This window comes from Nitratireductor aquimarinus, assembly GCF_017255295.1.
GTDB lineage: Bacteria > Pseudomonadota > Alphaproteobacteria > Rhizobiales > Rhizobiaceae > Nitratireductor > Nitratireductor aquimarinus.
Genome location: NZ_JAFKDE010000008.1, coordinates 1 through 56,783, shown reverse-complemented (window position 1 = coordinate 56,783; position 56,783 = coordinate 1). Strand labels below are relative to the sequence as shown.

Genomic DNA, 56,783 nt, shown 5'->3' with positions numbered 1-56,783 from the left:
CGGCCAGGCTCCATGGTCGACAGCCCATTCCCTGTCGATCACCGAGGTGGCGTAGGGCAAGGCGATCACGCCCAGCGTGGCAGGAAAGGATTTCTCCAGCGTGAGAACGAGCTTGCCATCCTCGACGGTGATTTTCTCGGCAAGCGCATCATGCACCGCGACAAGGCCGGCCTCGTCCAGATCATCGAAGTTCTCGACACCGGCGAGCGCCGTCGCCCAGGCGCGGATATTGGGATAGGTCCCCGCCGTCACCATTTCCGTCACGGCATTGGCCATCCAGGATTCGCCCTGCAGGATCGCCCGCATGAAGCTGTAGCGAACATCTTCTGCGGTGATCTCACCGTAACCCGGCTCGATGCGCCCGCGCTCCTCCTCGTTCAATTCGTCGTAGTAGCGCCACTCGATCTTGCCGTTGGCGCCTTTGAGGCCGACCTTGTGCGCATAGATCCCCTCGCGGATCGGAAACGTGTAGCGAACCGAACCGTCTTCACCCGTCTCGATCAGACCATTTTCAAGCGATGGCACCTTGGAGGCGATGGAAGGAACGAACTCGGAAATGTTCGATCCGTCATAGCCAAGAAGCCGATTGTACATGTTCAAGGAAGCATAGGTGCTCGGCGTGTTGCCGATATAGGCAGGGTCGAGAGACTGGATCCCGTCAGTCCAGAGAAAGACCAGAGTTCCGGGATTGTTGACCTGCGCATTGCCGATTCCGACCGGGCCAAACACGGCACAGGCGGCCAACAGGGCGATTTTCTTGAGCATTGGATTTCCCCTCAATTCAGATTCTGCGCTGAACCGTATGCCCTTTGGGCGGGCTTATTTTTGCGCAAACGGTAGGGGGAGCTTTGCAGGCTGTCTAATACTCTTTATAGATGAACTATGCAAAAACTGCATGGAGAGCATCTTGGAACTCATCTGGATGGAAGACTTCCTTGAGATTGTCGCGTCGCGGAATTATTCGACCGCAGCCGCAGCGCGAAACATCTCTCAACCGGCCTTCAGCCGCCGCATAAAGGCACTGGAACGCTGGGTCGGCGTGGAACTCATCGACAGAAGCACCTATCCGGTCCAGTTGACAAAGGCCGGGACACTCTTCCTGCCGCGCTGCCAGGAACTGGTTCGCGAGCTATACCGCTTGCGCAACGATTGCCAGCAGCAGGCGGGCACCCGCCAGAACCCGGTTTCTTTCAGCGCGCTGCACACAATCGCGCTGTTCTTTTTCCCCGAATGGATCAAGGGCGCGGATGCCTCCAGATCACTGCTGCCGGTGAGCATGCAGGCGACCGATTTTTACGAGTGCGTCGAAGCCCTCGCCATGGGCAGGAGCGATTTCGCGATCGTCTACAGCCACCCTGAGGGCCCGCCGGTTCTGACCGCCGGACCTTTCGAATCCGTGTGTCTCGGCATTGATCCGCTGGTTCCTGTCTCCGCACTCGATGCGGAAAGCAGGCCGCTTTATTCACTGGATCACGATCAGGAAAGCCGCATTCCCTATCTCGCCTACTCCTGGAACGATGGCTATCTGGGCAAGCTGGTTTCGCTCATCCATGCGCGCCAGGAACGCCCCCTACCACTGGCAACCGTGTATGAGACATCGATTTCCGAAGGCATCAAGCGCATGGTGATGGCCGGCGAAGGCCTGGGCTGGCTGCCGCTGTGCTGCGTCAGGGACGCCATCGAACGCGGCGAACTCTGCCAGATCGGCGGACCGGAACTTCAGCTCGACATGGAGGTGAGGCTTTTCCGGCGACAGGGCTCACGCAGCCCGCATCTCGAAACATTCTGGCACGGAATCGAGCCTGCAATCACGCCATGGGAAACACGACGGACGGCTGACAGGCAGGATTTGGCCGGGCCAGCTGCGGCAGAATGATTTATGCAAAAAAAACATAACGCCCGGAAACACTGACAAAGCCTGACTTTCCCGCCTGCGCCCGTCTCCGGCTCTCTTGACAAGCCCCGCTCTTCGCCTCCCGATCTGGCCAAAACGGTCCCTCGATCACGCGATGCGACCTGTCCAGGGGAGGTGGCGGAAAGATGAGCCATGTTGACGCCGAACCGGCAATGCCGGCCGAACGGGTGCTGGAGGTGGAGAACCTCAGGATCGCCTTTGCGGCGCAAAGCAAGACGCCGATCGAAGTCGTGCGCGGCGTCTCGTTCCACATCGACCGGGGCGAGACGCTGGCCCTCGTCGGGGAATCGGGCAGCGGGAAATCCGTGACGGCCATGACCCTGATGCGCCTCACGGAGCATGACGGGGCCACGATCACCGAAGGTTCGATCAGACTGCGGGGACGCGAGGGACGGGTCATGGAGATCACGCGCATCCCGCTGGACAAGATGATCGATGTCCGCGGGGCGGATGTCTCCATCGTCTTTCAGGACCCGATGTCCAGCCTCAACCCGGTCTTCACCGTCGGCGAGCAGATATGCGAGGCCATCGTCCAGCATCAGGGAAAGTCGACGCGCAAGGCCGAACAGATCGCGCTGAAAACGCTGCAGCTCGTTCGCGTGCCCGATGCCGCGCGGCGGATGAAGCAATACCCGCACGAGTTCTCCGGAGGCATGCGCCAGAGGGTCATGATCGCCATGGCGCTCTCCTGCAAGCCGTCGCTTCTCATCCTGGATGAGCCGACCACGGCGCTCGATGTCACCATTCAGGCCCAGATTCTCGACCTGGTGCGTTCGCTTCAGGAGGAAATCGGCATGTCCGCCCTCTTCATTACGCACGATATGGGCGTCGTCGCAGAAGTCGCTGATCGCGTCTGCGTGATGTACAATGGAGCGCTTGTGGAACAGGGCGACGTTTTCTCGATTTTCGAGGCGCCCCGGCATGAATACACCAAGGCGCTGATTGCCGCCGTTCCACAGCTTGGCAGCATGGCGGAAACGGACATGCCCGCCAAATTCCCGCTCGTGGAGTTCTCGCGGGACCGCAATGCCGGAGCAGGCGCATGACCGGGCCTTCGCAAAACCAAGATGCCCGGCCGCTTCTGGAGGTCGAGAACCTCGTTACCCGCTTCGACCTGCGCTCGGGCCTGTTTGGCCGGGTCACCGGGCGCGTTCACGCAGTCGAGAATGTTTCATTCTCCATCGCGCGTGGCGAAACCCTCGCGCTTGTCGGAGAATCCGGCTGCGGGAAATCGACCATCGCCCGCACCGTGATGCATCTCGACCGCCCCGTCTCCGGCTCCATCCGCTTTGAAGGCGAGGAGACGGTCGGCGTATCATCGCAGAAGCTGCAGTCATTTCGCCGTCACGTGCAGATGGTGTTTCAGGATCCGTTCGCCTCGCTAAACCCGCGCATGACCATCGCCCGCGCGCTGATCGACCCGATGCTGGTGCAGGGTGCGGGCGGGTGCCGCGCAGACATGCGCAGGAAGGCAGCGGAACTTCTGAAACGGGTGGAACTGAACGAAACCCATCTCGACCGCTATCCGCACGCCTTTTCCGGAGGCCAGCGGCAGCGCATCTGCATTGCGCGCGCGCTCGCCCTCGATCCAAAGCTCCTGATAGCGGACGAAGCAGTGGCGTCGCTGGACGTGACCATTCAGGCGCAGGTGATCAATCTCTTGATGGACCTGCAGGCGGAACTCGGCATTTCGCTCCTGTTCATCAGCCACGACATGGCGGTGGTGGAACGCGTGGCGCACCGGGTTGCGGTGATGTATCTCGGCGAGATCGTCGAGATTGGCGACAGGCGCTCCGTCTTCGGAAACCCGCAGCACCCCTATACCCGCAAGCTTCTGGGCTCGGTTCCGGTGGCCGATCCGCGCCGCCGGCCGGAACGGCGCACCCTGATGGTCGATGAGATTCCAAGCGCCGTACGCCCTCCCGATTACACGCCCGTGCAACGGCCCATGCACAGGATTTCCGACACGCATTTCGTGCGCGCGGAAAGCCATGCGGCCTGACTGTCCGGGGAAGCAGAGCAACGCTCGCCGGCGGCGCGTGTGACAAATGATGAAAGGTCAAGAACTCATGAACGATGGGACTTTGCCCCCCGGTCTCCCGAACGGCACACCGGTATGGTGGCGCAATCCGGACGTCCTCCCCGTCGACGCTGCGATGGCGCGAAGCTCGCTTGATGGCGAAATGGTGAAAGAGGCCGAAGACGCGTGGGAATGGTATGGCCCGCTTCTGGCGCAACTGTTTCCTGAAACCAGGGCCGATGGCGGCCGCAATCGTTCGGACCTGCGGGAACTGCCCCGGATAGCCGGGATGATCGGGCTGAAACGCGGGCGACTTCTCGCAAAATGCGATTACGCCCTGCAGACCACCGGCAGCATCAAGGCGCGCGGCGGTGTGTTCGAGGTACTGACACACGCCGTCGACATTGCCCGGGAAGCCGGACTTGTGGAGGATGGCGACGACCTTTCGAAGCTCGCGACGCCGGAGGCGAAAGCGTTCTTTGCCAGGCACCGGCTTCTCGTCGGTTCGACGGGCAATCTGGGTTACAGCGTCGGTCTGGCCGGGTGCAGGCTCGGTTTCGACGTCGAAGTGCACATGTCGCACGACGCCAAGCAGTGGAAGAAAGATCGGCTCACCGCGCTTGGAGCCTGCGTGGTGGAGCATGGCAGCGATTTCTCGCAGGCCGTGTGTGCCGCGCGCGAGGCGGCGGACAGACAGGCCGACAGCCATTTTGTCGATGATGAACGCTCGATCACGCTGTTCATGGGCTATGCAGCGGCCGCGCGCGAACTTGCAGACCAGCTTGAAGAGGCCGGCATCCCCGTGGACGCCGATCACCCGCTGCATGTCTATCTGCCATGCGGTGTGGGCGGCGCGCCCGGTGGCGTCACATTTGGTCTGAAACGCGTTTTTGGAGACGCCGTGCGCTGCATTTATGTCGAGCCCGTCGCATCGCCCTGCATGCTGGTGCAGCTGGCGCTCGGCACGGACCGTCCGGTCAGCGTCTATGATTTCGGCCTGGACAACCGGACAATCGCCGATGGTCTGGCCGTCGCGCAGGCTTCCCAGCTCGTGGCCCGCGAGACCCGGCACATGGTCGAAGGCATAGCCACCGTCAGCGACGAATCCCTGCTGGTCTGGCTCACGCATATGTGGCGTCTTGAAAAGATGCGACTTGAACCTTCGGCCGCTTCGGGGTTTGCTGCACTTGTCGAATTCGGGGGGGAGATAGAAGTGCCGGACAGCGACAGGGAGATCACGCGTGTGATCTGGACGACCGGCGGCGCATATCAGCCCGAAACGGAGTTCGCAGTCGCTCTGGCACGAGGAAACGATCTGATTTCGTCAATGTAAAAGCACGCATTTCTGGGAGGTATGCAAATGATGAACCTGACATTATCGCGCAGGGTGTTTCTTGCCGGCGCAACGGCCCTGTCCGTTCTGGCAGGCGGTTCGACCGCGACACTGGCGGCAGCGCCGGCCGACACGCTTGTCATCGCCAAGCCGGCCGATCCGCAGTCGCTCGACCCTGCCGTGACGATGGACAACAACGACTGGACCGTGACTTACCCGGCCTACCAGCGCCTCATGAAATATGAGACGAAGGACGGGAAAGGACTGACCAGCGTGACAGGCGACCTGGCCGACAGCTGGGAAGCCTCTGAAGACGGCCTCACCTGGACCTTCAAGCTGAAGGACGGGCAGAAATTCGATGACGGCACGGCCGTTGATGCGAATGCCGTGAAATTTTCTTTCGACCGGCTGTTCCGCATTGGTCAGGGCCCCTCGGAAGCGCTGCCGAGCGGTGTGGAAGTGACCGTTGTCGATCCGATGACCGTCTCGTTCAAGCTGGGCGAGACCTACGCTCCCTTCCTTTATGCACTGGCAAACAATGGCGCTGCCATCGTCAACCCAAAGGTTGCCGAACAGGGAGACGATGACGGCAAGGCGTATCTCGCCTCCAACACCGCCGGCTCGGGCCCATATCGCCTGGCCAACTGGGAACGCGGCCAGACCATCACGATGGAGCCCAACCCGCATTATGGCGGCGACAAGCCCGCCATCGACAAGATGCGCATCGTCATCATCGGTGAGGCTTCCGCGCGGCGACTGCAGCTTGAGGCAGGCGATGTGGACATCGCCGAAGCCCTGCCGGAAGACCAGCTCGAGGCGCTGGAGAGCAAGGACGGTATCGCGGTCCAGAACTATCCGAGCCTGCGCGTCACCTATCTCTACATGAACAACCAGAAGGCGCCGCTCGACAATGCCGACGTGCGCAGGGCGATCTCCTATGCGGTTGACTATGAGGGGCTGATCGACGGCATTCTCAATGGCAATGGCAAGCAGATGCACGGCCCGATCCCGGATGGCATGTGGGGACGCGACGAGAGCGTCATCCAGTACAACCGCAATGTCGACAAGGCCAAGGAACTGCTCGCAAGCGCCGGGGCCGATGGCGCGGAGATCACCTTCCTCTACTCCGATGTCGACCCGAACTGGGAGCCCATCGCCATCGCAACCCAGGCCAATCTGGCCGAGATCGGACTTAACGTTAAACTGGAGAAGCTTGCCAACGCCACCATGCGCGAACGCTTCGACACGGGCGATTTCGGCATGGCGACGGGCAACTGGACCCCGGATTTCGCTGACCCCTACATGTTCACCAGCTACTGGTTCGATTCCGATCGCCACGGCCTCGCCGGCAACCGGTCCTGGTACACGAACGAGAAGGTCGACGAGCTCCTGAGGGAAGCGGCGCTGAGCAGCGATCAGGCAGAGCGCGAGAAGCTCTATGCCGAGGTGCAGAAGATCGTCACCGACGAAGCGGCTTACGTCTATCTCTTCCAGAAAGACTACCGCATCGCCATGCGCGACAATGTCGAAGGGTTCGTTTTCAACCCGATGCTTCTGGACATCTACAACATCGCCGGCATGAGCAAGTGATGCACGGCTGAAACGACATGCACCGCCCGGGAGCAAATGGCCGTTCCGGGGCGGTGCACGGGTCACGTCCAGCAGAATTCAGGTGAAGGTGAACTGTGCAATATCTGAATGTGATAAGGAAACGACTGCTTTTCCTTGCTCTTGTGGTGGTCGGCGTGTCGATGATCACCTTCGCCATTTCGCATCTCATACCCGGCGATCCAGCCATGCTGGTTGCGGGCGACCGGGCCACCCCTGAAATCGTCGAGCGTGTTCGTGAAGACATGGGGCTCAACAAGCCTCTGCCCGAACAATACTGGATCTATCTCAAGGGCATTCTCTCCGGCGATCTGGGAACCTCCCTGCGCACACGCAGGCCCGTTGCAGAAGACCTCAAACTCTATTTTCCGGCGACGATGGAACTGGCGCTCGTGGCGCTGATGCTGGCGACAGCCGTTGGTGTTCCGCTTGGCGTTGCCTCGGCCGTATGGCGCGACAAGCCCATCGACCATCTGGTCCGCGCACTGGCGGTGACGGGCATTTCCACGCCGGCCTTCTGGCTCGGGCTTCTTCTGATTGTCCTGTTCTATGGCGACCTGGGAATTCTGCCGGGTGGCGGACGGATAAATCCTGACATACCCCGCCCACCCACGATAACCGGCTTTCTTCTGATCGACTCTCTCCTTGCCGGCGACATGACGGCATTCACCAGCGCCCTCCGCCACATCATCCTGCCAGCACTTACACTCGGCTTCGTGCATCTGGGCGTGGTCGCCCGGCAAATCCGCTCGGCCATGCTGGAGGAACTGCAGCAGGACTATGTGCGCACCGCGCGCGCCAATGGCCTCAGCCGCCGCAGCGTCATCTTCCGGGAGGCGCTGCCCAATGCGCTCATTCCGTCGGTCACGGTCATGGGGCTGGCTCTCGGTGATCTTCTCTATGGGGCGGTTCTCACTGAAACGGTTTTCGCCTGGCCCGGCATGGGCGCCTATGTGGTCAATTCCATTCAGGCACTGGATTTCCCGGCCGTGATGGGCTTCACCGTCGTGGTGTCCTTCGCCTATGTCCTCGTCAATCTGGCCGTCGACCTCCTCTACATGGTGATCGATCCTCGCATCAGGAGCGTCAACTGATGGCGGAAGCACAAAGCACGGCCAAAAGGTCCAGATTCGACTTCGGGTATTTCGGCTACCAGCTGAAGCGCAGCCCTCTCACCATGGTAGGCCTGATCATGGTGGTTCTGGTTCTCATCGTGGTGATATTCGCGCCTGTTTTCGCCACGCACGACCCCAACGCCATCGACCTGCGCGCAAGGCTGGCACCGCCCTCCATGGCGCACTTCTTCGGCACGGACGAAGTCGGTCGCGACATCTATAGCCGCATCCTCTTTGGCGGCCGACAGTCCATCGCCGTCGGTTTCTTCGTCGTGTTTCTGGCCGGCCTCACGGGAACGGTTCTGGGGGCGCTGTCCGGCCTGATCGGCGGACGCACGGATACGGTGATCATGCGCCTGATGGACGTGGTTCTTTCCGTTCCCTCGCTGGCGCTGATCCTGGCGCTTGCCGCAGCGCTTGGCCCCAGCCTGGTCAACGCGGCGCTTGCCATCGCGATCGTGCGGATACCCTTTTATGTGCGGCTCGTGCGCGGACAGGCGCTTATCGTTCGCGAGATGGCCTATGTGAAGGCGGCCCACACGTTCCGCGCGGGGCGGCTGCACATATTGCGATGGCATATCCTGCCGAACACGCTCTCTCCCGTGATCGTGCAGGGCACGCTGGACCTCGGCAGCACGATCCTCCTCGCCTCGGCGCTCAGCTTCATTGGCCTTGGTGCGCAGCAGCCCACGGCCGAGTGGGGCGCGATGGTAGCGACGGGGCGAAACTACATTCTCGACCAGTGGTGGTATTCGGGCTTCCCCGGCTTTGCGATCCTGTTCACCGCCACCGGCTTCAATCTTTTCGGCGACGGCGTGCGCGACATGCTCGACCCGCGCCAGAAAGCACGCTGACATGCGCAAGACCGTTCTGGATATCGACAATCTGTCTCTCGAATTCCCTGTCTACAAGGGCACGGTCAGCGCGGTGAACCGCGTCTCCCTCCATGTGCAGGAGGGAGAGATCGTCGGCATTGTCGGTGAATCGGGCTCCGCGAAATCCGTCACCGCCATGACCGCGATGCGCCTGCTACCGAGCGAATCCTTCAGGATTCGTTCTGGCCGCATCACCCTGCTCGGCCAGGACATGCTCGCTCTCAGCGAGCAGAAGCTTGCATCGATGCGTGGCCGCGATGTTGCTATGATCTTTCAGGAACCGCTGACCGCCCTGAACCCGACCAAGAAGGTCGGCGCACAGATGCTCGGCGTCATCCGGCTGCACACAAAGCTGAGCGAGCGTGAGGCCAGGCTCCACGCGATCAAGCTGCTGACGGACATGCGCATCAACGATGCCGAGGAAATTCTCGAACGCTATCCGTTCGAGCTGTCCGGCGGCATGCGACAGCGCATTCTCATCGGGCTGGCCTTCGCCTGTTCGCCCAAACTCCTGATCGCCGACGAACCGACCACCGCACTCGATGTGACGGTTCAGAAACAGGTGCTGCAATTGCTGCGCCAGAAGGCCCGGGAGCTGAACACGGCCATTCTGTTCATCTCGCATGACCTGGCCGTCGTGTCGCAGTTCTGCGACCGGCTTTATGTGATGTATGCCGGATCGGTGGTGGAAACGGGGCCGACACGGGAGGTGCTGGGCGCACCGAAACATCCCTATACGCAGGCTCTGATCCGCGCCCTTCCCGAGAGCGCGGCGCCGGGACAACCGCTGCGGTCGATCCGCGGCGTTGTTCCAAACCTGACCGACATGCCGACCGGCTGCGCCTTCCGTGAAAGATGCGACAGCGCTTTCGAGGCCTGCAGCGCCATTCCTCCGCTATTTTCGCTTGATGAGGACAACCGTGCATCGGCCTGCTGGCTGTGTGAGAAGGAGCATGCGGCATGAGCGCCGGCAAAACACGCGACACCGTGCTGGAGCTTTCCGACATCAGCGTCCGCTTTCCCTCCGGCTCCGACTGGCTGGGCAGACCCACATCGCATGTCCACGCGCTGAACGGGGTGGATCTCGACGTTCAGCGCGGCGAAACGCTGGGCATTGTCGGGGAATCGGGCTGCGGCAAGAGCACGCTTGCGCAGGTGCTGCTTGGGCTTCTTCAGCCGAGCGAAGGCCTTGTTTCAGGCGCGGCGGCAAGCGACGAGTCCGCATTGCAGATCGTGTTTCAGGATCCGCAGTCATCCCTGAATTCACGCATGCGCGTCTGGCGCGTGATCACCGAGCCGGTCTTCGCGCGACAGCGCAAATCGACGATGGAACTGCGGCGGCTGGCCGTGGAGCTTGCCGCCAAGGTGGGGCTGCGCGAGGAAACGCTGGACCGGTACCCGCATGAGTTTTCGGGTGGTCAGAGACAGCGTATTGCGATTGCCCGGGCGCTCTCTTCCGATCCCGATGTGATCGTGCTCGACGAGCCAACCTCGGCGCTCGACATTTCGGTTCAGGCGCAGATCCTCAACCTGCTCGATGAGCTGCAGCGTGAACGCAGTCTCACCTACATCTTCATCTCGCACGACATATCGGTGATCAGCCATATGTGCCGCCGCGTGGCCGTTATGTATCTCGGCCAGATCGTCGAGATCGGCGACGCCGCAAGTCTGCTGGCGCACCCGCGCCACCCCTATACGCAGCTTCTTCTGGGCAGCGTTCCCAAGCTCGAAGAAGACGGGCTCGGCGAACTGATCGAGGAAACCGAATTGCCGAGCAACCGCCGGCTTCCCAGCGGCTGCTTCTTCTTCGATCGCTGTTCCTTCGCCACCGAGGCCTGCCGGCAGCCGCAACAGCTCATCGACGGCGTGCGCTGCTGCCGCGCCGAAGAACTTGCCCTGACAGCGGCCGGATAACCGGCCGCCTGCCGATTTGCCAGATAGTCAGGCCGTCAGCCAGCGCTCCAGATTGGCGGCAACGAAGGCGTCGTCGTTGAGTTCGGGATAATCCCGGCAGATGCGCTCGAGCTCTTCCATCTGGCCGGGCCCCATGGTCTCGTCCGGATTGAGGCACCAGGTTCCTTCAAGCAGGCCCTGCCGACGCAGGACTTCGTGCAGGCAGGCAATGCAGCCGGCAAAATCGTTTGCCACGTCAAACAGAACGCCATTGGCGTCGGTGGTGCGGGCGTCGAACTCCAGCCACTCGCTGGCGCTCCTGCTGTCGGGGCGCTCATGGATATCTTCGAGCAACGCCACGGCCTTGCGCGTCCAGACCGACCAGTGCCCAAGAAGACCGCCCTTGATCCGCACGCTGACCGGCGCACCGTCGCGCATGAAGGTGAACTTCGTCATCAGATCGGAGACGATGTGATCGTCATTGCCGGTGTAGAGCGTGATGCGGTCTTCCGCGCGGGCGTCGATCACCGCGCGCACCACGTCGAGCGTGCGGTAGCGATTGAACGGCGCCATCTTGATCGCCACCACATTCTCGATCTCGGCGAAACGCCGCCAGAACGCGTAGGGCAGAGGCTGCCCGCCAACGGCGGTCTGCAAATAGAAGCCCACCACTGGAATGACATCGGCAACGGCGCGGCAATGGGCGATCAGTTCGTCAACGCTCGCATCGCGCATCGCCGCCAGACCGAGCAGCACGGCGTGATAGCCCTTGGAGCGTGCAAGCTCGGCCTCGCGCACGGCCTGTTCGGTCTTGCCGACCGCGCCGGCCACCATGAAGGGGGTGCTCGCATGAGCGTTCGCCTCTTCCGCCGCCAGCGAAAGAACCGGCTCCAGAAGACCATGATCGCGGATCTCGAACTGCGTGGTGTGAACGGCCACGGCAAGCCCGATGGAGCCCGCGTCGAGGTAGTAACGCGACAACGCACGCTGACGGCGTTCATCGAGCCGGCGGTCGGCATCAAGCGCCAGCGGATGCGCCGGGATCACGCCTCCCTTGCGCAGTGCGGCAAGCGGCGTTGCGGGAAGATCGCTGATTTTCATGTTGAAACTTTCGTTGTCAGGCCTTCGGCATGGAAGGCAGGTCCTGTCCGTCGGCTTCCGGGCGCAGATAACCCAGAATGACCTCGATCACGTGCTCGCGGCGCTGCGCGAGCACTTCGGACGTCTTCGGCAGGCCGAAGATCGCCGACAGTGTCGACCGGTTGGCAATGAAGAAGTAGCAGATACTTGCGATGGAGATGTAGAGCTGCACGGGATCGACGCCGGAGCGGAACTTGCCCTCGCCCTGCCCGCGCTCCAGGATCGTCTCGATCATCGCCACGAGCGGGCTGTTGAGGTCCCGCGCCTTGACCGAATGAGCCACATGCACGCCACCGTGCATGTTCTCATCATTGATGAGCGATATGAACTCCGGGTGCGCGCTCACATAGTCGAAAGAGAAACCGATAAGCTCCCGCATGGCAGCCACCGGCTCGCGGTGGGCCAGGTCGAGCTGACGCTCGGCGCTGCGGATGGCTTCGTAATTCCTCTCCAGAACCGTGCTGAACAGGGCCTCCTTGTTACCGAAATAGTGGTAAATCAGGGCCTTGTTACAGCGCGCACGCTTGGCGATCGCGTCGATGCGCGTCCCCTTCAGTCCTTTCTTCGCAAACTCCTTCGAGGCAGCGTTGAGAATGCGGGCGCGCGTCGCCGCTGCGTCGCGCGTCGCCTTCTGGCCCGTTCCGGACCCGTTTTTCTTCGCTGCCCCGGCGCCGGCCGTGGGCCGGTCAGTATTTTCCATCGCGCACCTCGAAATGGGTCGGCTTGCCAAGCGAGCGGCCGCCCTCTTTCATCCAATCTGCCGTCCACTCTATCAGCCGCGGCAGCGGGACGGAGGGATAGCCGAAGAGTTTCTGCTGCAGGCTCGTGTCAACGATCCATGCCCGCTCCTGCTCGGAACCTTCCAGAACCGGCTCCTTGCCGAAGAACTCGCCAAACTTCTGCGCGAGGCTGCGCACATTGACCAGTTCCGGACCCGAAAGGTTGAGCACAAAGGGCGGATTATCCGCGTATGCCAGCGACTGCAACGCAATGTCGTTTGCGTCGCCCTGCCAGATCACATTGCAATGGCCGCTGTCGATCTGCACGGGCTCGCCCTGCTGCACCGCATTGGCGACATCGTGCAGAACGCCATAACGCATGTCGATTGCGTAGGAGAGACGGATCAGCGCCACGCGCGTGCCATGCACGCTGGCGAAATGCTCGAACATGCGCTCGCGGCCCACGCAGGAATTGGCATATTCGCCCGGCGGGTCGAGCACCACATCTTCACGCGCGCCCTGCTCGGTGATCTTGACGAACGGATAAACGCAGGCCGTCGAGAAGGCGACGATGCGCGAGTCCTTGAACGCCTCGGCGACAATCGCAGGAACCTGAACATTCATGGCCCAGGTCAGGCCCTGATTGCCGCTGGAACCGAATTTGCGGCCAGCCATGAAAAGCACATTCTCCGTCTTTTCGAGGCTTTCCACCGCTTCGCGGTCGAGAAGATCGCATGAAACGGTCTCGATGCCCCAGCCTTCCAGCTTTTCTTTCAGCCCCGGCTCGGAGAAACGGGCGACGCCGATGACGCGCTTGTGGGGCGCGGCGCGCTTGGCCATGCGCGCAAGCGTCGGCCCCATCTTGCCGCCAACGCCAAGAATGGTGATGTCGCCATCCAGCTCGGCGAGGACGGAAACAAGGCGGTCGCTCGGCTGCGACAGCATGTCTTCGAGCTGGGCTTCATCCAGAACGGTGTCAGGCAGGGATCGGGTCATGGTCTCAGTCTCCTGTGCCGGCATGTCCGGCATCGCTTTTGTTGAGGCTATCGAAAGTCCAGTCGGCAGCGCGTGTGCGCTGACCGAGGTCGGGCAGGCAGGCGAACCCCATGCCGGGGACCTGCAATGAGGCAATGTCGAGCGCGCCGCCATTAATGGCGGTGACGATGGAAGAACCCTCGCGCCGATAAAGATCGGGATGGGCGGCCAGAGCGGCCTCCGCCTCACGGGCGGGCAAATGCTCAAGGCCATGGAAATAGTGGTGGCCGTTGCGCTCCACATGCGTGATGCCAAGCGCCGCCACGACCGCGAGATCGGCCTGAAGCGACACCACCGGCAGACAGGTGAGATCTTCCGCCGACTGGAAATAGACGCCCGGCCCCGCCTCGCGATTGCGCGTTTCGGCAATCATCGCGTTCAGCAGGGAGCGGATGACGCCCTTGCAGTTCTTGTGGCTCACACCGTGATAGCCAAGCGCAATCGCCTCATGATAGGCGCCCGTCCAGCCATCGGCCTCGTCGATCAGAAGTGGCTTTCCGATTGTCTTGAGAGCCCTGGGGTCCAGCGGCGCGGAAAGCGCGACCGAGCGTTCCAGCGGCTGCTCGATGAAAAGGATCGCATCATAGAAGCGATCAAGCGCCGGATTGCCGCGAATGGCGTCCATCAACGCGGCGAACTCCTCAAGCCGGCTGTATTGCTCATTGCCGTCGAGCGTCAGCGCGAATGCCCTGCCGGTCCGATCCATCAGCCCTGCGATGCGCTCCAGCCGCGCCATGTCCGATGTGGGATCACCGGAAATCTTGATCTTGAGATAGCTGAGATCGTCCTGCTCGATATAGTCTGCGAGCGTTTCGGGCAGACAGTCATCAAGCCGGTCAGCCGACGCGATGTCGCCAGCCTCAATCGGATCGACCAGACCGACCGTATGGCGCAGTCCGATGCGCTCCAGTGGCTTTTCGGGAAGGATCGAGGCCGGCGACATGCCCGCAAGCTCGGGAAAGACCGCGCCGCCATCAATGTCGAACGCATTGCCGCGCACCATGCCGAAGAAGCTCTGCCCGGTTGCCCTGCCCAGCGCATCGATGATGGCGCGCTCCACCATTGAGACGCCAAAGGAAGCGCCAAGCCTGTTGAAACCGGCTGCGACAGCGCGACGGTCGACTTCTTCATCAAGCTGCCGCCAGAGCGTGAACAGGGAGCCCTCCGGCAGGTTTCTGGCGACGGCGAGCGCTTCCTCGACCACCCAGAGGAGGTCTGCAACATTGTCGGCCGGCGTCTTTTCCGGCCGCTTGTCGAACCATTTGTAGGCGAGAAGGTCGGAGGCATAGCCCAGAACCGGCTTGCCATCGACGAAAACCTCAAGCTCAAGCGTCGCGCTGGCAGCGGCTTCCATGGTCACCACGCCGAAGCGGAACGGCATGCGCGCAAAGGCATTGGCAATGCCGATGCGGCCACCGATGACCTTGAGTTTGGTCGTGCTCATGAACACTCCTTCCGCATTTCCAAAAGTCCCCGGACATAGCCTGCGGCGAAGGCCGCAACACCCGGCCCATCGGGGTAGTAGTCGAACGGTTCCACGGCGATGACGCCGTCATAATCATGCCGGACGAGGCAATCGACGATTGGTGCAAACCGGTCTGCGCCAAGGCCCGGCCCGCGCTTGGAGCGGTCGTTGAAATGGATGTGGCGCACATGGCCGCCGGGCAGAAAGCGGTCCAGAACCGCTTCTGCGGGTTCGGCTTCGCCGCCCACCGCCGCATAGGTGTCGAACATGGTCGCAAAGCCGGGCGAGCCAATGGTTTCGACAAGCTTCACCGCTTCGGCAACCGTGTTGACGAAATCGTCCATTGAGGGTGCAAGCGGTTCGATGCAGTAAAGAACACCGGCATGCGCCGCCGCATCCGCTGCTGCAGCGAGATGTGCCATGGCGATGTCGCGCGCATGCTCGGGCGAAGCCGCGTCGCGCAACTGGCGCTGTCCGGGCGAACCGTGAACAAGAACGCTGCCGCCCAGATCGGCGCAAAGCTCGACCATCGCCAGCATGTGATCGCGGGTGCGCGCGGCCACAGCGGCATCGTCGCTCGTAAGGGAGAGCCCTTCCGGGGCGGTCAGAAGCCAGTGCAGGCCGGTGATTTCAAGTCCATGGTCGGCAGCCATCTGCCGCAGACGGCGACGCTCGGAGGCGGGAACGGAGGCAGGCTCAGCCGACAGGGTGAAGGGCGCCACCTCCAGCCCGTCATAACGGAGCGCGCTGGCCAGTCTGCACTGTTCCTCGAAAGAGAGGGCGCGCAGCACTTCATTGCACAGAGAAAGTTTCATCACGTCACCCCGGCAACCGAACGAGGAAGAGATCGGTGAAAACGAAGTCGATGGCGAACGCCGCAACTCCGGCCAGCACCAGACCACCGATCACGAGCTTCCAGATGGGCAGGCTTCGTTCGGTGTCGATCAGCTCCGCCCCCACCGTGAAGACGAAGATGAAAAGCGCCGTGGCCAGGATGAACGGCATGTGGCCGAACAGCAGCGTTCCATAAAGAAGCACCATCACGATGGTGAAGATCGTGCGGGCCGCACTGGCGCGGGTCCATTCCGTGATGCTTGGCCGCGCACCTTCAGCCAACACCCGGCCTGACATGCCGCGCAGCAGAAGCACGACGCCGAGAACGCAGAGAACCGCACTCAGAAGCCCCGGCGTGAGACCCGGCACGGTGAAAGGATCTGCGCCCCGCGCCTCAAAGCGCGGCATGCGAAGCGAGCCGACCAGTCCGGCAGCGCCCATCACCGCCACCACGATGCCGGAGATGAAATCGGTCCTGTTGATGGTGCGCATGCTCATGCTCCCTTCTCCAGTGCGATCTGCGGCAGCGGTTCCCGCACAAGCGCGCGGTCGATGGCTTCAAGAAGAGCGGCCATTTCCAGAGCGCCCTCATCGGCGGTGCACAGGGTCGGCCCGCCGCTTTCGATGGCGGATGCGAACAGATCGAAGCTCTTTGCCAGAAGAGATGACGGTGTAACCCCGATCACCTGTTCGCTGGTCATTGCGCCCGGTGAAACCTTCCAGCCCCCGGCCGACGGTGTGTAGGAAACCTGCGCCTGCGTGAGCGTATTGCGGTTGAAATCGATGACGATGTTGCCGGCATCGCCGATCAGCCGCAGCCGCTTTGTGGTCACCGCGCCCTGCATGAACCCGTCTTCCACCTCGCCACAGGCAAGGACGCCAAGCCGCAGATTGCCGGATATGCCTTCCTCGAAAGCAAGGTCGATGCGGATGTCATCGTCCTTTTCCGCGCCGAGCAGGCTTACCCCACGGGCCTCGACCGAGCGCACGGGAACGCCTGCCAGATGGCGCATGAGATCAAGGAAATGCACGCCGTCATTTTCGATGATGGTGGAATCGTCGCGCATGCGCTTCCATCCCGAGAAGTCGCCTTCGACCGCAAGCAGGCGGCCGATGGCCCTCGACGCGATGAGCGCCTTCGCCTTTTCGACGAGCGGATGACAGCGCAGGACGAAGCCGATCTGGACGGCGCAGCCTGAGGCATCAACCGCAGCCATCAGCTGCCGCGCCTCATCCAGCGACGTGACTGCCGGCTTCTCGATGAAAACGTGTTTGCCACGCGCGAGAGCCGCCAGAGCCACGGGCAGGTGCAAACGCGGCGGCGTGACGATGTCGACGAGATCGACCTGATCCAGATAGACGGACGGATCCTCCGCAACATACCCGAGGCCGAGGGCGCGCGCCCTTTCGCGGGCAGACGGATCGGGATCGCTGATGAACAGACGCGGGGCCGTCATGCTCTGCCGCCAGGCGGCGGCATGCTGCGCGCCGAACGCGCCAAAGCCGCAAAGGAGAACGTTTCGCACCGTCATTGTGCACCTCCCCGCGCGAACCGCGCACGGAAGGCGGCGACGCGGCGACGCACGGGCGGCAGGCTGAAAATGATGATGAGAAAGACCAGCGAAGCGATTACCGCGCTTATCGGGCGCGTTACGAAGGGCAGCGGATCGCCCTGCGTCAATGCGAGGCTGCGGCGCAGATTGTTGTCGAGGATCGGCCCAAGCACGACGCCGAGGATCATCGGCGCGACCGGGAAACCGGCCTCGCGCATCATGAAGCCGATCAGGCCGAAACCGATCATGACCCAGACATCGAAGATGCGGCCGGCAATGGCGAATGCGCCGACGGTGCACAGCACGAAGATGATGCCCATCAGCCATTCACGCCGCACGCGCAGGATGAGCAGCAGCGGCCGCGTGAGAAGCAGGCCGAGGAGCAGCATGGCGCAGCTTGCCCAGAAAACCATGGCGACAACCGAATAGAAGAAGTCGGCCTGCGTGATCATGATCAGCGGTCCCGGGCGCAGGCCATGGATGATCATGGCGGCGAGCAGAACAGCAGCCGGCGCGGAACCGGGAATGGCAAGGGTCAGAACCGGGATCAGCGCACCGGGCACGGCGGCGTTGTTGCCGGTCTCGGCGGCGAGCAGACCCTCGGTCGAGCCCTGCCCGTATTCTTCCTTGCGCTTGGAAGCGCGCTTTGCGGCAGCGTAGGAAACCCACGCGCCCATATCCTCGCCGACACCGGGAACAACGCCCATGAACGTGCCGATGAAGCCGGACCGCAGCCAGGTGCGCGCATGGCCGAAGGAGGAAAGCGCGGAGCGGAAGACGCCCGTCACCTTGCCGGCGACGGCGCGCGTCGCTTCCTGCCGCATGACGATGAAGACTTCCGTGCAGCCAAACGCGCCGACGAGTACCGGGAGAAGGCCGAAGCCGCCTTCAAGGTCACGAATGCCATAGGAGAAGCGGGCATAGGCATGGATGCTCTCCTGCCCGACCATGGCGACGAGCAGACCGAAGAAACCGGCGATCCAGCCTTTCAGCGCGTCATCCATGGCGGTGAGCTGGCCGCAAAGGACAATGCCGAAGACGGCAAGCCAGAAAAACTCGAAGGAGGTGAAATCAAGCGCGAATTCCGCAAGCCATGGGGCAACCAGCGCCAGTCCGACCATTCCCACGACCGACCCCAGAAAGGAGCCGGTGGTCGCAACGGCCATCGCCTCGCCTGCGCGCCCTTTCCGGGCAAGCGGGAAACCTTCCAGAGCGGAAGCCGCATTGGCCGGCGTGCCGGGAATATTGAGCAGAATGGCCGTGCGTCCGCCGCCATAGATCGCGCCGATGTAAACGCAGATCAGAACCAGGATCGCCGTGTTCTGCTCCATCGCGAAGGTCAGCGTGGTCACAAGGGCAACGCCCAGCGTGGCCGTGAGGCCCGGGATCATGCCAACGGTGATGCCGAGGAGCGTTGCCCAGAAAACAACGATGATCTGCGCGGAAAAACCGATCTCGGCGATCGCGCTCAGGAAATGAGTGAGTCCGTCCATGGCCATGCTTGTCGACAGGAGGGGGCAGCGCGGCCAGGAAGCTGGCAGCGGAAACCTTCCGGTTGCGTATAGGCGAAGCGTCAAGGCTCCCCCGCCTCACAGGAGGGGGAGCCGCAATTCCAGCCCTATTCGGGGCGCGGAATGCCGAATTTGCTCGGATCGTTCGGCGCAGCGCCGCTGTCGAACTGCTGCCAGGCATTGATCGAGAGGAAGGGCAGCGCGGTCTTCGCGGCTTCCTCGCCATGGGTCGCCTTGAACAGCGCACCGCGCTCGGCGGCGTGCTTCTTCATGACGTCGGAATTGGCGATCTTTTCCGCCCAGACCTTGTCCATGGCGTCGAGCACTTCCTTGGGCGCATCGGCAGGAATGTAGATGCCGAAGAAGTTCGGCGCGCTGGCAACCTCCGGCAGCCAGTCGGTGACCGGTGGAACCGTGCCATAGCCCTGAAGCTCAAGCGGTTGGTCGGCAATGACAGCGAGAGGACGCAGACGCCCGGCGCGGATCATGTCCACCTGCTCGGTCGCCGTCTGCGCGGTAAACTGCGTCTCGCCCGAAACCGTGGAGATTACGGCGGGGTTGCCGCCTTCATAGACGATCTGGCGGAACTTGATGCCGGGCGCGGCCTTCTCAAGCGCCTGCATGGAGATCGCCGTGGCGGAGGAAAGCCCGCCGGAAGAAACCGTGATCGGCTCGCTTCCCGACTTCATGGCTTCCAGAAGATCGCCGAAATCCTCCCACTCGCTGTCGGCGCGCACCGACACCAGACCCGGATTGGCCACGTGGAGGTAAAGACGCCACTGATCGAGGTTCGCGTCGAGCGTTCCGAAAACGGGATAGGCCCCAAGATCGGCAGCCGCGCCGGCGGCCATGGTCATGCCGTCATGCGGCGCTTCCCAGACGGCGCGTGTGCCAACGGAGCCCGATGCGCCGGGCTGATTGAGAATGACGAAGTTCTGGCCGAAAGCCTTGCTCAGCTCTCCCGCGACGACGCGGGTGACAGTATCGGTGGAGCCGCCAGCGGACCACGGGACGATGATCGTCACCGGTTCAGTGGGCTTCCACTCCTCGGCGAAAGCCGGAGCGGCAAGCAGCGCTGACGCTCCGAAAGCCGCAGAAATCAAGCGTGCGGCAAGTGTCTTGCTCTTCATTTTTGTTCCCCTAACTAACCAAACGGTTAGATAATTAGCGATGTCTTTTGGCTTTCTGTCAAGCGCTTTTGTCGCAGGCTGCCGAGACGCGCGCACCACATGTGCCGGCAAACGAATGCAAACCCGCCCGCAATGGCCCGCGGCTGGGGCCGAAGACAGCCCCCTGCCCCGCTCTGGAAAAAATGCGTGATGAAGCAGCCCCCCACGCCTCGGCGAGAGAGCGGCAAGACAGACAAGACGGCGTGTCCCGGCTATTGATGGCGCATCGGAACGAGCGGAACTTCTAGCCCGTTCTCTAGCCCTTAACGGCGCCTGCCATCATCGTTCCGCTGATCTTGCGGTACATGACCAGTCCGAGAAGCATGGGCGGCAATGCGCCGACCATCATAACGGCTGCGGCCACACCCCATTGCACACCGCCGCCGGAAGCGGCGAAGAAGAACGATGCGCCAACCGTGACGGGCACAGCCTTCGAGGTCGTCAGCATCAGGCCGAACAGGAACTCGTTCCACGCGGTGATGAAGCCGAAGATCATGCTGGTCACGATTGCCGGGCGGATGACGGGCGCAATGATCTTCACCAGAATGCCCGGCCGGCTCACGCCGTCGATCATGGCCGCTTCATCGAGTTCGAAAGGCACATCCGATATGGCGTTGACGAGAATGATCAGCACCAGCGGGATGTTGACGATGGTCATCACAAGGCCGAGGCCGAACCGCGTGTCGAGCAGCCCCATAAACTGGAACATCATGTAGATGGGGATCGCGAAGATCACCAGCGGCACCGCCCGCAGATTGACGATCAGCGGCAGCAGCGTTTTCTCGCCGAAACGGCCGCGCACGATTGCATAGGCCGCCGGCAGCGCCAGAAGAACGGCCAGAAGCGTGCCCATCGCGGCAATGGCGAAGCTGTTGGCAAGATAGAGGAAAATGTTCAGCCGGTCCGAGACCGTGAGCACCGTCACATAGTTCTCAAGCGTCGGCGCATTGATCCAGAGACCCGGATTGGTCGAGATCTCACGCGCGCTCTTGAACGAGGTCACAAGCGTGACGATGAGCGGAAAGTTCATTGCAAAGGCGGCAAGGGCGAACACGGCCCAGCGGATCGCGTTGAGCATCTATCGTCTCCTGCGCCGGGCAAAGCGGTTGAGGCCGTAAAGCACCATGAACGATGCCACAAAAAGGACGACCGAAGCCGCGACCGCCTTGCCGATGGCAGCCTGCTTGAAGAAGGCTTCGTAAATGTAGATCGACAGCGAAGTGGTGGAGCCGCCGGCCCCACTGCCGGTCAGCACGTAGACATTGTCGAAAACCCGGAAGCCATCGATGAAACGGATCAGAAGCGCCGCCGCCAGTGTGGGCAACATCAGCGGAAGCTCGATGCGCCAGAAACGGGCAAACCCGGTCGCACCATCGATTGCAGCGGCTTCCCGAAGCTCCTCCGGAATTGCCTGATAGGCCATGTGGAACAGCAGGAAGGCGAATGGCGTCCACTGCAGCGTCTCGACCACGATCAGCGTCCAGAAAGCCGAATTGGGACCGAGAAAGGACGGGCTGTTTCCAAACCAGGCCCAGAGGTAATGTGGCACGGGGCCGGCGAACTCGTGCAGAACGAGGCGATACATCAACCCCATCAAGGCCGGAGCCACCATGAGCGGCAGCATGAGAATGGCAATCGGCCAGCTGCGGTTCTTGAAAAGCGGGGCCAGAAAAACAGCCAGCCCAAGCCCGATCAGACATTCCAGAACAGCGGTCAGCAGGCCGAAGCGCAGGGAAAACCAGTTGGCGCGCCAGAACGCCTCATCGGTGAGAACAGCGACGAAATTGCCGAAACCGGAAATCTGCGGATTGCGCAGCGTTTCGAAGCTGATTTCGGAAACCGAGTAGATCAGATTGACGATGGCCGGAAAGCCGAGACAGACCAGCAGAAACGCCACCAGCGGCGTGGCAAGCAGCGTCCATTCGGTGCGATGGGTCGTTTCCATGGTGCTTCTTGGTCTGTGATCCAGATCGGTTTGGTGGTCGGCGCTGCCCCTCATCCGCCTGCCGGCGCCTTCTCCCCGCACACGGGGAGAAGGGGAGGATGAGGGGCCGACGCCAGCTTTACTTCAGGAGATCCGCCATGCCCTTCTCGACATTGGAAAGTGCGGTATCGAGGTCCTGCTGGCCCGACCAGTAGCCCGTAAACTCCTTTGCCTGCAGCTCGTAGATGGCAAGCGCATTTGCGGATGCGCCACCGTTCATCACGTAGCCATAGGCACCGGCATATTCGCCAAGCTGCACCAGATCCGGACGCTCTTCCGCCACTGCTGCGACAGCCTCGGCCGAGAGAGCCGGCGCACCGCCCGCACGGGCGTAGATGAGGGCTGCCTCTTCGGTGGAGAGCCATTTCAGGAAGGCTTTCGCACCGTCCTTGTTGCCGGCGCTCTTGTTGAGGCCAAGACCGAGACCATGGATATGCGTGGCCCGGCTTTCAGGCCCGGCGGGTGGAGCGATGGTGGCGGTCGCGTCACCCACTGCGGGTGATTTTTCCGCATTGGTGAGATCGGCGGCAGCCGCGTTCCACTGCACCATGGCGGCCACCTGCCCCGCCGCATAGGCGGCATTGGCTTCGGCAAACTCGTAGGAAAGCGAGTCGCGCGGCGTCGCTCCGGCGTCGTAGAGCATCTTGTAGAGCTCAAGCCCCTCGCGGAATGCATCCGAATTGACCGTGATGTTGCCTTCGGCATCCATCCAGTCACCACCATGGGAACGCGCGGTCGACTGCCACACCATGATGTTGAACAGCAGGTTCTTCATCTGCAGAACGGTGCCGTAGCGGGTCGGGCTGTCCGGGTTCACCGCCTTGGTGAAATAAAGCGCGGTGGCCGCATAATCGTCCCAGGTCCAGTCATCGGGGTTCTTGGGTTCGAGCGCCTGGCCGAGATGTTCCTTGCTGATTTCCGCGTAACGCGCTTTGGCGCTGTCATCGCTCATCAGCGCGTCGATCAGATCCTTGCGGTAATACATGAAATGCAGCGAAAGATCGGTCGGCACGCCATACTGCTTGCCGTCGAACTGCATGGTCGAAAGAACGGCGTCGCCATAAAGCGCCTGCGCCCCGTCGGACAGTTCCACCGGCTCCATGAACGGCGCATAGCGGCCGATCGAATAGGTGGCGAGCAGGTTCAGATCGAACGCATCGGACCCTGCAGCGAGATCTGCCTGCAGCTTGTCCCAGAAGCCGTCGCGGTTGAAGAACAGGAGTTCGACCTTGTTCTCATCGCTGACATCGTCCCTGGCGTTATAGGCTTCGGCTGCGGCGCGCAGCGCCGTTTCTTCAGGGCCACCCGGCCAGCCGAGCACGGTGACCTCCGCGCTTGCCACGCCGGCCCACAGGCCCGCAGCAAAAACACTTCCTGCCAACATGGATGCAAATCGTGCAACAGGTCTCATATCCATTCTCCCATTCATTGTTTGACTTGGTTTTGTGTCGTGTTTTGATGTGCGAGATCAGCGATGCCCACAACGCCGGCCCTCTCCCCCAGCCGGGCCGCCACGAGGCGCGGCTTGAGCCGTTCCGAAACGTGATCCAGCTGCGCTTCAATGCGCGCGCGATACCCCGGGGCAAGCCCGATGCCGCCGCCGATGACAATGCGGTCCGGGTCGAAGCCGAGCTGAATGTTGCGGCACAGAATGGCCACGCGCCGGGCCGAACGGTCGATGATATCGTTCGCCCAGCCCTCGCCCATGGCCGCCGCGTCAAAAACGTCATGCGACGTTGCGCCCGGCTGATGCGCCGCCGCGGAAGCGGCGATGAAATTGCCCGAAACGTGATCCTCCAGCGCACTGTCATCCCCGCCGGCGCCTTCGAAGTCCTGCCCCCGCAGGAGGCCGAAATGCCCGGCAAGTCCGGTTCTCAACCGCCCATCCATGACGATGCCGCCACCAATGCCCGTGGAAACGGTCAGGAAGACGAGATTGCCCTCGGCTTCGCCGAAGCGATATTCGCCCCACGCAGCAGCCTGCGCATCATTGGCGGCGATGGCGGACACGCCGGAAAGCGCACCAACGGTTTCAAGCAGCGGAAAGCGGTCGGGAAAATCCAGCGTCCTGCGGTTGAGCGGGGACCAGAGCCCGTCATCCACGATGCCCGTTACGGCAACGCCGACACATCCATAAGCGCCCTTCCAGTGCTCGATCTGCGCAAAGAGCGCTACGAGCCACTGGGCGGGCCCGCCCATATCGCGCGGGGTCGGCACTTTCAGGCTGTCGACAACGGTCTCTCCGCGGACGAGCGCGGCAAGCATCTTCGTGCCGCCAATGTCGAGCGCCAGAACCGTCTGAGCCTCACGCATCACGCGCTCCCGCCCCGGCATCCATATCGGCCCGGAACCAGGAGGTGACATGCTCGGGCCGCGTGATCGCGGAGCCGACGACCACCAGCCGCGCCCCGGCCTGCAGCGCTTCGCCCGCATGACGCGGCAGGCGAATGCAGCCTTCCGCCACCACATGAGGCGTGAGCGCACGCATGGCGCTGATCAGTTCAAGGTCGGGCTCCGTGGGTTCCGGCCCTTCCGTGTAACCGGAGAGCGTGGAACCAACCATGTCGGCCCCTTCGTCAAGCGCCTGTCGGGCGTCGGAAACAATCGAGCAATCGGCCATGGCGAGCTTTCCCGCCGCGTGAATGCACCTGACCAGATCGGCCGTCGGCACGGGGCGCGTGCGCTGCGTGGCGTCATAGGCGATGACATCTGCGCCAGCTTCTGCAAGCGCCTCCACATCCTCGATCCACGGAGTGATGCGCACGGGCGACGTGTCCAGATCGCGCTTGATCAGGCCGATGATCGGCGCATCGGTGGCGGCCCGTACGGCTTTCACATAATCGGCAGATTCGATGCGCAGCCCCTGCGCGCCGCCGGCAAGCGCCGCCAGCGCAAAGGCAACGACGATGGGCGCTGTGTCCATCGGCCCGCCGGTGACCGGCTGGCAGGAGACGATCAGCCCGTTTTCGAGCCCTAGGATGCGGTTCGGCACGCTTTCTCCTCCATCTGTGGAGGATATCATAGGCAGACAAAATACCAGATAACAACCAGTTTCAAACTGGTATTAGCGGTGCAGCTCGATGACGAAATCGTAGACATCGCCACGATATTTGGTTTCCGTGAACTCCACGATCTGCCCGTCTTCCAGAAAGCAGCGACGCTCCATCACCAGAAGGCTGGTCTGCGGCGGGGCCTCGAGAAGCCGCGACTCCTCCGGGGTGATCGGGGTCGATTGCATCCGCTGCACCGCACGCACCGGCATGGCCCCCCGGGCTTCCAGAGCCTGATAGAGGGAATCGCCCACCTCGGCGGGTCTCGGCAGAAAACGCAGAGGCAGCGTCGCCGTCTCGATCGCGATGGGCGTGTTGTCAGCGGTGCGGATGCGCCTCAAGCGCGCGACCTCATCGGCAACCGAGATGCCAAGCGCCATCATTTCCGTCGGCGAGGGACGCCCTGTTTCCTTGGAAATCCATATGCATCCGGGCTCCAGACCACGCGAACGCATATCCTCTGAAAAGCTCGTCATGGTGGAGAGAGATTTTTCCAGCCGTGACGACACCACCGTTTTCGCGCCGTGCCTGCGATGCAGCAGGCCATCCGCCTCCAGATCCTCAATGGCGCGGCGAATGGTGACGCGGGACATGGAGAGGGCGGCGCAAAGGGTGCGCTCGCTTGGGATAACGGCGCCGCGTTTCAGCCGCGACGAATGAATGGCTTCAGCCAGCGCCATTTCGACCTGGCGATAGAGCGGCTCGGCTCCGTTTCCGCCGGCGATATGCCCCCGTATGAAATCGAGAAGTGCCGCTTCATTCATTCCGTTTTGCCTCGGTGATTGCGTCCGCTGCACATGATGACAAAATTTCTACAGGTTTTGAACTGGTATTATTTTATATGCTGCTTATTCAAGCCCGAGAGCAGCGCCGCGGTGTTCAGGATCGTCTAGAACGTATCTTTGAAAAACAGGTGCGTTACGGGGCCTTGCCGGTCGTCGAGCGAATGATCAGATGCGTTTCCAGCACATAGGAGGCATCGCGTACCGCCTGTGATTCCAGCACTTCCAGCAACAGCGAAACTGCCAGTTTTCCAGCTTCTATGGAGCGGCTGGAAACGGTTGTGAGGCTCGGCACCGTCAATGGCCCCAGCGCATCGTCACAGCCGACCACCGAGAATTCGCCGGGCACGCTGACGCCGCGCTCGCCAAGGCCCGCCAGAATGCCCTGCGCCGTCACATCGTCGAAGGCAATCGCCGCCGTCGCGCCCTTTGCGAGGATGGCATCGACTGCCTGCAAACCGGCTTCGAAACTCGGGACACTGGCCGAGACGAAGCTCAGTTCAAGGCCAAGTTTCTTTGAGGCCCGACGCACGGCTGCGCGGCGCTGCTTGTTGGACCAGGATGTGGATGGACCGCTGACATAGACGATGTTGCGGTGGCCGAAATCCGCCAGATGCTGGGTCGCCTCGGCAATGCCCGTACCGCTGTCGATCAGCACTTTCGGGATGCCCTTCACATCGCGGTTGATCAGAACAAGAGGGCGCAGAAGCGCATGGGCCGCGATGCGTTCGTCCGAAAGCCGGGGCGATGCCAGGATGATGCCCTCGACCTGCCCGGAAAAACGACCGAGAAGCTGGTCCTCTTTTTCCGGATCTTCATCGGAATTTCCGAGAAACACGCAAAAATCGGAGCGATCCGCCTCGACCTGGGCCGCGCGGATCATGGGCGGGAAAAACGGATTTGCGACATCCGGCACGATCAGCGCCAGATTGCCATAGCGCCCGGTGCTGAGCGCACGGGCCGTGTGATTTGGCACGTAACCGAGCTTGCCGGCAGCCGCCTTGATCCGCTCGACCGTCTCCGGACTCAGCATATCGGGCCGCGTGTAGGCGCGGGACACGCTTGAGCGCGCCACCCCGGCCTCCTTCGCCACCTGACTGATTGTGACGCCGCCTTTGCGTTCCGCTGCCACCGCCTGCCCTCGAACCTTGTGCTTTTCTGGCGACAAGATGCACCGCCGAGAGGCGTCAGGCAACCGGTTGACATGCAACCGGTTGCACAGCATAGTGCCCGCATTCTTGTTCTACTCTGCCGCAAGGCCCCTGCGATCAGCGGGCGCAATCTTCGGAGACATGATTTGCAGCATAGCCAAGCCGCGCTCGAGCCAACTCCGCTCGTTGACAGAAAGATCGACAGGCTCACCGTAAAAACCTTTGCAGACCGCGACGCGATGGGGGCCGCGGCTGCCGCCGACATCGCCAAAGCGCTGCGCGAACGGCTGGCCAGCCAGAAGATTGTGCGCGTCATTTTCGCGTCCGCGCCGAGCCAGTCCTCGATGATCGAGCAGCTTCGCGCCATGCCCGACATCGACTGGTCGCGCGTGACCGCCTTTCACATGGATGAGTTCATCGGCCTTGCGCCGGATGCGCCCCAGCGCTTCGCGCACTGGCTGAACCGGCATATTTTCGATGCGCTTCCGCTGGCTGCCGCAAACCGGATCGACCCCGGTGCAGACCCGGACGCCGAAGCGCAACGCTACACCGCGCTGCTCAATGAAGCGCCCATCGACTTTGTGTGCCTCGGCATCGGCGTCAACGGCCATATCGCGTTCAATGATCCGCCCATCGCCGATTTTGAGGATCCGCTGGACGTCAAACTCGTGGAGCTCGACGCGGTCTGCCGCCAGCAGCAATATGATGATGGCGGCTTTGAGAGCCTTGATGCGGTGCCGCGCACCGCGCTGACGCTCACCATTCCACGGCTGTTGCGCGCCGACCGCATGTTCTGCATCGTGCCGGGCGCTCACAAGCGCGACGCCGTGCGAGGAACGCTGCACGGAGAGCGGACAACCGCTTGCCCGGCAAGCATTCTGCGCGAACATAAGAACTGCACACTCTATCTGGACAAAGAGGCCGACCCCGATGCCTGAGATCAACGCCGACGCGATCTGCGCAGACTATCTCGCAACGAGCCACGCGCTCATGCAGCGCATCCTTGTCGAAGAGCGTGACACTCTGAACAAGGCCGCCGAGCGCCTCGCCTCCCAGATCGAGGCAGACCGGCTTATCCACATCTTCGGCCCCGGCGGGCACTCCAATCTCGCCAGCCAGGAGGTGTTTTTCCGGGCCGGCGGCCTGATGCATATGAGCGCGATTCTCGATGAAGGCACGCTGCTATCCAACGGCGCATTGCGCTCCATGGCAATCGAACGCACGCCGGGCTATGGCCGCGTTGTCATTGCCGATGCCCGCCTTGGCGAGGGTGACGTACTGATCCTCGCAAACGCCTATGGCATCAACGCAGCCCTGATCGACGCCGCACTGGAGGCGAAGTCTCGCGGGGCGTTTCTTATCGGCGTCAGCTCGCGTGAACACGCCGAAAGCACGAGCCCGGATCACCCGGCGCGCCACCCGGAGAAGAAGAACCTGCATGATGTGGTCGACATCGCCATCGACACGAAAGTTCCGATCGGCGATGCGGTGGTCAGCCTGCCCGGCATGACCGAGAACATCTCCGCCATCTCCACTTTTGCCAATGCGTTCGCACTGAACTGCCTGGTGATCCGCACCGTTGCCAAACTGCTCGACCGTGGCGTCGAACCGCCGGTCTGGCGCAGCGGTAACGCACCGGGTGGCGATGAAGCAAACGCCCGCTTTCTGGCCCGCTTCCGCGACCGGGTTCGCGCGCTGTGAGCACGGAGAAGACCATAGCCGGGCGCGACCCCGTTACCGGAGGCAGCATCGCCATCACGATGCGCGACGGGCGGATCGCAGCCATTGCCGAGACGGGCTCGCAGGACGAAGCCTATCTCACGCCCGGCCTGGTCGACCTTCAGGTCAATGGTTATGCGGGCCTCGACCTGAACGACGGCGCGCTGACGCCGAAGCGTGTTTCCGAGCTTACCCGCATCATGGCCGGGCTCGGCGTGACCACCTATCTTCCAACCCTTGTGACCGGATCGCGCGAGCGGCTGCTTGATGGACTTGACGCCATCGCCACGGCGCGGCGCGAAGACGTTCTTTGCGCGCGCATGATCCCCGGCGTCCACATGGAAGGCCCGAGCATCGCACCGGAGGACGGGCCGCGCGGCGCGCATCCCGCAGAGCATGTGAGGCCGCCCTCCCTCGAAGAATTCGATGCGTGGCAAAAGGCGAGCGGCGGTCTTGTCCGCCTCGTGACCCTTGCACCCGAATATGAAGAGGCCCCGGCCTATATTCGCGCCATCACGGCGCAGGGCGTTCATGTCGCCATTGGGCATTCCTCTGCCACGCCCGAGCAGGTGCATGCGGCAGCCGAAGCCGGCGCACGGCTCTCGACACATCTTGGTAATGGCGCAGCCGCGCTCATGCCCCGCCATCCGAACCTGATCTGGGCGCAGCTCGCCGATGACCGGCTGACCGCGACGCTTATCGCCGATGGCCATCACCTGCCGGACGACACTTTCAAGACCATGCTGCGCGCCAAGGGGCTGGAACGCGCCCTTTTGGTTTCCGACAGCGTGGCGCTGGCCGGCATGGAGCCCGGCATCTACCGCCAGCCGATTGGCGGCGATGTCGAAGTGCGCGCCGACGGACGCGTGGGCATTGCCGGGACACCTTATCTGGCCGGGGCCGGCCTGCCCTTGATCGAGAACGTTGCGACTGCCATGCGCCTGGCCGGGCTTTCGCTGGCGCAGGCGCTGAGGCTCGCCACGGCCAATCCCGGCGCGTTTGTCGATGGTCGGGGCGTGATGAAGCTGAATGCGTCGGCCGATCTGATCCGCTTTTCAATTGACGGGAAAACCGGCTCCTTTGAGCTGAAAAACACGCTCGTTCACGGTGAAGAGGTGCTCTGAGCATGATCCGCGCAGGCGTCGCCACGGTAGACATCACACCACCCGCAGGCCTGCCGCTTTCCGGCTTTGCCGCCCGCACCCTGCCAGCCACCGGCGCACATGACCCGCTGACGGTGCGTGCGTTGGCCATCAACGATACGGCGATGGTGGTTGCCGATGTGATCGGCCTGCACGGCGCCATGAGCGCGCGCATTCGCCGCCGCTGCACCCTTCCTGACACGAATGTCATCATCAGCGCCCTGCACAATCATGGCGGCCCCGTTTCCATGGCCGGACGCCTGACGATTGAGACCGACGAGGCCTATCTGCAAAGGCTGGAAGACGCCTGTGTCGAAGCCATCGATCAGGCTGTTGCCGCGCAAAGACCTGCAACGCTCTCGGTCGGGCTCGGATCCGACCCCGACATTGCCCGCAATCGCCGCCACCCGGACGGTCCGGTGGATCGCGCCCTGCCGCTTCTGCGTGTGCGCGGCGAGAATGGCGACATGATTGCCTTGATGACGGGTTATGCCTGCCACCCCGTGGTGCTGGGCGCAGACAACAGGCTGTGGACCGCCGACTATCCGCACTTTGTACGCCGCGCACTGGAAACCGCTTATCCCGGAGCCACCGCCCTGTTTGTCACCGGATGCGTGGGCGACGCAAATACGGGCCACAGCGCGCACGCCTCGATCAGCCTTGCCGCAAACCCGGATCGCAGCTTTGCCGCCGCCGAGCGGATTGGCGCGGCGATTGCAAAGGCAGCGCTGGAAGCGCCTGAACAGCCACTTGACAGGGAGGTGACGGCGCTGGAAACGCAGGTTTCCCTGCCATTCAAGCGCCGTGAAACGGAGACGCCGGCGGAACTGGCAACACGATGGCGCGCTGAGCGAGCAGGGGCTGAACCCGCGCAGGTGGCGCTTCTGGATGCCTGGATCCACTGGGCCGAGACCATTGCGCGTGAGCCGGCAGACACCCTGTCGGGTCGGGTTTGCGTGTTCGACTGGGGCGGCTTGCCCGTGATTGGTCTGCCCGGAGAGATCTTTGCGGCGACCGCGCTCAGCCTGCGCGCCGCCTGTGGCGAACGTCCTGCCTTCATCGCCGGGTTTGCGGAAGACAATCCCGGCTATATCCCGCCAGGCGAAGAGTTCGCCTCCGGCGGGTATGAGGTGGACGAAGCCCATCGCTATTACGGACAACCGGCAAGTTTCGCACCCGGTTGCGCAGAAGCACTTGCTGGTGCGGCTGTTGAACTTCTCAAGAAAGCCAGGCCTTACAAGGATTAGGGGAAGATGCGGCCGGACCCTCGCAAAATGCGGGCCGGCCATATTGATTCAAAAGCAAGCCGGCTTGACGCGCAACCGGTTGCATGGCAATTTTTCATCGGGAACAAAATTGCAGTCTGCTCACGTCGAAAGGGAGAACAAAAGATGAGAGCGTACAGGTCCAGCACCCAGAAATCCGGCAGCTCCAGCTTCACCGCGCGCATCGCGGCCCTGTCGCTGACGGCGGCGATCACCGCTGTTTCCGGCTCCGCATTCGCCCAGACCATCAATGTCTGGAGCGGCTACCCCGAGATGGCGCCGTTCTATGAGCATGTGGCGGAATCGCTGAAAGAAAAATACCCCGATCTCGAGGTCAACGTTGAAGCCATTGCGCTGCGCGAACACGAGAAGCGCATTGCGCTTGGCCTCACCTCCGGCTCCGCCGGCGTGACCGTGATCGAGCTCGCCGGTTCCACGGCCAGCCGCTACATCGAAAACGATCTTCTGCCGGCAGCGCCGGAAGCCGTGGCGGGCTTCGTCACCAACAAGGACAATTTCGGCGAGTTCTTCGTCGATGCCGCTTCCAAGAACGGAACCGTCTACGGCGTTCCGCTTTTCCGCGGTCAGGGCGCCCTCTTCTACAATGTCGACATGTTCGAGGAAGCCGGCCTCAAAGAGCCGCCTCAGACCATGGAAGCCTATACGGATTACGCCGAGAAGCTGACCCAGCGCGACGAAGACGGCAAGGCGACCGTTTCGGGCTGGAGCCTGCGCCTTTCGGGCGGCGGACAGGGCATTGCGGAAAAATTCTGGATCAACCTGTTCCAGTATGGCGGCTCGGTCATTGAAGAGGTGAGCGACGGCAAATGGCAGGCGAACTACGCCAACGAGGCTGGCCGCAAGGCGGTCAAGCAGTATCTCGAGAACGTGCATGTCCTGAAGACCGTGACGCCTGAAATGCCGGCAGACGCCGAGGCTTTCGAGCGCGGTCAGACGGCCATGTTCATCCGCGAGTCCTGGGTCATCGCCGACATTGCTGCCAAGTCGCCCGACCTGAACTACGCAACCGCGCCGCTGCCGGTCGGCTCCATCGCCCTGCCGGCCAATCTCTATGTGAACTCCGTCGAAGGTGAAGACGCAGAGGCCGCATGGGCCTATGTGCAGGCCGCCAACGATCCGGAAAACCTTGTCTGGCTTCTGGACAATGTCGGCTGGCTGCCCAACCGTTCGGGCGTCGACTACGGCGTCGTCACGGAGAAGGTTCCCGCCTATGGCGCGTTCGTCGATTACCCGGCTGACTACAAGTTCTTCACCCTGCCGGCCATTGGTCCGATCGAAGAGGTGCTGACGCGCCTCGCCGCCCAGCTGACCAACGCCTATGGCGATGCCTCGCTGGCCGAAGACGACGCCGCAATCGACGCGATGCTCGCCAGGGCAGCCGAAGAGACCAACAACATCCTGAAGCGCGAAGGCCTTCTCGCCGAGTAGGCGCTTCATCGATACCCTCATCCCGGAGACGGCGTCCGCGCCGTTTCCGGTCAGTGACTTCAGGCGGACGGGAACACAATGCTGCAACAAAAGCGATGGCGCTTTGCCATTCTGGCAATCCTACCGACTCTGGCGATTTTTGCCTGGGTGCGCATGTACCCAATCGTCGAGACATTGCGGCTGAGCCTGCATCAGTGGAACATCCTGTCGAAGAACAAACCGTTCGTCGGCCTGGCCAACTTCCGCGAGCTCTTTCACGACCAGCTCTTCCTGAACGCCCTGACCAACACGTCGATTATTGCTTTCGGCGTGGTCATTCTCACGGTCCCCACCGCCATGGTGATCGCCGGGCTCATCCACCACCGCACGCATTCGCGCTTCTCCGGTTTCTACGAAACATCGGTCTTCATTCCGCATGTGGTGTCGCTGGTGCCGGCGGCAATGGCCTGGAAATGGATTTTTGACGCCAAGCTCGGCCCACTCAACGCTCTGCTCGAATTTTTTGGAATTCCGGCGCAGGCCTGGCTTTTCGATCCCGTTCTTTCGGTGATCTGTATCATCATCCTGTGTTCCTGGCAGGCGCTCGGCTATGCCGTGCTGATCTATCTGGTCGGCTTCAAAAACCTCCCGGTCTCTCTCTTTGAAGCGGCCAAGCTTGATGGCGCATCCGGCGTACAGCGCTTCTGGTTCGTCTCGGTGCCGATGCTGAAGCCCATCACGCTCTATGTTTCCGTCGTTACGCTGATCTCGGCCTTCAATGTCTATGCGCAGGCTTTCGTTCTTGCCTCGGACTCGCAGGGCGCGCCCGGCAGGCAGGTTCGGGTTCTGGTGCTCGACATGCTCGAAAACAGCTTCCGCAATTACCGCGTCGGCTATGCGGCGTCCGAGGCCGTGGTGCTTCTCTCCATCGTTCTCGTTCTGACGCTTATCCAGTTCGGCCTGCTCAGGGAAAAGGGGCGGAAATGACACAGACCATCGCCGCCTCCAGCGCGCACCCGAAAGCCGGCGGGCGCATGAGAACCAAGGGCAAGCTCATCGACTTTTCCATCGATGTGTTCCTGTTCGGCTTCTCCATCCTGATGATCCTGCCGCTGGTGTTCCTCGTTTCGAACGCCTTCAAGACACCACAGGAAATGCTGGCCTGGCCGCCGCGCCTGATCCCGTCCGATCCGACGCTGGAGAATTTCCGCTCGGTGCTGGCGGACACACCGCTGCCGCTCTGGATCTTCAACAGCGTCGCCTTCTCCACCCTTTCCATGGTGGCGATTGTGATCACCTCGGCCATCGCCGGTTATGTGCTGGCCAAGTTTCCGTTCCGCTCACTCAACATCATCTTCATTCTGGTTCTCGCCACGGCCATCGTGCCGTTCGAGGTCTACATGATCCCGCTCTATTTCCAGGCACAGGCGCTGGGCGTCCTCAATTCCCTATGGGGTCTGCTGCTTGGCTACCTGGTGATGAGCTTTGGCATCTTTCTGGTTCGCCAGAACGTGATGCATTCCATCCCGGACGAACTGCTTGAGGCCGCGCGCATCGACGGGGCCGGTGAATTCTGGATCTTCTGGAAGATCGTGCTGCCGCTGCTGCGCGGCGCGCTCGGGGCGCTCGCCGTTCTCGCCTTCTTCCAGGCATGGACCTCCTTCGCCTGGCCGATGATCGTGACGACGACACGCGACAGCTACACGATCGAGGTTGGCCTCGCCCTCTTCCAGACCGGCTTTACGGTCGATCTTGGCCGGTTGAGCGCAGCGTCTGCGGCCGTGCTCGTGCCCTCCATCACCCTGTTCGTGATCCTGCGCCGCAACTTCGTGCAGGGCGTCGCCAGCACGGGGATGAAGGAATGACCGCTCAGAACGCCTTCTTTCAGGAAGCAGCCACCCGCTACGCATCGGCAAATGCCGGAACGCTTGAGTGGATGCTGGACCGCCCCGCGCTCGGGGCGGGCTTCCTGAACACCAAGATGAACAGCCTGACCCTTGCCGATTATGGCGAGGCCGACGGGCTGCGCGGGCCGGACTACACCTATGGCTGGATTCAGGGGCGTGGTCTTGAAGCGCTTGTGAGCCATGCCGCGTTTTTCGAGACCCGTGACGCAGCGCTGTCTCAGCGCCTTGATGAGGCCGGGCGCGCACTCTTTGAGCTCCTGAAAGAGCTGCGGGGGCGCGATGGCCATGCCTATTTCCGCTACGATGCCGGGCTTCGGCCTGTCCGCGCGGCAGACGATGGTGCGGTGACTGCTCAGGAACCGGCAGGAGACGTGTTCACCTATTCCGACGCATTCACCGCCAAGGGGCTGGTGGCTGCAGCTTCGCGCTATGCCCCCGAAGAGCTGCCACAACATCTGCGCTATCTCGCCGATGTGATTGCGGCAATCGAGGATGGCCGATTCCAGATGGGTGAGGAAGAGCCTCTGGGCGGCGAAGCGCTGGCCTGCGAACTGGATGATTTCGGGCCGCGCATGATTCTGCTCGGCGCTGCCGGCATGCTGGAACGCTGCGGCCTCTCGGACCACACCGCCTATGCGCAGCGTTTCATCGATCATGTCATCAAGTACCATCTAGACGAGACAACCAGATTGCTGCGCAATGTGCCCGGCGGCGATGACTGCAATGTCGGACACGGGATCGAGTTTGCGGGCTTTGCGCTGGAGCACGCGCCCGTTCGCAACAACCCGGCGCTGGTCGCCACGCTGGAGCGCATCCTGATCGCTTCGTTTCGGGCGAGCTTCGCCGAATGCGGGCTGCATCTGACCGTTTCGGTTTCTTCCGGCAAAAAGCTCAGCCCCTACCGGCCATGGTGGTCGCTGCCGGAAACGATCCGCGCCGCCGCGCTCTGCCATCAGCTCACCGGCAGCGCCGACAGTCTCGCCATCTGGCAGCAGGCGGACAGCGCATTCTTTGAATATTACTGGCGCGGTGCGCCGGCCATTGCCTACCAGACCCGCACGGCGGATGGCCCCACCGACTATGTGCCCGCCACGCCAGATCTGGACCCCGGATATCACACCGGTCTGAGCCTTCTTGCCGCAATCCGCGTTGCAGAGGCTCTTTCAACGTCACACCCCGCTTACGCCTCGAGGTAACCATGGCTTCAGTCGACATCCAGGATGTCCGCAAATTCTACGGACAGCTCGAAACCATCAAAGGCGTATCCGTCGACGTGCCGGATGGCGCGTTCGTGGTTCTGGTCGGACCTTCCGGCTGCGGCAAGTCCACGCTTCTACGCATGATCGCTGGTCTTGAGGACATTTCCGGCGGCACGATCAGCATCGGCGGACGCGTCATCAACGATGTGGAGCCCAAGCACCGCGACATCGCGATGGTGTTCCAGAACTACGCGCTTTATCCGCACATGACGATTGCCGAGAACATGGGCTTTTCGCTCAGGCTCGCCAAACGTCCGAAAGACGAGATCGACCAGCGCGTGCGCGAAGCAGCCGGCATTCTCGGCCTCGCCGATTATCTCGACCGCTATCCGCGCCAGCTCTCCGGCGGTCAGCGCCAGCGCGTCGCCATGGGGCGCGCCATCGTGCGCAATCCGCAGGTCTTCCTGTTCGACGAACCGCTTTCCAATCTGGACGCCAAGCTGCGCGTGCAGATGCGCGCGGAGCTCAAGGACATTCACGCGCGGCTGAAAACCACCACGGTCTATGTGACGCATGACCAGATTGAGGCCATGACCATGGCTGACCGGATCGTCGTCATGCGCGACGGCATCGTGGAGCAGGTCGGCGCGCCCCTGGACCTTTACGACCGCCCGAACAACACATTCGTGGCAAGCTTCATCGGCTCTCCCTCGATGAACCTTCTACAGGGCGTCAATGCCGATGGCGGCAAGAGCGTTCGCATCGAAGCCGGGGCGGAACTGCCGTTCGAAGGCGCGCCGCCGACAGTCGGCAAGGTGGTCTACGGCATCCGGCCGGAGCATCTTCACCTGGCGGACGATGGCCAAGGGTTCGAGACCGTTGCAACCAATGTCGAGCCGACGGGCTCTGAAACGCTGGTTCAGGTTCGCCTCGGAGACCAGATCGTTTCGGCCCTGCTCCGCGACCGCGTGAACATACGTGCCGGCGACACCTTGCGCCTTGGCGTGCAGGCAGACAAGGCGCATCTGTTCGATGCAGAGACAAGCCAGAGGCTCGGCTAAACCTTGACGGCGCACCGCCTCGTTATCGAATTTGCGACCCTCCGCGACCCAGAACTGGGCCGCTATATCGAGCACAATGTCGCGTTCCCATCGAGCATGGTGGACCGCATCGTTCCGGCGACCACGGATGCCGACCGCGAACGGGTCGCACAGGCGCTCGGTGCCGAACATGCATGGCCCGTCGTGACCGAGCCCTTTAAGCAATGGGTGGTGGAAGACAATTTCCCGATGGGCAGGCCCGCCTGGGAGCGCCATGGCGTCGAGATGGTCACCGATATCGCCCCTTTCGAAGAGATGAAGCTCCGGCTTTTGAACGGCGCGCATTCAGCCCTCGCCTATGCCGGGCAACTGCTCGGGCGCGAGACGGTGGCGGATGCCTTTGCCGATTCGGTTATCCATGGTTTCGTGAAGGGTCTGTGGCGGGAAACTGCCCGGACGCTCTCCGCCCATGCCGGCCTGATGCCCGACGAATACACGGCGCGGCTTGCAGATCGTTTCGCCAATCCGGCGCTGCGCCATCGCACGGCGCAGATTGCCAATGACGGCTCCCAGAAACTGCCGCAGCGCTTCATCAGTCCACTGCTGGAGCGGCTGGATGCCGGCGGAGATGTACCGCATCTTGCAGCCGGTGTTGCACTCTGGATTGCAGCACTCGCCAACAGAGGCGAGCCGCGCGCCTTCACCGATCCGCTGGATGAGACGTTGAAAGCGGCCATCGCGAACACAGACAACACTGCCGACACCGTCGCCGCTGTTCTTGAAGCGGCCCGTTTCGACGGGATCGACCGATATCTGCCCGCCGTCATCGAAGCCTGTCAGCGCATCTCGGATGATGGCGTTTCGGCGGCCCTTGCCCATTACGCTCGAGGAGACATCACCCAATGAAAGAGACGTGGCGCTGGTTTGGCCCGGACGATCCGGTGACGCTCGCCCATGTGCGGCAGGCGGGTGCGACAGGCATCGTCACCGCCCTGCATCATCTCAATGACGGCCGCGCCTGGCCGCAGGACGAGATCGACAAACGCCGGCACGAAATCGAACAGGCCAGCCTCGAATGGTCGGTCGTGGAAAGCGTTATCGTGCATGAGCATGTCAAAACGCGCAGCGGTGATTTCCGGACCTTGATCGACAATTACAAGACCTCGATCCGCAATGTCGCCCGCGCCGGCGTGCGCACCATCTGCTACAATTTCATGGCCATCACCGACTGGACGCGCACGGATCTCGACTATCCGATGCCACATGGCGGGACGGCGCTGCGCTTCGATGCAATCGAGTTCTGCGTCTACGATCTCTTCATCCTCGCACGTCCGGGCGCAGAGGCGGATCACCCGGCCGAGCGCGTGGAGGCCGCGCGCGAGCGCCTGAAAACGATGAGCGAAAGCGATCTGGCGCGGCTGGAGCGCAATCTCATCGAATGGGTGCCGGCCCGTGAATTCGTCTATGACCGCGAGAGCTTCCGGCGCATGCTGGATACCTATCGCGACATCTCGGCCGATGGCCTGCGCGAAAATATGGCGGCCTTCCACCGGGAGATCATGCCGGTCGCGGAGGAGGAAGGCGTGGTCATGGCGCTCCACCCGGACGATCCCCCGTTCCCGCTATTCGGCCTGCCGCGCATCGTTTCGACGCATGACGACCTCAAGGCGCTGCTCGATGCCGTTCCGTCCAGGGCAAACGGCCTGACCTTCTGCACCGGCTCGCTCGGCGCGAACCCGGCAAACGACCTTCCGGCCATGGCGAAGGCGCTTGGGCCACATATTCACTTCGCGCATCTGCGCAATGTGAAGAGGGAGCCGTGCGGCTCGTTCCATGAAGCAGAGCATCTGGACGGCGATACCGACATGATCGCCGTGGTCGCCGCCCTACTTGATGAAGAAAGGCGGCGCGGCGGGCAGATCCCCATGCGTCCCGACCATGGGCACGCCATTCTGGACGACCTCGGCAAGCGTGTGAATCCCGGCTATTCCGGCATCGGCAGGCTGAAAGGGCTGGCCGAACTGCGCGGCGTGATGCGGACACTCGAATACGGCCGAAGCTGAAAATGCCGGATGACGCCATACAGGGCGGCGCTTCGAAAAAAGTTAGCCGCCCTATTCAAACGAAGGGCGCGCTCTTCGACCAGATGGATAAGCTCTCCGGTGGTCTCGATGAAACTGTTGGGGTTCACTTCGCCCGGGGGCGGGGGGCTGCCGGGTCAATCAACAATCGATAACTTGCCTACAATCTGGAGCATCGCGGAAAGGTCGCCGCGATGTTCCCAAAGCCGAGCACACAGGACGCTTCAAGTTTGCGGCTGTGGAGCTGCTTCCAATTCCGGCCCCGAGATGGATGCAAGCCCGGTCAAAAGCAGCACGATCAGATCCGCCTGCCGATGGGTGCCCGTCTTTCCAAAAAGATTGCGCAGATGAAACGCGACCGTGGTGGGTGACACGGCAAGATCCTGAGCGATCTCATCGGTTCGCCGACCATGCGCCAGAGCGCGCGCGACCTGCGCCTCTGTCGGTGTCAGGTCAAACAGCTTGGCAAGCAGTTCGTCAGGAACCGCAGGACGGCGCTCGGGATCGGAGATGAACACCACCGCCTGCGCATCTCCATTCATGGCCTCGCTTGTATCGGGCAGCGCGCAGGCCGTAAGCAGAAAGTCGCGCTGACCGGAGAGGCGCGGCACCGACAGGCTCGAAAGGTGATCCCGGCCAAGCCGGGCAGCCTCGCAGGCCTCGGCCAAAAACGATTTCATCTCAGCCGCGAGATTGGAGGAGGCAGGCCGAAGCGCCCTGTCGATGACCAGACCGTCGCCGGCCCGGTGAATGGCCTGCGCCGCGCGATTGGCAAATGCAACACCAGAGCCCGACACCAGAACGACACCGAAGGAGAGAAGATCGACAACGCGCCGCATGCCGGCAGCCGTGCCGGCGCGTGCGTCGGTCAGCGCCTGACGCATCGCGTCCAGTTCGCGCCCCGCGCCCTGTCCCAGTCGCTCCACCTGTCGCAGCCGCGCCTCGATGGTGGCAAGCATCAGGTCGAAGTCGATCGGCTTGACCAGATAATCATCAGCGCCCGCACGCTTGCCATTGATGACGGCGTCACGCTCGTCGAGCGCCGTCAGAAACACGAAAGGCACATCCGCCAGACCGGGATGGCTGCTGCGCACCGCTTCCAGCAATCCATAGCCGTCCAGTCGCGGCATGGTGATGTCGCAGAGAATGAGATCCGGGCGGCTTGTCTCCAGCATGGCAAGCGCTTCGCGCCCGTCTCTGGCCGCCAGCGCCTCATAGCCGGCGATCCCGAGTTCATCGATGATGTCCTGCCGCAGATGACGCTCATCCTCGACGCACAGAATAATTGGTTTCGATCCGTTGCCTGCCATTGCCGCCCGTGTTCCCCCTTCCCTGTCGCCAACCCATAGAATGACATGCGTGAGCCTCCGACGACACCCCGTCAAGAATGACGCGCCCGTGCATCCATGCAGCATGTCCAACCGGTTGTGTTCGAAAGCCTCGGGCATATCCCCGTTCAAACGAAGGGGGCGCATCTTCCCTATCGTCAATAGTTTTTGCAAAACTGATTCAACCGTCGGAGAGACAAGGGAATGTGGGATTTTTCCATAGGGCGCGCATTGGGGCTGATGGCCCGGACAATGCCGTTCATTGTGCTGCGGATGGCGGTCTATTTCGGCGCTGCCGTGGCCTATGTTCTCGTCACCGGTGTCGGCGCCGGCGTCGGCTGGGGCATCGGCGGGTTCGGTGATCCCGACTTTCAGGCGACGACGACCATGTGGGGCGGCGTCATCGGCTTCGGCGTGGTCGCGGCGGTGATGTATCTGCTGCGGGAATATGTTCTCTATGTCGTCAAGGCCGGCCATATCGCCGTGCTTGTGAAATTGCTCGACGGGGAAGAACTGCCCGAAGGACGCTCGCAGGTTTCCTATGCCCGTGAGGAAATTTCGCGGCGCTTTGTACAGGCGAGCGTGCTTTTCGGCATCGATCAGCTGGTCAAGGGCGTGCTGCGCGCAATCACCGGGCTGGTGCGCGGCATGGTGAGCATTCTGCCGATCCCGGGCGCACAGCAGTTCGTTTCGATCATTCACGCCTTCCTGCGCATTGCGGTGGGTTTCATCGATGAAGTCATCCTGGCATTTGCGATCCGCACCAATTCCGACAATGCCTGGGAATCCGCGCGGACCGGGCTGGTGCTCTACGCCCAGAACTACAAGCCGATGCTCAAGAACGCGGCCTGGCTGGCGCTCATCGTCTACGGGCTGTCCTTCGTCGTCTTCCTCATCATGCTCGCGCCTGCGGGCCTCGCCGTCTATCTCATTCCCGGCGCATGGTCGGCCGGTGGCGTTGTCTTCGCCCTGCTTTTCGCATGGTCGGTCAAGGCGGCGCTGCTGGAGCCATTTGCCATCACCTGCATGATGGAAGTCTATTTCCGCACCATCAAGGGGCAGGTTCCGGACCCTGCCTGGGAAGCAAAGCTTGAACAGCTTTCGAAGAAATTCTCCAGCCTCAAGGAGAAGGCCGCGTCCTATCAGCCGCCGCGCGCCAACCCCGACCCGGCGACCGCGAACGGCTGACCTCCCGCGGCAGCGCCATTCCGGGGCGTCCACAACACGCTGGACGCCCCGGAGCATCATTTCGGCCCGCGCCAAACCTTCACCCCTTCATCACCCATGCCTGCTAACCCGTCTCTCAGCGGATCAGACTTCGCTCTTGCAGCCATCGGCCCTTGAACGCGCGCGTCCTTGAGAGTTTGATGGTGCGGGGCGGTGAAACGGGGGAACACCAATGTCGCAAAACACTTTCGCCGGCATGGCCGGCGCTTGCGAAACGCGGTCGGATGCATCGCGGACAGGGCAGATCAGAAGACTTGCGCGCATCGCGCTTCTCGGCGCCGGGCTTGTCGCGTTCCTGCCGCCAGCCCTTGCCGGAGAAGACAATTTGTCCTCCCCGACCGGAGATGTGGTGCTGACGGTGACCGGCAGTATCAAACGTACGAATGCCGATGATAGAGCGCTCTTTGACGAGGCCATGCTGGCGGCGCTGCCGCAGAAATCCGTCGAGACAACAACGGTTGTGACCGACGGGGTTCGCCGCTTCGACGGTTTCCTGATGCGCGATCTGCTCGATTATCTCGGGGCGGATGGAGAAACGGTGACGGCAAGCGCCATCAACGACTACATCATCGACATTCCCATGGAAGATTTCGCGCGCTTCGATGTTCTCGTCGCGACGCATATGGACGGCCAAAGGCTCCAGCCAAGCGACAAGGGTCCTCTGTGGATCGTTTATCCGCGCGACGATCACGACGCATTGCAGGACATCCGCTATGACTATCGCTGGGTCTGGCAACTCGTTCGGCTGAACGTGGAATGAAGCGCGGAAGCGACCTCTTCGCCTATGTCACGGTTGGCGTCACGATCCTCGCCTTCGCGGTGTTGCTGGTCTTTGCCCTCATTCGCCTGCTCGACACCGAGGCGGAGATACGGCGCAGCCAGGGCGACAACATGCTGTGGTCCATATCGCAGGCGCAATCGGCCGCGTTGCTGCTTGATGTGGCGGTCTCGCAGAAAAGCTCCATTCCGGATAGCGAGGTGGATATCGCGCGGCGCTATGACGTGCTCCTGAGCCGTCTCGCCCTTCTCACCGAAGGTCCGCAGGCACGCTATATGGAAGAACTGGGCATGGGAGAGAGCCTTGCCCGGCAGGACAGCGCCATCCGGGCACTGGAGACCGAGTTACACACGCTCTCCCTCGGCGACGCCACGGTGGCGCTCTCGATACACGAACTGCTTGAAACCCTCAGTAGGGATCTCGGTCGCGCCGCCAATCGCTCCATGGTCAAACACTGGGATGCAACCGGCGCGCGCCTCGACAGGCAGCAGGCGGCCATCATTCAGGTCATCGTGTCGATCCTGGGGATCATCGCGCTCGGCATTTTCCTGTCGGTCATGATGCTCCGGACCATGGCGGAGAGACAGCGCATTCGCATGTCGCTCTCGCGCGAGCGCGAAAGCGCAGAGCTATACCGCAGTTTCGTCGGGCTGGTGTCGCATCAGTTTCGGACCCCGCTTGCCGTGATCGATTCTTCCATGCAGCGCATTCTGCGCAGCGGCGACGCCATGGACCAGGCCGAGATCCAACGCCGCGCGCTTCAGGTGCGCTCGGAGGTGGGCGATCTGACCAGACTGATCGAGGCAACGCTTGAGGTCATCCGTCTGGATACCGGTCAGGTCGCAATGAAGCCGCGAAACTGCGACATCGCCGCTCTTCTGGAACGGGTAAAAGCCCGCCAGCTAACGGAAACGCCGGATCGGGCCATCGACATCGTGATCGGCGACGAAGTTCCGCCCTCCTTCGTGTCGGACCCGTTTCTGGCGGAGCAGGTTCTGACCAATCTTGTCTCCAACGCCGTCAAATACTCGCCGGAGACCGAGACCGTGCTGATCGGCGTCCGCGCGGAGAACCGGCAGATCTGTTTTTCGGTTCAGGATCAGGGCATCGGCATTCCGGCAGAGGAGCAGGACAAGCTGTTCGGCCACTTCTTCCGGGCGAGCACCGCCCAAGAGGTTCCCGGTACCGGCGTTGGACTGAGCATCTCCGCCCAGCTCGCCGAGCTTCTCGGCGGCAGGCTAGACTTCGTCAGCACCGCCGGGATCGGCTCCACCTTCACGCTGAGGCTTCCCGATGAGTGGCCAGCCGCGCGGGTCTAACGCCCCGGCTTGCCCCTGTATCGCTCGGTGAACTCGGGCCCTATATCGGCTTCTTCATAGGCGCCGATCAGGATGCCCTTGCCGTCGGAACCATTGCGCCCGGCAATGATCTGCGCGTCGGATTTCGTGGTTCGTTGCGAGGGCCTGCGCGCCCATTCCGCAAGGCGTTCCGCCATCATCTGCCGGATGTCCTCATACTCTGCATCATCACCAAGATCACGCAGTTCCTGGGGGTCGTTCACGAGATCGAACAGCATGGGGCGGAAACCCTCGACATGCGTGAATTTCCAGCGCTTGTCCGCAACCATGAAAAGCCGCGCCTGTTTGGGCGGCACACCCAGTTCCTCGGCCATCGAGGTCTGGGAATAATCATATTCCGAAATCACGAAATCCCGCCATTCGGCTGGCTCTTCACCGTGGAGGAACGGCATCAGAGAACGGCCTTCCAGCACATGATCAGGCACCTCGCCGCCGGCGAATTCGACAAAAGTTGCCGCCAGATCGATCGACTCGACCAGCGCGTCGCAGACCTGTCCGCGCGTGGCGTCAGCTTTCGCAGAAGGATCGAAAATGATCATGGGCACCTTCACCGACTGCTCGTGGAAGAGATCCTTCTCGCCCAGCCAGTGATCGCCAAGGTAATCGCCATGGTCTGAGGTGATGACGATCATCGTGTCTTCCAGACGGCCCGACCGTTCCAGAAAGTCCAGCAATTGCCCAAGCTGGTCATCACATTGCTTGATGAGACCCATATAGGCCGGGATCACCTTCTCGCGCACCTCGTCGCGGCGGAAGGCCTTGCCGATCGTGTTGTCCATGAAGGCGCGATAAAGCGGGTGCGGGTTCTGCCGCTCACCTTCGGAACGAACCGGCGCGATAACGTCACGCGCGGAATAGAGGTCGTGATAAGGCGCGGGCACGATGTAGGGCCAGTGCGGCTTGATGTAGGAGAGGTGGCAAAGCCACGGCCTGTCGCCGCGCGACGCGATGAACTCTTCCGCCCGGCGCGTCAGCCAGGGCGTCTCGGAATCCTCTTCCGCGATATTTGCCGGCTTGTCGGCGTTTTCCATGAACCAGCCGGACGCCATGTCGCCATCGTCATCGACCGCGGAATTGGCGAAGTCATGCCAGGGGTTTGAGCCCGGATAGCCCTTCTCCTTGAGGTAGTCGTTATAGGGCTGCGGACCCGTATCATAGTGGCCGGCCGGCCCCTCACCCCACAGGCCGTCATCACGGACGAAGATGTCGAAGCCGCATTCGGCCACCCGTGCGCCGATGATCGAGTCCCGCGTCAGGCCAAGCCGCTCCATGCCGTCGGCGTCCACCCGCATATGCGTCTTGCCGACAAGAGCCGCATCCATGCCGAGCCGCCTCAGGTGATCGCCGAGCGTGATCTCGCCCACCTTCAGGGGAAAGCCGTTCCAGCTCGCGCCATGGGAATGCACATAGCGGCCGGTGTAGAAACTCATGCGCGAAGCGCCGCACACGGGCGACTGCACATAGGCCCGCGTGAACCGCACGCCCATGGATGCAACCCGGTCGAAATTCGGTGTCTCCAGACAGGGATGCCCCGCGCAGCTCAGATAATCGAACCGCAGCTGATCATACATAATGAAAAGGATGTTCCTTGGCTTACCCGACATGGGACTCCGCTCGATAGACCGTTGACAAAGACAACAAAACTAAACACGATATCGTTGACAAACGCAACGATGTCGAGCGGAAAGCAATGGCAGGCAGCATGCCAGCATCGATAGGACCAGACGAGACCGTCGCGCTCCATCCACGGATCGGCGACATTCGTGATCTGCTCACCTTCCGCGTCGCCATGCTTGGCGCGGCGGGCGACCGCATCGCGCAGCAATGGCTTGCGACGGAATTCGGCTTTCGCATCGTGGAGTGGCGGGTGCTCGGCATCATCGCTGCATCGGAGCCGGTGCGCTTCTTCGAAGTGGCCCGCACCCTGCTCATCGACAAGGGGCAGTTGAGCCGCGTCGTGAATGTGCTGGCGAAAAAGGGGCTCGTGGAGGCGGAACCCGATCCGGACGACCAGCGGACGATCCGCCTGCGCACGACCGGCGAAGGCGCGGATGTGCACCGGCGCATTCTCGCACGCGCCTTTGAGCGCAACCAGCTTGTCGTGGCGGCGCTGACGCCGGGCGAACTTGAGACCCTGTTTTCGCTTCTCGACAAGCTGCAGCCAATGATGAGCCACCGGGCTGCCCGCCCGGCCGAGGAGGCTGAAACCTGAAACGGGCCTGAAAAACGAAATGGGAGGAAAACATGTTTGGTAAGTTGTTACGCGCAGCGCTCGCTGCAACCGCCGTTCTCGGCGTCTCGATGGGGGCGGCCATGGCCGACTGGCCGTCGAAGCCGATCCAGATCATCATTCCGTGGCCCGCGCCGAACGATCCGTCTACGCTGGTCGCCAACGCAATTGCGCCGGTGATGTCGGATGAACTTGGCGTGCCGGTCAAGGTGGTCAACAAGCCCGGCGGCGGCGCGGTGCTTGGCGCTGCCGATCTGGCGAACGCCCGTCCCGATGGCTACACGATGGGACTGGTTTCCATTGGCCCGATGATCACGCAGGTGCTGCGCGGCAAGACGCCATACAAAAACGACGACCTCCAGCCGCTCGGCCTGGTGTGGTCGAGCCCCTTCACGCTGGCCGCGCGCGCTGACGCTCCCTATTCCAATCTCGATGAGCTTGCCGAATACGGCAAGAAGAACGAGCTGCGTCTGGCGCATTGGGGCCTTGGCGCAGTGCCGACCCTGATTGCCATGAAAGTGGCCGAAACCGGCGGCTTCGAGTGGAAGGAGACCGCCTATTCGGAATTGAACCCGCTTCTGGTCGTGCAGGGCGATGCCGATGTCATCACCTTCTCAACGCCGGGCCTGACCGATTACATCGACGCCGGCAAGATGAAGATCCTCGCAGCCATGGTCCCCGACCGCCTGCCGGCCTATCCCGATGTGCCCAACGTGTCCGAACAGGGCTATGGTGACGCCTATTCGATCTGGTTCGGCGCTTTTGTTCCCAAGCAGACCGACAAGGAAATCGTCAACAAGCTCTCCGCGGCCTTCTTCTCCGCGATGAAGAACGAGAAAGTGGCCGAGGTGATCGAGAATGTCGGTGTCGTGCCGCATTCCAGCGGACCTGATGAGGCGCGCGCGCGCATGGATCGCGAGCTGGCCGAATTCGGCACGACCATGAAAAATCTCGGGATCATGGAATAGTCACCCATGACGAACCGGACGGACGAAGACAGCGCCAGCGCGGCAGAAGCGCCGTCAGGGCATGAAACACTGGCTGCCGGGATCGGCATGGCAGCCGCCGTGCTTCTCATCCTGTCGCCCTGGCTGGTCGACCGGTCCGGTCCGGACCCTTTTTACAAGGGGCCGCTGATCTTCCCGATGATCGTTCTGGCAGGAACGGCTCTCTCGGCCGTTCCCGCCATCCTGCGCCTGCTGCGCCACCGTGTCGGCCTGCCCTTCCATGTGGACGGGAATGGCTTCCCCGGACGCGCCGCAGCGCTCTTCGTTCTGATGTGCCTCTATCCGCTGGGCATTTCTGCAATTGGCCTTTCCGCCGCAACCTTTCTGGCAGTGCTCATCGGGCTCCTGATGGTCTATCGGCGTCCCTGGCAGTCCGTCGCCATCGCCGCCATCATGACCCTGACCGTGCATCTGGCTTTCAAAACCTTTCTCGACATCTGGTTTCCAGCCCCCTGGCTGTTTGAAATGATTGGGGCCTGAACTCATGGAATTTCTTGCACAGGGCTTCAGCCAGGCCTTCTCGTTCGCAAACATCGCTGCGCTGGTCATCGGCACCACGGTCGGCATCATCGTTGGCGTTCTGCCGGGGCTCGGCCCGATGGTGGGCATGGTGGTGCTCCTTCCCTTCACCTTTTCGCTGGAACCGTCCGTGGCGCTCTCGCTTCTGCTCGGCGTGTTCTGCGGCGGCTATTTCGGTGGCGCGGTTCCCGCAATCCTGTTGCGAACACCGGGCGTCCCCTCCTCCATCGTCACCGCCTTTGACGGGTTTCCGCTCACCGCGCGCGGTGAGGCGCAGACCGCGCTTTCCGCAGCACTCGTCGGCTCTCTCGGCGGCGGTCTCGTCAGCATCGTCATCCTCATCATGCTCGCGCCGCTCCTTTCGCATGTGGCCGCAAGCTTCGGGCCGCCGGAATATCTGGTCGCAGCGCTTTTCGGCGTCACGCTCGTCGTCGTGTCCTTCCGCGACCAACTGTCACGCGGCCTTCTTCTCCTTGGCGTCGGGCTTTTCCTGTCCACCATCGGCATTGACGGTCCGACACTGAGCGCGCGCTTCACCTTCGGCTTCTGGCCGATGCAGAACGGCTTCGATCTTGTCGCGCTGGTGCTTGGCATCTTCGGCATCGGCCAGTCTCTGCTGCTTCTCGAGCAGGGCATTCTCAAGACGAACCGGCTGGATCTCGGGCGCAACACACTCGATTTTTCGCGCATCATCGGAACGCTGCGCTACTGGCGAACCCTTATCCGCTCCGGCGTTCTAGGAACCTTCATCGGCCTCCTGCCGGGGCCGGGTTCGGTGCTTGCCTCCTTCATCTCCTACGATGTGGCCAAGCGCCGCTCCAGCGACCCCGAAAGTTTCGGCAAGGGAAATCCGGAAGGGTGCGTGGCCTCGGAAGCCGGCAACAATGCCGTGCCCGCAGGCGCACTGATCCCGCTTCTCACACTCGGCATTCCCGGTGAGGCGCTGAGCGCCGTGCTGCTCGGCATCTTCACGCTCAACGGCATCTATCCGGGGCCCCTGCTCCTCATCAAGGAGCCGGAGCTGATCTCGACGCTCTACTGGTCGATGCTCCTGATCAACGTCGTCGCCTTCGCGATGCTCGCACTCCTGCTGCGCCCCTTCGCCATGATCGTGAAAGTGCCGCCCGCGATCCTCGCGGTCTGCGTGATCGCGGTCTCGCTGATCGGCATCTACGCAGTGAACAGCCGTCTGTTCGATTGCGGTGTGGCGCTTGCAGCCGGCGTGGTGGGCTATGTCCTGCTGCGTCTTGGCTGGCCGGTCGTCGCGCTCATCATGGGCATCGTCATGGGGCCGATCATCGAGGACCGGCTCCGCCAGACGCTGAGCCTGGGAGAAGGCAACCCGCTATTCGTCTTCGGCCGTCCGGTTTCGCTGACCATCATCGCGCTTGGCGTGGCGATTATCGTCCTTCCGATGATCATCAGAAAGCTGCGACGCGACGGCGCCGAAGATGAAGGCCGGGCCTCCTCGTGAACACCACTGAGGCCCTGCTGCCTGACGAATGGATTGCCATCAGTCGACTTTGGGCTGCCCCTTCCAAAGGGCCGAATAGCGCGGATCGAAGGTTCGGCTGATCGGCTCGACGGCCGCCCCCTGAGCAACCGACCACGGATCGGTCCTGCCAAGCTGGAGCCTTGGAACACTGCGCACCCGGTCCGCGACAATAGACGGCAGAAGCGGCTGCATTTCATCGATAAGCCTTGAGACGAGCGACTCGGGCGCGCCGCCGCAAAAGATGATCGTCTCGGGGTCGAAGAGGTTTTCCAGAAGCTGGATGCTGCGCCGCAGGTCTTCGGCAGCGCAGATGACCCATTTTTCCAGTGCGGGATCTCTCGCCTGCACCAGAGCATCCACACGCGCGTAAATATCGGGCAGCGCGGGATCGATCTGCAATGCGCTGTAGAGAGAGGCCAGCGAGGCGCTGTGCTCCAGCGTGGTTTCACCATCCACGCAAGGGGCGAGCGCCATGCCGATCTCGCCCGCATTGCCATTCGCCCCACGGAAGATGTCACCGTTCAGGATAAGGCCCGTACCGATACCGAAGCCAAGAAACAGGCAGACCGCATTGTCCACAGCGTTGGCCGCTCCGACCATGCGCTCGGCAATGGCGGACGCCGCCGCATCGTTCTGGATCTCCGGTGCCAGTCCTGTTTTTTCAGCGAGTTTTTCGCGCAAGGGATAGGACTGCCAGGCCGACATCATCCACTTGTTGTGAGCATTGGCTGACACGCCGAACGGACCCGGCATCGCGACACCAAGCCCGACGATACGCTGGTCCCAGTCCGGTGCGGAAGCGGCAAGTTTCTCGCGCAGGCCATCGATCAGCTTGGAGATGATCTCGACGCCATCCTCGGGCGCTTCGCTGGAAATCGCCGCATGCGCCCTGAATCTTGGCTGGCCGAGAAAATCCACCATCACGGCTCTGACCACATAGCGATCGATCTGCAGACCGACTGCAAATGCGCCTTCGGGAACAAGCTGATAGGGCGTGAAAGGCTGCCCCCGTCCACGCTTCACGGCGGGCAAAGCCTCGATGAAACCTTCATTGGCGAGCTGCTCGACAATGTTGGACACCGCCTGTTTCGTCAGCGACGTCGCCCTCGCCAGATCGGCGCGCGAGATCGGACCGTTGATGCGCAACGCATCAATGATCACGCGCCGGTTATGCGCGCTTGCCCCATCCTGGTTGGTTCCGGGCGTCGCCCGGATGCTTCGAATCACGTCCATCAGATTTCCCATTGACAGCTCAGACAATAACGACAAATAATTAAGTCAAGGCAACTGATTTAATCGATCAGCAACACCGGACGTTCGAAGCCGGCGTCGCACAAAGCGACAGACAAGGAGGCCCCGGGCCCAAACCCCGGGGGTTGGAACTGCAAATGGAGGAGACACAAATGCTGAAGATTACCCGCAGAACTCTGCTCGCGACCGCTCTGGCCGGCGCATGCTTCGTGCCGCAGGCCCATGCCGAGACCACGCTCAATGCCCTGTTCATGGCGCAGGCCGCTTACAGCGAGAGCGATGTCCGCGAGATGACGGAGCGCTTCACTGAAGCCAATCCCGACATCAAGGTGAACCTGGAATTCGTCCCCTATGAGGGCCTGCATGACAAGACCGTGCTCGCTCAGGGTTCCGGCGGCGGCTACGATATCGTTCTGTTCGACGTGATCTGGCCGGCCGAATACGCAACCAATGGCGTCCTTGTCGATGTCAGCGACCGCATCACCGGCGCGATGAAGGACGAGGTTCTGCCCGGCGCATGGACCACGGTTCAGTATCAGGACAAGTACTACGGCATGCCGTGGATTCTGGACACGAAGTACCTCTTCTACAACAAGGAAATGCTTGAGAAGGCCGGCATCGCAAACCCGCCAACCACCTGGGACGAGCTGGCCGAGCAGGCTAAAATCCTGAAAGAGAAAGGCATCGTTGAGCACCCGATCGCATGGAGCTGGGCGCAGGCCGAAGCCGCGATCTGCGACTACACCACGCTGGTCAGCGCCTATGACGGCGCGTTTCTCGATGCAGAAGGCAAGCCTGCCTTCCAGAGCGGGGGCGGCCTGAGCGCGCTCGAATACATGGCAAACAGCTATGAGAGCGGCCTCACCAACCCCAACTCGAAGGAATTCCTGGAAGAAGACGTGCGCAACGTGTTCCAGAACGGCGAAGCCGCATTCGCCCTGAACTGGACCTATATGTACAACCTCGCCAACAGCTCCGAGGACAGCAAGGTTGCCGGCAAGGTCGGCGTTGTCGCCGCGCCGGGCATTGAGGGCAAGAGCGAGGTTTCCGCCGTGAACGGCTCCATGGGCCTCGGCATTCCGGCCACCAGCGAGAATGTGGACGAAGCATGGAAATACATCGTCTACATGACCTCGCAGGACGTTCAGGACAAATATGCGAAGGGGAGCCTGCCGATCTGGGCCTCGTCCTATGAAGACGAAGCCGTGACCAGCGGACAGGAAGAGCTTATCGCTGCTGCCGGCAAGGGTCTCGCCGCGATGTATCCGCGTCCCACGACGCCGCGCTATCAGGAACTCTCCGCTGCGCTTCAGCAGGCCATTCAGGAAACGCTGCTCGGTCAGTCTTCCGCAGAAGACGCCCTGCAGTCCGCTGTTGAGAACAGCGGCCTGTAAGCCACTCCGGGCCGGGCGGGGCCATGCGCCCCGCCCCCCTTTCATGTATCTGAATATCTCGAACGCTGGAGGTGCACCGTGTCTGGCACCCGCCTGACCATGCGCGCGTGGCTTATGATGCTGCCGCTGCTGGTGGTCATGACCGCTATTGTCGGTTGGCCGCTTCTCGATACGCTGCGCCTGTCCTTCACCGATGCCCGGCTCGTGGGCACTGGCGGTGACTGGGTGGGGTTGGACAATTACGCCCGGATGCTCTCAAGCAGCCGGTTTCTCGACACGCTCTCCACGACCACCATTTTCGCCGTCGTTTCAGTGACGCTTGAAATGGTACTCGGCGTGCTGACCGCGCTCCTGCTGAACCAGGCCTTCTATGGCCGCACACTGCTGCGCGCGCTGCTCATCCTGCCCTGGGCGCTGCCGACGGTGGTGAACGCCACGCTGTGGCGTCTGATCTACAATCCGCAATATGGCGCATTGAACGCGCTGGTTACCCAGCTCGGGCTTACCACCGACTACCAGTCCTGGCTCGGGCAACCGGCCTCCGCTCTGACCGCGCTCATCATCGCCGATGCCTGGAAGAATTTCCCGCTCGTTGCACTGATCGCCCTTGCCGCACTTCAGATGGTGCCGCGCGAGATCACCTCCGCCTCGCTGGTTGATGGCGCAGGTCCCTTCTCCCGGTTTCGCCATGTGACGCTGCCCTATCTGGTCGGACCGCTCATGGTCGCGCTCGTGCTGCGCACCATCGAGGCCTTCAAGGTGTTTGACATCATCTGGGTCATGACGCGCGGCGGACCGGCAAACAGCACGCGCACCCTGTCCATTCTCGTCTATCAGGAAGCCTTCTCGTTCCAGCGCGCGGGCTCAGGCGCCTCACTGGCGCTGATCATCGCGCTCCTCGTCACCGTTCTGGCAGGCGTCTACACCATGTTGATCCGCAAAGCGGCAGGGAGTTCGTCATAATGGAACACCGCAGCCTGCCCTTCACGCTCTTCATCTATGCGACCGCGCTTCTGCTCGCCGCCGTCATCCTCGCGCCCTTGTTCTGGCTCATGATCATGAGCGTATCGCCTGCCACGCAGCTCACTGCAAAGCCATTGCAGTGGTGGCCGGAAACCTTCGACTGGTCGCGCTATCAGTTTCTTCTTTCCACCGTTGAAAACAGCGCCGGCGCGGCCTTCGTCGCCTCCCTGTTCAACAGTCTGAAAGTCGCCACCATGGCCACCCTTGTGGCGCTGGCGGTATCCGTTCCCGCCGCATGGGCCGTGTCGCGTACGCCAGCCGTCGGCTGGTCGCTTTCCATGGTCATCCTCACCTACATGCTGCCGCCCGTCGCGCTGTCCGTCCCCCTCTTCATGGGGCTTGCGAAACTGCAGCTTCTCAATTCGGTGTTCGGTCTGGCGCTCGTCTATCTCTCGATCCTTGCACCATTCACGACCTGGCTTCTCAAATCCGGCTTCGATGGCATCCCGCGCGAGCTTGAGGCGGCCGCCATGATGGATGGCGCAAACCTGTTTCAGACGCTGCGCATCATCACTCTGCCGCTCGCGACGCCCGTCATCGCCACTTCCGCGCTGTTCGCATTCCTTCTGGCATGGGACGAGTTCTTCTACGCACTGCTCTTCACATCCGATCTGCGCGCCAAGACCCTGACGGTCGCCATCGCGGATCTGGCGGGCGGACGTGTCTCCGATTACGGGCTGATCGCCACCGCCGGCGTGCTCGCGGCCCTGCCGCCGGTCCTTATCGGTGCGCTTCTTCAGCGGGCGCTCATTTCCGGCCTCACCAGCGGGGGCGTGAAGGGATGAACAGGCAGCCACGCCCACAGGGTGCTCTCGCCATCGATGCCGAAATGGCGCGACAACACCCGGACGCCCGCGCCACATTCACGGCAAACCACAGCATGGCAATGCAGATCGCCGCTTCGCTCAAGAAGACCGGAAACCTGTTGATGCTTGGCATGGGCGCATCGCACGCCGTCGCCAGAATGGTCGAACCGCTTTACCGGGAGGCGGGCATCGAGGCGCTGTCGCTTCCGCTATCGGAGCAGCTCGGCCAGCCGCTGCCAATCGCCGGGCGCACCATCCTGCTTGCCTCGCAATCGGGCGAGAGCGCGGAAATACTCCGCTGGCTGGATGAAAGCCCTGCCTGCGACAGCGATGTGTTCGGCCTCACCCTTGCAGAGAACTCCACGCTTGCCGCACATGCGCCTTCCATGGTCGGAGCCGGAGGCGTGGAAACCGCCTTCGCGGCCACCCGCAGCCTGACGGTCACGCTGGCCATGCACATGGCCATTCTCGATGCGTTGGGCATTGATGTCTCGGCAGCCCAGAACGTCCTGCGATCACCGCAAGCCGCGCCCGTTTCAGCGCTCGTGAATGCCTTCGATCAGGTGCAGTCCATCGTCGTTTCCGGCCGTACGCTGCAGGGCGCAGCCGAAGCGCTCGCGCTGGGGCTGACGGAACTCTCCCGCCTGCCCTGCTTCGCTCTCGAAGGCGGACAATTGCGCCATGGTCCCATGGAAATGCTTGGCCCCGATGTTGGCGTCGTACTCTTCAAGGCCGAAGACGCCACTGCTTCGCTTGTTGATCGCATGGCGCGCTCTGCTGCCGAGGCAGGCTCGCCTGTCATCCTGTTCGATGCGTCTTCAGCCTCTCTCCGGCATCCCCGCGTCACAGTGCTGTCGGCCGGAGCCCATTCCGGGCTCGCAGCCATCTTCGCGCTGCTGCCGCTCGCCCAGACATTCATGCTCGAATTCGCAGTCGCCCGGGTCAGCGACGCTGGAACACCCGTTCGCTCTTCGAAGATCACAAGGAGCGAGTGATGCTGCCGCTTGCAGTCATCGGCAATGTGAATGTCGACCTCATCCTTGGCCCCGCGCCCGCCTGGCCTCAGGCCGGCACCGAAATCCTCGTCGACCATGATGAATTTCGGGTCGGCGGGTCGGCAGGCAACACCAGTCTCGCCTGGCAGGCGCTCAAGATCCCGCACCAGATATCCGCAACCGTCGGTTCCGACGAATATGGCGGCTGGCTTCGCAAGTCATTCGGCCAGTTGGGCAAAGACTGGCCCACATGCGAGGGCAGTACGACACTTTCAGTCGGCATCACGCATCCCAACAATGAGCGCACCTTCTTCACCACACACGGGCACCTGCCCCACATGTCCATACAGGACGTGCTGGCAAGCCTCGACATTAAGGCGCTCAAGGGCGGGATCGCTCTCCTTTGTGGCTCTTTTCTTACCAACTGCCTCACCGACGACTACGCACATTTCTTCGAGATCGCGCAGAAAAACGGCATTCAGGTCGCGCTCGACACGGGCTGGCCGGTGGGCGGCTGGACCGCGGAAAACCGTGCGAGAGCCCGCCAGTGGCTGGGTGTCTGCGACTATGTCCTGTCCAGCGAGAACGAGGTCGCCAGCCTCTCGGGCCAATCTGAGCAACACGATGCCGCGCGCGCCGTGAAAGCCATGATGAAGCCCCACGCGACGCTGATCGTGAAGCTCGGGCCACTGGGCGCGCTCGGCCTCAGCGCCGAAGACGGGATCGTGAGGGTTCCAGCCCCCAGCGTTGAGGTGATCGACACCATCGGTGCGGGTGATGTCTTCAATGCAGGTTTTCTGGCCGCCTGCGCACAGCACGCGCCGCTGGAGCACTGCCTCGCAACTGGTGTGGCAATCGCTTCGCAGGCGATCTCCACCGCCCCCCGCCATTATGATTTTCAGCTTGAAACAGCCTTGAGGGAGACTTCGCCATGAGCGAACTCGAAATCGTCGACATCCGCAAGAATTACGGCAGTGTGGAGACCCTGAAGGGCATTGACATCAGCCTGGAGAGCGGTGATTTCCTTGTGCTTCTCGGCGCTTCGGGCTGCGGCAAATCCACCCTGCTCAACATGATTGCGGGACTTGCCGATCCGACTGCCGGCGACATACGCATCGAGGACCGCTCGGTTCTGGGCGTTGCGCCGAAGAACCGCGACATCGCGATGGTGTTCCAGTCCTATGCGCTTTATCCAAACCTGACCGTCGCGCGCAATATCGGGTTCGGTCTGGAAATGCGCGGTGTGGCGAAAGAAGAGCGCGCCGCCGCCGTTCAGGAGGCCGCGCGCCTGCTCAAGATCGAAAACCTGCTGGACCGGAAACCCGGTCAGCTTTCCGGTGGTCAGCGCCAGCGTGTCGCGATCGGGCGCGCGCTTGTCCGCAAGCCGAAAGTCTTCCTGTTCGATGAACCGCTTTCCAATCTGGACGCCAAGTTGCGCATGGAAATGCGCGCCGAATTGAAGCGGCTGCACGCCATGCTCAAGACCACGGTGGTCTATGTCACCCATGACCAGATCGAAGCCATGACGCTCGCAACCAAGGTTGCCCTGATGCGCAACGGCCGTGTCGAGCAGTTCGGAACCCCGGCGGAAATCTACAACACGCCCGCGACCAGATATGTCGCCGAGTTCGTCGGCTCACCGCCCATGAACATGCTTCCTGCCCGTGTTGCCGGGAACAGGGCAATTGTGGAAGGCACGGACACCGCCTTCGATCTTCCTGCGAAATCTTCCGGCCTTCTGGAAGAAAACCAGCCCATTATCATCGGCATTCGCCCTGAAGCGCTTCATATGGCGGAAAATGCCGAGGAGGTCACCCTCGCGCCACGCACCGAAATTGCAGAGATGACAGGCCCGGAAGTGGTTGTCTCCGGCCTGCTTGGCGAACACAAGGTGGTCGCAACCCTGCCCCCCGCTCTCGACACGCCGACGGGCGCGCTCCTACCTCTGAAGGTCGCGCCGGATGCGCTGCACATATTCGATGCGGACGGGCGCAGGGTCGGGTGATCGTGTCGTTTTATGGCTCAGGAAACAGCCATTTCCACCACGGCGGCAGGATGCGGGAACACACCTCTCTTCAAACGTTCCCGATCACTGCTCATATAATGCCCTGAGAAGCTGTTCGCGCTTCTCCCTGAACATCCGTTGATAGGCCTCACGGCTTCTGCCCAGAAGCTCGGAAATTTCATCGCGGTGCGCCAGAACCAGATCAATTCGATCACTGATTGCAGAGGGATCATCTACGCGCGGCTCGACCAGAAATTCAGCCAGGCGCGAAGACACGCCGGAATACACATCACCAGCCGGCCCCACGATACAAGGTGAGAACGGCGGTGGAAAACTAGACCACGGTAGCGGCTGGATTGTCCTGCTGCGGGCGGCTGAAAAGTCGTCCACTTTTTCCCTTTTCTGCTTGGCGCAGGGAGGGACGAGGGATCTAC

Annotated in this window: 54 protein-coding genes (1 of these 54 running past the window's edge); 33 read left to right on the top strand and 21 right to left on the bottom strand. The window is 62.2% G+C overall.

Annotation, left to right across the window (positions count from 1 at the left end; genetic code table 11):
• A protein-coding gene (locus JYP46_RS14735) for an ABC transporter substrate-binding protein (protein ID WP_206548515.1) crosses the window boundary here: on the bottom strand, window positions 1-765 show its 5' end (the start). Its footprint begins 1,161 nt before the window's first position; only the first 765 of its 1,926 coding nucleotides appear in the window; it begins with the start codon at window positions 763-765; its stop codon lies beyond the left edge, outside the window.
• Here JYP46_RS14735 and JYP46_RS14730 point away from each other — a divergent pair.
• From JYP46_RS14730 to JYP46_RS14690, 9 genes are all read left to right on the top strand, one after another.
• Window positions 758-1,876 (top strand): LysR substrate-binding domain-containing protein, encoded by a 1,119-nt coding sequence (locus JYP46_RS14730; protein ID WP_236042231.1) that lies wholly within the window; start codon window positions 758-760, stop codon window positions 1,874-1,876. The two genes, JYP46_RS14735 and JYP46_RS14730, sit on opposite strands and share 8 nt — an antisense overlap.
• A 164-nt stretch (window positions 1,877-2,040) precedes the next feature.
• Window positions 2,041-2,961 carry an ABC transporter ATP-binding protein gene (locus tag JYP46_RS14725; protein ID WP_206548514.1) on the top strand — a complete coding sequence of 307 codons (921 nt, stop codon included), beginning with the start codon at window positions 2,041-2,043 and terminating at the stop codon, window positions 2,959-2,961.
• On the top strand, window positions 2,958-3,917 hold the full coding sequence (locus JYP46_RS14720) for an ABC transporter ATP-binding protein (RefSeq protein WP_206548513.1): 960 nt from the start codon (window positions 2,958-2,960) through the stop codon (window positions 3,915-3,917). The genes JYP46_RS14725 and JYP46_RS14720 overlap by 4 nt, the downstream gene beginning before the upstream one ends.
• Before the next feature lie 46 nt (window positions 3,918-3,963).
• Window positions 3,964-5,268, top strand: a complete 1,305-nt coding sequence (locus tag JYP46_RS14715) for a D-serine ammonia-lyase (RefSeq protein ID WP_328850618.1) — start codon at window positions 3,964-3,966, stop codon at window positions 5,266-5,268.
• A gap of 30 nt (window positions 5,269-5,298) precedes the next feature.
• Window positions 5,299-6,858, top strand: coding sequence for an ABC transporter substrate-binding protein (locus JYP46_RS14710; RefSeq protein ID WP_206548511.1), 1,560 nt, complete (start codon window positions 5,299-5,301; stop codon window positions 6,856-6,858).
• Window positions 6,859-6,953: 95 nt separating this feature from the next.
• A complete protein-coding gene (locus tag JYP46_RS14705; protein ID WP_113156750.1) occupies window positions 6,954-7,970 on the top strand; it encodes an ABC transporter permease in 1,017 nt (338 codons plus the stop codon).
• Window positions 7,970-8,845, top strand: coding sequence for a D,D-dipeptide ABC transporter permease (gene ddpC, locus JYP46_RS14700; RefSeq protein WP_113156749.1), 876 nt, complete (start codon window positions 7,970-7,972; stop codon window positions 8,843-8,845). The genes JYP46_RS14705 and ddpC overlap by 1 nt, the downstream gene beginning before the upstream one ends.
• 1 nt (window position 8,846) lies before the next feature.
• Complete coding sequence (locus JYP46_RS14695; RefSeq protein ID WP_206548510.1) at window positions 8,847-9,830, top strand: ABC transporter ATP-binding protein; 984 nt, start codon at window positions 8,847-8,849, stop codon at window positions 9,828-9,830.
• Window positions 9,827-10,780 (top strand): oligopeptide/dipeptide ABC transporter ATP-binding protein, encoded by a 954-nt coding sequence (locus JYP46_RS14690; RefSeq protein ID WP_206548509.1) that lies wholly within the window; start codon window positions 9,827-9,829, stop codon window positions 10,778-10,780. The genes JYP46_RS14695 and JYP46_RS14690 overlap by 4 nt, the downstream gene beginning before the upstream one ends.
• Before the next feature lie 27 nt (window positions 10,781-10,807).
• On the opposite strand, the gene JYP46_RS14685 is transcribed toward JYP46_RS14690, so the two are convergent.
• From JYP46_RS14685 to JYP46_RS14610, 16 genes are all read right to left on the bottom strand, one after another.
• Complete coding sequence (locus JYP46_RS14685; RefSeq protein WP_206548508.1) at window positions 10,808-11,860, bottom strand: dihydrodipicolinate synthase family protein; 1,053 nt, start codon at window positions 11,858-11,860, stop codon at window positions 10,808-10,810.
• Window positions 11,861-11,876: 16 nt separating this feature from the next.
• On the bottom strand, window positions 11,877-12,599 hold the full coding sequence (locus JYP46_RS14680) for a TetR/AcrR family transcriptional regulator (protein ID WP_113156745.1): 723 nt from the start codon (window positions 12,597-12,599) through the stop codon (window positions 11,877-11,879).
• On the bottom strand, window positions 12,586-13,614 hold the full coding sequence (locus tag JYP46_RS14675; RefSeq protein ID WP_113157131.1) for an NAD-dependent epimerase/dehydratase family protein: 1,029 nt from the start codon (window positions 13,612-13,614) through the stop codon (window positions 12,586-12,588). The genes JYP46_RS14680 and JYP46_RS14675 overlap by 14 nt, the downstream gene beginning before the upstream one ends.
• A 4-nt stretch (window positions 13,615-13,618) precedes the next feature.
• Window positions 13,619-15,097 (bottom strand): enolase-like domain-containing protein, encoded by a 1,479-nt coding sequence (locus JYP46_RS14670; protein ID WP_206548507.1) that lies wholly within the window; start codon window positions 15,095-15,097, stop codon window positions 13,619-13,621.
• A complete protein-coding gene (locus JYP46_RS14665) occupies window positions 15,094-15,933 on the bottom strand; it encodes a sugar phosphate isomerase/epimerase family protein (RefSeq protein WP_206548506.1) in 840 nt (279 codons plus the stop codon). The genes JYP46_RS14670 and JYP46_RS14665 overlap by 4 nt, the downstream gene beginning before the upstream one ends.
• 4 nt (window positions 15,934-15,937) lie before the next feature.
• Entirely contained in the window at window positions 15,938-16,450 is a 513-nt protein-coding gene (locus tag JYP46_RS14660; RefSeq protein ID WP_206548505.1) for a tripartite tricarboxylate transporter TctB family protein, read from the bottom strand.
• Window positions 16,447-17,484, bottom strand: coding sequence for a Gfo/Idh/MocA family protein (locus tag JYP46_RS14655; RefSeq protein ID WP_206548504.1), 1,038 nt, complete (start codon window positions 17,482-17,484; stop codon window positions 16,447-16,449). Before JYP46_RS14655 ends, JYP46_RS14660 begins: the two co-directional genes overlap by 4 nt.
• Window positions 17,481-18,998, bottom strand: coding sequence for a tripartite tricarboxylate transporter permease (locus JYP46_RS14650; protein ID WP_222474148.1), 1,518 nt, complete (start codon window positions 18,996-18,998; stop codon window positions 17,481-17,483). The genes JYP46_RS14655 and JYP46_RS14650 overlap by 4 nt, the downstream gene beginning before the upstream one ends.
• A 125-nt stretch (window positions 18,999-19,123) precedes the next feature.
• Window positions 19,124-20,146, bottom strand: a complete 1,023-nt coding sequence (locus JYP46_RS14645) for a Bug family tripartite tricarboxylate transporter substrate binding protein (RefSeq protein ID WP_206548502.1) — start codon at window positions 20,144-20,146, stop codon at window positions 19,124-19,126.
• Window positions 20,147-20,441: 295 nt separating this feature from the next.
• Complete coding sequence (locus JYP46_RS14640) at window positions 20,442-21,263, bottom strand: carbohydrate ABC transporter permease (RefSeq protein WP_113156739.1); 822 nt, start codon at window positions 21,261-21,263, stop codon at window positions 20,442-20,444.
• Entirely contained in the window at window positions 21,264-22,130 is an 867-nt protein-coding gene (locus tag JYP46_RS14635; RefSeq protein ID WP_206548501.1) for a carbohydrate ABC transporter permease, read from the bottom strand. It abuts the gene before it with no gap.
• A gap of 118 nt (window positions 22,131-22,248) precedes the next feature.
• Window positions 22,249-23,553: an extracellular solute-binding protein gene (locus tag JYP46_RS14630; RefSeq protein WP_222474147.1), complete on the bottom strand. Its 1,305-nt coding sequence runs from the start codon at window positions 23,551-23,553 to the stop codon at window positions 22,249-22,251.
• Between the two features lie 41 nt (window positions 23,554-23,594).
• Window positions 23,595-24,482 (bottom strand): ROK family protein, encoded by an 888-nt coding sequence (locus JYP46_RS14625; RefSeq protein ID WP_206548499.1) that lies wholly within the window; start codon window positions 24,480-24,482, stop codon window positions 23,595-23,597.
• A complete protein-coding gene (locus JYP46_RS14620; RefSeq protein ID WP_328850612.1) occupies window positions 24,475-25,161 on the bottom strand; it encodes an N-acetylmannosamine-6-phosphate 2-epimerase in 687 nt (228 codons plus the stop codon). Before JYP46_RS14620 ends, JYP46_RS14625 begins: the two co-directional genes overlap by 8 nt.
• Window positions 25,162-25,233: 72 nt before the next feature.
• Window positions 25,234-25,983 (bottom strand): GntR family transcriptional regulator, encoded by a 750-nt coding sequence (locus tag JYP46_RS14615; RefSeq protein ID WP_206548497.1) that lies wholly within the window; start codon window positions 25,981-25,983, stop codon window positions 25,234-25,236.
• A gap of 154 nt (window positions 25,984-26,137) precedes the next feature.
• Window positions 26,138-27,133, bottom strand: a complete 996-nt coding sequence (locus JYP46_RS14610; protein WP_206548496.1) for a LacI family DNA-binding transcriptional regulator — start codon at window positions 27,131-27,133, stop codon at window positions 26,138-26,140.
• A 165-nt stretch (window positions 27,134-27,298) separates the two neighbouring features.
• On the opposite strand from JYP46_RS14610, the gene JYP46_RS14605 reads away from it, so the two are divergent.
• The 11 genes from JYP46_RS14605 to uxuA all read left to right on the top strand — a co-directional run bounded on the left by JYP46_RS14605 (window position 27,299) and on the right by uxuA (window position 38,915).
• On the top strand, window positions 27,299-28,090 hold the full coding sequence (locus JYP46_RS14605; protein ID WP_222474146.1) for a 6-phosphogluconolactonase: 792 nt from the start codon (window positions 27,299-27,301) through the stop codon (window positions 28,088-28,090).
• Window positions 28,083-28,853, top strand: coding sequence for a sugar isomerase domain-containing protein (locus tag JYP46_RS14600; protein ID WP_113156733.1), 771 nt, complete (start codon window positions 28,083-28,085; stop codon window positions 28,851-28,853). Before JYP46_RS14605 ends, JYP46_RS14600 begins: the two co-directional genes overlap by 8 nt.
• Entirely contained in the window at window positions 28,850-29,995 is a 1,146-nt protein-coding gene (locus JYP46_RS14595) for an amidohydrolase family protein (protein ID WP_206548495.1), read from the top strand. The genes JYP46_RS14600 and JYP46_RS14595 overlap by 4 nt, the downstream gene beginning before the upstream one ends.
• A gap of 2 nt (window positions 29,996-29,997) precedes the next feature.
• Window positions 29,998-31,260: a neutral/alkaline non-lysosomal ceramidase N-terminal domain-containing protein gene (locus JYP46_RS14590; RefSeq protein WP_206548494.1), complete on the top strand. Its 1,263-nt coding sequence runs from the start codon at window positions 29,998-30,000 to the stop codon at window positions 31,258-31,260.
• A 144-nt stretch (window positions 31,261-31,404) separates the two neighbouring features.
• Window positions 31,405-32,727: an extracellular solute-binding protein gene (locus tag JYP46_RS14585; RefSeq protein WP_206548493.1), complete on the top strand. Its 1,323-nt coding sequence runs from the start codon at window positions 31,405-31,407 to the stop codon at window positions 32,725-32,727.
• Between the two features lie 78 nt (window positions 32,728-32,805).
• Entirely contained in the window at window positions 32,806-33,693 is an 888-nt protein-coding gene (locus JYP46_RS14580) for a carbohydrate ABC transporter permease (protein ID WP_113156729.1), read from the top strand.
• A complete protein-coding gene (locus tag JYP46_RS14575) occupies window positions 33,690-34,571 on the top strand; it encodes a carbohydrate ABC transporter permease (RefSeq protein WP_206548492.1) in 882 nt (293 codons plus the stop codon). Before JYP46_RS14580 ends, JYP46_RS14575 begins: the two co-directional genes overlap by 4 nt.
• Window positions 34,568-35,809 carry an AGE family epimerase/isomerase gene (locus tag JYP46_RS14570; protein ID WP_206548491.1) on the top strand — a complete coding sequence of 414 codons (1,242 nt, stop codon included), beginning with the start codon at window positions 34,568-34,570 and terminating at the stop codon, window positions 35,807-35,809. Before JYP46_RS14575 ends, JYP46_RS14570 begins: the two co-directional genes overlap by 4 nt.
• A gap of 2 nt (window positions 35,810-35,811) precedes the next feature.
• Window positions 35,812-36,873 (top strand): ABC transporter ATP-binding protein, encoded by a 1,062-nt coding sequence (locus JYP46_RS14565; RefSeq protein ID WP_206548490.1) that lies wholly within the window; start codon window positions 35,812-35,814, stop codon window positions 36,871-36,873.
• A 3-nt stretch (window positions 36,874-36,876) separates the two neighbouring features.
• Window positions 36,877-37,758 carry a mannitol dehydrogenase family protein gene (locus tag JYP46_RS14560; RefSeq protein WP_222474145.1) on the top strand — a complete coding sequence of 294 codons (882 nt, stop codon included), beginning with the start codon at window positions 36,877-36,879 and terminating at the stop codon, window positions 37,756-37,758.
• A complete protein-coding gene (uxuA, locus tag JYP46_RS14555; RefSeq protein ID WP_206548489.1) occupies window positions 37,755-38,915 on the top strand; it encodes a mannonate dehydratase in 1,161 nt (386 codons plus the stop codon). The genes JYP46_RS14560 and uxuA overlap by 4 nt, the downstream gene beginning before the upstream one ends.
• Window positions 38,916-39,157: 242 nt before the next feature.
• Here uxuA and JYP46_RS14550 read toward each other — a convergent pair whose 3' ends face one another.
• Complete coding sequence (locus JYP46_RS14550) at window positions 39,158-40,243, bottom strand: response regulator (protein WP_206545001.1); 1,086 nt, start codon at window positions 40,241-40,243, stop codon at window positions 39,158-39,160.
• 222 nt (window positions 40,244-40,465) lie between these two features.
• On the opposite strand from JYP46_RS14550, the gene JYP46_RS14545 reads away from it, so the two are divergent.
• The 3 genes from JYP46_RS14545 to JYP46_RS14535 all read left to right on the top strand — a co-directional run bounded on the left by JYP46_RS14545 (window position 40,466) and on the right by JYP46_RS14535 (window position 43,585).
• Window positions 40,466-41,449, top strand: coding sequence for a hypothetical protein (locus JYP46_RS14545; protein WP_113156724.1), 984 nt, complete (start codon window positions 40,466-40,468; stop codon window positions 41,447-41,449).
• Window positions 41,450-41,660: 211 nt separating this feature from the next.
• Window positions 41,661-42,248 (top strand): putative pterin-binding protein, encoded by a 588-nt coding sequence (locus JYP46_RS14540; protein WP_206548488.1) that lies wholly within the window; start codon window positions 41,661-41,663, stop codon window positions 42,246-42,248.
• Window positions 42,245-43,585: a sensor histidine kinase gene (locus JYP46_RS14535; protein ID WP_206548487.1), complete on the top strand. Its 1,341-nt coding sequence runs from the start codon at window positions 42,245-42,247 to the stop codon at window positions 43,583-43,585. The genes JYP46_RS14540 and JYP46_RS14535 overlap by 4 nt, the downstream gene beginning before the upstream one ends.
• Here the strand turns inward: JYP46_RS14535 and JYP46_RS14530 are convergent.
• On the bottom strand, window positions 43,582-45,228 hold the full coding sequence (locus JYP46_RS14530) for an alkaline phosphatase family protein (RefSeq protein WP_206548486.1): 1,647 nt from the start codon (window positions 45,226-45,228) through the stop codon (window positions 43,582-43,584). The two genes, JYP46_RS14535 and JYP46_RS14530, sit on opposite strands and share 4 nt — an antisense overlap.
• 98 nt (window positions 45,229-45,326) lie before the next feature.
• Between JYP46_RS14530 and JYP46_RS14525 the strand changes: the two genes are divergently transcribed.
• The 4 genes from JYP46_RS14525 to JYP46_RS14510 are packed head-to-tail and all read left to right on the top strand — an operon-like array spanning window position 45,327 to window position 48,854.
• Window positions 45,327-45,836 (top strand): MarR family winged helix-turn-helix transcriptional regulator, encoded by a 510-nt coding sequence (locus JYP46_RS14525; protein ID WP_206548485.1) that lies wholly within the window; start codon window positions 45,327-45,329, stop codon window positions 45,834-45,836.
• Between the two features lie 32 nt (window positions 45,837-45,868).
• Window positions 45,869-46,822, top strand: a complete 954-nt coding sequence (locus JYP46_RS14520; RefSeq protein ID WP_206545006.1) for a Bug family tripartite tricarboxylate transporter substrate binding protein — start codon at window positions 45,869-45,871, stop codon at window positions 46,820-46,822.
• 6 nt (window positions 46,823-46,828) lie between these two features.
• A complete protein-coding gene (locus tag JYP46_RS14515; protein WP_206548484.1) occupies window positions 46,829-47,341 on the top strand; it encodes a tripartite tricarboxylate transporter TctB family protein in 513 nt (170 codons plus the stop codon).
• A 4-nt stretch (window positions 47,342-47,345) separates the two neighbouring features.
• Window positions 47,346-48,854 carry a tripartite tricarboxylate transporter permease gene (locus JYP46_RS14510; RefSeq protein ID WP_206548483.1) on the top strand — a complete coding sequence of 503 codons (1,509 nt, stop codon included), beginning with the start codon at window positions 47,346-47,348 and terminating at the stop codon, window positions 48,852-48,854.
• A gap of 39 nt (window positions 48,855-48,893) precedes the next feature.
• On the opposite strand, the gene JYP46_RS14505 is transcribed toward JYP46_RS14510, so the two are convergent.
• Window positions 48,894-50,108 carry an ROK family transcriptional regulator gene (locus JYP46_RS14505; protein WP_206548482.1) on the bottom strand — a complete coding sequence of 405 codons (1,215 nt, stop codon included), beginning with the start codon at window positions 50,106-50,108 and terminating at the stop codon, window positions 48,894-48,896.
• A 170-nt stretch (window positions 50,109-50,278) separates the two neighbouring features.
• Between JYP46_RS14505 and JYP46_RS14500 the strand changes: the two genes are divergently transcribed.
• The 6 genes from JYP46_RS14500 to JYP46_RS14475 all read left to right on the top strand — a co-directional run bounded on the left by JYP46_RS14500 (window position 50,279) and on the right by JYP46_RS14475 (window position 56,349).
• The gene (locus JYP46_RS14500; RefSeq protein ID WP_206545010.1) at window positions 50,279-51,520 is read left to right on the top strand and encodes an extracellular solute-binding protein; all 1,242 of its coding nucleotides are present in this window, start codon (window positions 50,279-50,281) and stop codon (window positions 51,518-51,520) included.
• Window positions 51,521-51,598: 78 nt separating this feature from the next.
• Window positions 51,599-52,483 carry a carbohydrate ABC transporter permease gene (locus JYP46_RS14495; protein ID WP_113156715.1) on the top strand — a complete coding sequence of 295 codons (885 nt, stop codon included), beginning with the start codon at window positions 51,599-51,601 and terminating at the stop codon, window positions 52,481-52,483.
• Window positions 52,483-53,328, top strand: a complete 846-nt coding sequence (locus JYP46_RS14490) for a carbohydrate ABC transporter permease (protein WP_113156714.1) — start codon at window positions 52,483-52,485, stop codon at window positions 53,326-53,328. The genes JYP46_RS14495 and JYP46_RS14490 overlap by 1 nt, the downstream gene beginning before the upstream one ends.
• Entirely contained in the window at window positions 53,325-54,344 is a 1,020-nt protein-coding gene (locus tag JYP46_RS14485) for an SIS domain-containing protein (protein WP_206548481.1), read from the top strand. Before JYP46_RS14490 ends, JYP46_RS14485 begins: the two co-directional genes overlap by 4 nt.
• Window positions 54,344-55,279 carry a carbohydrate kinase family protein gene (locus JYP46_RS14480; RefSeq protein ID WP_206548480.1) on the top strand — a complete coding sequence of 312 codons (936 nt, stop codon included), beginning with the start codon at window positions 54,344-54,346 and terminating at the stop codon, window positions 55,277-55,279. Before JYP46_RS14485 ends, JYP46_RS14480 begins: the two co-directional genes overlap by 1 nt.
• Window positions 55,276-56,349, top strand: coding sequence for an ABC transporter ATP-binding protein (locus JYP46_RS14475; protein WP_206548479.1), 1,074 nt, complete (start codon window positions 55,276-55,278; stop codon window positions 56,347-56,349). Before JYP46_RS14480 ends, JYP46_RS14475 begins: the two co-directional genes overlap by 4 nt.
• A gap of 84 nt (window positions 56,350-56,433) precedes the next feature.
• On the opposite strand, the gene JYP46_RS14470 is transcribed toward JYP46_RS14475, so the two are convergent.
• On the bottom strand, window positions 56,434-56,783 hold a 350-nt coding region (locus JYP46_RS14470), incomplete at its 5' end, for a hypothetical protein (protein WP_206548478.1).

Excerpts from the sequence above, each read along its gene's own strand:
- JYP46_RS14725 (WP_206548514.1), top strand. The coding sequence starts at position 2,041 with ATGAGCCATGTTGACGCCGAACCGGCAATGCCGGCCGAACGGGTGCTG.
- JYP46_RS14720 (WP_206548513.1), top strand. The coding sequence starts at position 2,958 with ATGACCGGGCCTTCGCAAAACCAAGATGCCCGGCCGCTTCTGGAGGTC.
- JYP46_RS14715 (WP_328850618.1), top strand. The coding sequence starts at position 3,964 with ATGATGAAAGGTCAAGAACTCATGAACGATGGGACTTTGCCCCCCGGT.
- JYP46_RS14710 (WP_206548511.1), top strand. The coding sequence starts at position 5,299 with ATGAACCTGACATTATCGCGCAGGGTGTTTCTTGCCGGCGCAACGGCC.
- ddpC (WP_113156749.1), top strand. The coding sequence starts at position 7,970 with ATGGCGGAAGCACAAAGCACGGCCAAAAGGTCCAGATTCGACTTCGGG.
- JYP46_RS14695 (WP_206548510.1), top strand. The coding sequence starts at position 8,847 with ATGCGCAAGACCGTTCTGGATATCGACAATCTGTCTCTCGAATTCCCT.
- JYP46_RS14690 (WP_206548509.1), top strand. The coding sequence starts at position 9,827 with ATGAGCGCCGGCAAAACACGCGACACCGTGCTGGAGCTTTCCGACATC.
- JYP46_RS14685 (WP_206548508.1), bottom strand. The coding sequence starts at position 11,860 with ATGAAAATCAGCGATCTTCCCGCAACGCCGCTTGCCGCACTGCGCAAG.
- JYP46_RS14680 (WP_113156745.1), bottom strand. The coding sequence starts at position 12,599 with ATGGAAAATACTGACCGGCCCACGGCCGGCGCCGGGGCAGCGAAGAAA.
- JYP46_RS14675 (WP_113157131.1), bottom strand. The coding sequence starts at position 13,614 with ATGACCCGATCCCTGCCTGACACCGTTCTGGATGAAGCCCAGCTCGAA.
- JYP46_RS14670 (WP_206548507.1), bottom strand. The coding sequence starts at position 15,097 with ATGAGCACGACCAAACTCAAGGTCATCGGTGGCCGCATCGGCATTGCC.
- JYP46_RS14665 (WP_206548506.1), bottom strand. The coding sequence starts at position 15,933 with ATGAAACTTTCTCTGTGCAATGAAGTGCTGCGCGCCCTCTCTTTCGAG.
- JYP46_RS14660 (WP_206548505.1), bottom strand. The coding sequence starts at position 16,450 with ATGAGCATGCGCACCATCAACAGGACCGATTTCATCTCCGGCATCGTG.
- JYP46_RS14655 (WP_206548504.1), bottom strand. The coding sequence starts at position 17,484 with ATGACGGTGCGAAACGTTCTCCTTTGCGGCTTTGGCGCGTTCGGCGCG.
- JYP46_RS14650 (WP_222474148.1), bottom strand. The coding sequence starts at position 18,998 with ATGGACGGACTCACTCATTTCCTGAGCGCGATCGCCGAGATCGGTTTT.
- JYP46_RS14645 (WP_206548502.1), bottom strand. The coding sequence starts at position 20,146 with ATGAAGAGCAAGACACTTGCCGCACGCTTGATTTCTGCGGCTTTCGGA.
- JYP46_RS14640 (WP_113156739.1), bottom strand. The coding sequence starts at position 21,263 with ATGCTCAACGCGATCCGCTGGGCCGTGTTCGCCCTTGCCGCCTTTGCA.
- JYP46_RS14635 (WP_206548501.1), bottom strand. The coding sequence starts at position 22,130 with ATGGAAACGACCCATCGCACCGAATGGACGCTGCTTGCCACGCCGCTG.
- JYP46_RS14630 (WP_222474147.1), bottom strand. The coding sequence starts at position 23,553 with ATGTTGGCAGGAAGTGTTTTTGCTGCGGGCCTGTGGGCCGGCGTGGCA.
- JYP46_RS14625 (WP_206548499.1), bottom strand. The coding sequence starts at position 24,482 with ATGCGTGAGGCTCAGACGGTTCTGGCGCTCGACATTGGCGGCACGAAG.
- JYP46_RS14615 (WP_206548497.1), bottom strand. The coding sequence starts at position 25,983 with ATGAATGAAGCGGCACTTCTCGATTTCATACGGGGGCATATCGCCGGC.
- JYP46_RS14600 (WP_113156733.1), top strand. The coding sequence starts at position 28,083 with ATGCCTGAGATCAACGCCGACGCGATCTGCGCAGACTATCTCGCAACG.
- JYP46_RS14590 (WP_206548494.1), top strand. The coding sequence starts at position 29,998 with ATGATCCGCGCAGGCGTCGCCACGGTAGACATCACACCACCCGCAGGC.
- JYP46_RS14585 (WP_206548493.1), top strand. The coding sequence starts at position 31,405 with ATGAGAGCGTACAGGTCCAGCACCCAGAAATCCGGCAGCTCCAGCTTC.
- JYP46_RS14580 (WP_113156729.1), top strand. The coding sequence starts at position 32,806 with ATGCTGCAACAAAAGCGATGGCGCTTTGCCATTCTGGCAATCCTACCG.
- JYP46_RS14575 (WP_206548492.1), top strand. The coding sequence starts at position 33,690 with ATGACACAGACCATCGCCGCCTCCAGCGCGCACCCGAAAGCCGGCGGG.
- JYP46_RS14570 (WP_206548491.1), top strand. The coding sequence starts at position 34,568 with ATGACCGCTCAGAACGCCTTCTTTCAGGAAGCAGCCACCCGCTACGCA.
- JYP46_RS14565 (WP_206548490.1), top strand. The coding sequence starts at position 35,812 with ATGGCTTCAGTCGACATCCAGGATGTCCGCAAATTCTACGGACAGCTC.
- uxuA (WP_206548489.1), top strand. The coding sequence starts at position 37,755 with ATGAAAGAGACGTGGCGCTGGTTTGGCCCGGACGATCCGGTGACGCTC.
- JYP46_RS14550 (WP_206545001.1), bottom strand. The coding sequence starts at position 40,243 with ATGGCAGGCAACGGATCGAAACCAATTATTCTGTGCGTCGAGGATGAG.
- JYP46_RS14545 (WP_113156724.1), top strand. The coding sequence starts at position 40,466 with ATGTGGGATTTTTCCATAGGGCGCGCATTGGGGCTGATGGCCCGGACA.
- JYP46_RS14540 (WP_206548488.1), top strand. The coding sequence starts at position 41,661 with ATGTCGCAAAACACTTTCGCCGGCATGGCCGGCGCTTGCGAAACGCGG.
- JYP46_RS14535 (WP_206548487.1), top strand. The coding sequence starts at position 42,245 with ATGAAGCGCGGAAGCGACCTCTTCGCCTATGTCACGGTTGGCGTCACG.
- JYP46_RS14530 (WP_206548486.1), bottom strand. The coding sequence starts at position 45,228 with ATGTCGGGTAAGCCAAGGAACATCCTTTTCATTATGTATGATCAGCTG.
- JYP46_RS14525 (WP_206548485.1), top strand. The coding sequence starts at position 45,327 with ATGCCAGCATCGATAGGACCAGACGAGACCGTCGCGCTCCATCCACGG.
- JYP46_RS14520 (WP_206545006.1), top strand. The coding sequence starts at position 45,869 with ATGTTTGGTAAGTTGTTACGCGCAGCGCTCGCTGCAACCGCCGTTCTC.
- JYP46_RS14515 (WP_206548484.1), top strand. The coding sequence starts at position 46,829 with ATGACGAACCGGACGGACGAAGACAGCGCCAGCGCGGCAGAAGCGCCG.
- JYP46_RS14510 (WP_206548483.1), top strand. The coding sequence starts at position 47,346 with ATGGAATTTCTTGCACAGGGCTTCAGCCAGGCCTTCTCGTTCGCAAAC.
- JYP46_RS14505 (WP_206548482.1), bottom strand. The coding sequence starts at position 50,108 with ATGGACGTGATTCGAAGCATCCGGGCGACGCCCGGAACCAACCAGGAT.
- JYP46_RS14500 (WP_206545010.1), top strand. The coding sequence starts at position 50,279 with ATGCTGAAGATTACCCGCAGAACTCTGCTCGCGACCGCTCTGGCCGGC.
- JYP46_RS14490 (WP_113156714.1), top strand. The coding sequence starts at position 52,483 with ATGGAACACCGCAGCCTGCCCTTCACGCTCTTCATCTATGCGACCGCG.
- JYP46_RS14485 (WP_206548481.1), top strand. The coding sequence starts at position 53,325 with ATGAACAGGCAGCCACGCCCACAGGGTGCTCTCGCCATCGATGCCGAA.
- JYP46_RS14480 (WP_206548480.1), top strand. The coding sequence starts at position 54,344 with ATGCTGCCGCTTGCAGTCATCGGCAATGTGAATGTCGACCTCATCCTT.
- JYP46_RS14475 (WP_206548479.1), top strand. The coding sequence starts at position 55,276 with ATGAGCGAACTCGAAATCGTCGACATCCGCAAGAATTACGGCAGTGTG.